Origin of the sequence: Oceanisphaera ostreae, assembly GCF_042676125.1 — a bacterium.
GTDB classification, from domain to species: domain Bacteria; phylum Pseudomonadota; class Gammaproteobacteria; order Enterobacterales; family Aeromonadaceae; genus Oceanimonas; species Oceanimonas ostreae.
In genome coordinates this window covers 1-55,985 of record NZ_JBHTJS010000044.1, presented here as the reverse complement: position 1 = coordinate 55,985, position 55,985 = coordinate 1, and the positions used below count along the sequence as shown (strand labels likewise).

Below are 55,985 nucleotides of genomic sequence, written 5' to 3'. Positions count from 1 at the left end.
CCCAACGCATATGCACAGCAACTTAATGCTGCTTAAACTGGTGTCTACTTTAGTCGGGCCATTCCATAATAAACTCTTATCACTTATCACTTATCACTTATCACTTATCACTTATCACTTATCACTTATCACTTATCACTTATCACTTGTCGCACGTGAACGACTTCCGTGCGTTCCGTGTTCTTCCGTGGCAAAAATAGCTCTGGCCGTAGGTTTGAGCGTTTAGCTTATATCGTCCTGTTCACTCTTCACCTCGCAGTGGCGTATTTAAACCCGCTTTGGCATCCTGTATGCTAACCCGCAAAATTCATGAATAGGTTAATTCGATGAGCATTTCTGAAAACAGCGTTGTAACGCTAGATTTTACTGTTACTAACATTAACGGTGACATTCTTGATACCACCGAAGACAAGCAGCCGCTTGAGTACTTGCACGGCACCGGTTATCTGGTTTCCGGCTTAGAAGCTGTGCTTGATGGCAAGGTGGTAGGTGAAGACTTCGATGTGACCCTTAGCCCTGAACAGGCCTACGGCGAGCGCGATGATAGCTTAGTTCAGTCGGTGCCAGGCGAGCTGTTCGACGGCATGGAAGTCTCTGAAGGTGACACTTTTGTAGCCGAAACTGATGACGGCCATCGCCCGGTGACTATCGTTGAAGTATCTGAAGAGTTCGTTAAAGTTGACGGCAACCATCCGTTAGCTGGCATGACGCTGACGTTTAAAGGCGTAGTACGTGCGATGCGTGAAGCGACAGAAGAAGAGATTACGCACGGCCATGTGCATGGCGCTCATGATCATGACGAAGAGCACGATCATGACCATGAAGGCGGCTGCTGCGGACACCAGCACTGAGTTTAACTCTAACTCTGTGAATTAAAAAAGGCGCCTCGGCGCCTTTTTTATTGCCCGTTTTTGGGCTGCAGGGCGCATGTTTATCCGTTGCTGGGCGCTCGGCGCTGCTCTTCGCATCAATAATGTGGCGGCGGGGGTTCGTCAGCTTGGCTGACAATATCGCTGGGTTGCATGTCTTTTAGTTTGTTCACCATGACGGTTAATTTCTCTTTTAGCCGGGCTATTTCACTACCTTGAGTGGTAATTTCTTGATTCAGCTGCTCTATGGTGTCGTCTTGAAATACCAACCGAGTTTCTAGCTGCTCCAGTCGGTCGAGGATATCGTTATTCATTAATGTGATTCTCTTGAGTCTAATTTCCAGGTTTCACCTAGGCCGGAGGAGCTTACGCTATACACGTGCAGTGGGTTAATGAAGGCCACGTCGAATACCATGGCACTGGCGGGGCGCAGCTTGGTGTGAGTGCCGACTTGCCAGTGTTGTAGCTGTTGGCCATTGTCTAATTGCCATAATTCTAAGCGGCGGGCGGTGCTCCCCGTAAGTAGCTGATTATCAGCGGGGTTGAGCCGAGCGCTTACAAAAGTTTGGCCGCGATAAGGCACTTGCAAACGAGACCTCAACTCGCCTGACGGCAACTGATGTAGTTCGCCTTGCCCTTGGGCGTCAGCACTAAAGGCCAACTTTCCCTCTGGGCCCAAGCGCACCAGTGTAATGCTATTTTCATGCCGCCATTGGCTAACAATGGCGGCATCTGTGGTTTGCCACAATAATACATGGCCATCTTGGCTGGCGGTTAGGGCATAACGACCGTTGGCAGACAAATCAACGGAGTTAATGCGATTATTGTTGGTCGTTTGTTGATGGCCCATAAAGATCAGCCGCCGCCCGCTAGCGAAGTCGACAAACTCCACGCTGCCATCCTGATAGCCGAGCAGCAGACTGCCATTATCGGCTAATGCTAGCGCTCGCACTGGCAGCTTGAGTTGGTAAAAGCCCTGATTCTTACCGTTGAGCAAAGACCATACTGCCACGGTTGTTTCAGTGGCGGTCGCTGCATTATCGCTGTCTGGTGATATTGCCTGCAGCAAGATGCTGTCGCTCGGCTCGCCTTGGCGCCAGTGATAAATGGGTTCGGCTACGCCTTTTTGCCACACTTGTACCAAATTTGACCCAGTAGCTACTAAGGTGAATTGGCCGTTAATACTGGTGTTTGCCGCCAGCACCGAACCTTTGGCATAACGGCTTTGGTCTATTGGCTTATCACCGCCATCGCAGCCCGAGATCAGTAAAAAAGTGACGCACAGCATCATTGTTAAGGCATGGATTGGCATTTTTATTGGTTTGGGCTTTCGCATCACTAACCTGAGACGGTAGTATAGGTCCGGATTTATAAGCATCTCATTTTCCATGGGAATTTTCCCCTGTTCTGGAGCAAATAATGAAAAAACTGTTACAAGTCAGTTTACTGGCCTCTGCGGTACTAGTGGGTCTGAGTGGTTGTAATGATGACAAGGCGACGACGCCTGCCGCCGCAACAGAGAAAGCCGCTCCTGAGTTGGCGAGCTTTGAATACAAGTCTGCATACGCAATTGGTCTGTCTATGGGGCGCTACATTGGCTCTACGCTTGAAAAGCAGCAAGAGCTGGGTGTCGATCTGAATAACGACATTATTCTGAGCGGTGTGCAAGATGGCTTTACTGATAAAGGCCAAATGAGTGATGAAGAAATTCAGACGGCACTCACCGCGTACGATGAGCACATCAACGAACTCATTGAAGCACAAGCCAAAGAACAAGCTGCAGCTACCCTGGAAGAAAGCAATAAGTTTCTGAAAGAGAACGCTAAGCGCGATGGCGTTACCGTTACTGACTCAGGCCTGCAGTATGAAGTTCTTACCGAAGGTGAAGGCGCCAAGCCAAATGCTGAAGACGTAGTGACCGTACATTACACCGGAACTTTAGTGGATGGCACTACCTTCGATAGTTCGGTTGAGCGCGGCGAGCCCGCTAGCTTCCCGCTGAATCAGGTGATTCCTGGTTGGACCGAAGGCGTACAGTTAATGTCGGTGGGCGCTAAATATAAGTTTGTGATCCCCTCAGAGCTTGGCTACGGCGAAGCCGGTGCCGGGACTATTCCGGGCAACGCGGTACTGACCTTTGAAGTTGAGCTGCTAGAGATTAAGTCTGCAGACGAGCCTAAGGCTGAACCTGCTAAAAATGACGACGATAACGCAGCAGAAGATAAGCCAAACGCTGAATAATCACAGTTTAGTTTAGCTATTTACGGCGCCTTAAAGGCGCCGTTTTTATTTCGGCTTGCAGTGCTTGCCAGATGCTGTCTTCTTGCAATAACCGTTCTTTGCGGGCTTTGGTGAGGCGTTTAAGGCGATATTCAAGTTGTAGTGCTAACGATTGATTCGCCACCGTTCGTTGCCATACTAATTGTGCTGGCCGGCGTGCCCACACATAACGAGAGGCGCGAGAAGCTTGCTGATTATGCTCTATGCAGCGGCGCTCTGGATCTACGCTAATACCGGTATACAGGCTGCCATCATTGCAACGCAATAAATAAACATGCCACTCTTTAGATATGGCTTGGGGCGGATGTTGAGATATGAGCTGAGATATAGGCTGTGGCGTGCATTCGGGGTTAATATCAGGCATAAGCGACTTATGAGTTAACGGTTTTAATTAGTCGGCAATCATAACGAGGTACAAGGATGAATAAAAATTATCTTGGTCCCGCATTCGTGTTGGGTGTCACTCTGGCAATAGGTCTTATCTGGAGTGGTAGTTATTTAAAAGATGCGGTGCAGCTTTGGAAACAGGCCGATAGGGTCGTTTCAGTAAAAGGGCTGGCCGAGCGGGAAGTGGATGCAGATTTGGTGTTATGGCCGGTGAGTTTTTCAGTTTCTGCCGACAGTTTGGCCGATTTATATCAGGCAATAGATGCCGATAAAAACAAGATCAGTGCTTTTTTAACGCAGGCTGGTTTTAAAGCGCAAGAGCTAAGCTTTGCCGCCCCGGTGGAGCAGGACTTGTGGGCGAACCAATATGGTGAGCAGCGTCCGCCGTTGCGTTATAAGGCGGATGCGGTGTTGTTGGTGCGATCTCAGCAGGTAGTGCGGGTTAAAAAAACGCAGCCAGAATCGGTACAGTTAGTTAGCCAAGGCATACTGTTAACGCAAAATTATGAGCACAAAATACAGTATATTTTTACTCAGCTTAATGACATTAAGCCACAGATGATTGCCGATGCCACCGCTAATGCACGCCAAGCTGCTGCTCAGTTTGCCGAAGATGCCGACGCCGAAGTAGGGAGCATTCGTTCGGCTCAGCAGGGCTATTTTTCGGTCTCCGACTTGGATACTTACACCCCAGAAATCAAAAAGGTAAGAGTGGTTACCAGCGTTGAGTACTTACTGGACTAAGGTTGCTAGTTTTGTTGCACAAAACCGGCCAGTTACTTTTTACTTAAAACAAGGGTCTCTATATTGGTGCTGTGTGTTTGGCGCGCCGCCGGACTTGTTTTGTGTAGGGGCGAATTTATTCGCACAAAAACCGTGGCTCGGAGATAAACTCGGGCATCAGAACCAGCTACGCAGGTTTTCGCGGCTAAAGTGCGCGACTACATTCGTGCAATATGCCGGGCGCTATGTTTTTTCACCCTTCACGCTTTAACGGTATTTTAATAGTTTGGGGCGGGTAACACAGGCCGGTGGTGCAGCCTTGGTAGCGAATTTCAACCGAGCCGTCTGACGCTACTTCTTTTAGCGGAATATTCAGGATCAATGGCTGGTAATAGACTTGGCTCTTGCCAAAGTATTCATCTTCATGGGGGCTGCCGTCTGGCAAAACCCAGTCACCAAGTTGGGCATTTTTTGCGGACACTGCCAGAGTGTGCCGATATAAATAGTAGTCTGGTTCAATGGCAAAGCGCAGCTGTAGCTGGTTAGTCGTTTGACGGCTGGTCAGTACAAAAGCCTGCTCTACTGGCAAAAAGTTAGTGTTGGCTTGCGGCTCTTCTGACGCGCCTATTCCTAGCCAATCGAATATCCCAGCCTGAGCCGGCTGGGTGACCAAGGAGGTTGCCAAAAGCAGGGGTGTTAATAAAAACGTAACCGTTATCAATGTCGAGATGCGCCGCATAAATCACCTATCAGTCGTCAAAACGTTTGCTACTATAGCGCCGGTGCGGGGTAAAATCATCGTTAAGGCAGATTTGAAAAATACGGCCTTTGCCCCCATGTTAATGATTCCACCCAAAATAAGTGCTTAATTGGCGCGAGACGAGGTTTTAGTGGGTAAGATTTTTTTACTATTTATTGCAGCGAGCTTGATGGAAATTTTTGTTTTTATCGAGGTCGGTTCGGCGATTGGTGCCTGGAGCACCATAGCGCTGATTATATTAACGGCGGTGGTTGGCTTAAGCCTAGTGCGCATTCAAGGTTTTCAGACGTTGATGGAAGCTCAGCGTAAAATCAACATCGGCGAGCCGCCGGCGCGTGAAATGCTGGCTGGTATGATGCTAGCACTTAGCGGCGTATTGCTGGTACTACCGGGCTTTGTGTCTGATATTGGCGGCGTGTTATTGCTGTTACCGCCAGTGCGTAGCGCTTTAGTAGACTACTTTATTAGCCGAGTAAATATTCAAACAGGCCAACAAGCTCATCGAGGGCATACTTTTGATGCGGACTACCACAGCACCGATGGCCGTGAGCAGCAAGAGCGCCTAGAGCAATACTTAAGAAAATCACGTGACGAAGAAGGTACTACTTTTGAAGGTGACTTTGAGCGCAAAGACGACAAGTAACAGCAGTAAGCCACCAGCGGGAAGCGATCAGCTAAATGATAAGACCTAACCTCAAGTTTCTGACATTTTCCGTCTTGCTGAATGTTTTTCAGTATCTTGTGGGTTGGTCTCTTTCTGATAGCTGAAAGTTTATGGCTTACAGCGTTAGTTTGTCGGTTGTTTAATCTTCCAAGGGAAGCGCCACCAAGCGAAGGTGGCAGCGATAATGCCGGCCAAAATGTTGGCCAGTAAAAGACCGGTGAATACGCCAGTTTCGCCGTACCAATAATTCCCCAGCCACGCCAAAGGCAACAGTAAGCCAAACAGACGGATGCTATTTAACATCAAAGAGATGCTAGATACTCGCAGACCATTTAATGCCGACGCTAGCAACATAAAGCAGCCTTGCAGCCCATAACCTAACGGCAGCAACCGCAGGTAAAAGGTTAAATGTTGGCTAACCTCTGGGTTATCGGTAAACCGATCAGCCAGCCAAGGTGCGATTAGCCACAATAGCGCAAAAATCAGCAACTGAAAGCCAATGGCAAACCGCATCGACAGTAATAGCGCCTGCCTGCTGCGCAGATGCAGACCGGCACCGGTGTTTTGTGAAATGAACGGTGCCAGTACCGAACTAAGTGCCATCATGGCGATTAGCATTAAGGCCTCTATGCGCGAAGCTGCACCATAGGCTGCTACTACCTCGGTGCCCAGCCCCGCCAAAATCATCATTAACACCGCCGTGCTTAACGGGTTAAGCAGATTGGTAAATGCCGCAGGAATGGCCACATGTAGTAGCTGGCGCCAATGAGTGAATAATAAGTCCAGCTGGATTAAAGGCCAGCGTAACAGTTTTTCTCTGCGCCACAGCAACCCAATGCTAACGCAGGTCGCCATTAGCCAAGAGCATGCCGAGGCAATGGCTGCGCCCTTTATGCCGAGCTCTGGAAAAGGGCCAAGACCAAAAATCAATAAGGGATCGAGTAGGCCATTAACCAAGCCGGCTACCATCATCACGATGCTGGGGGTGCGGGTGTCGCCGGTGGCTCGAATAGCAGAGTTGCCCACCATGGGGAGAACTAATAACGGCACCGTTAAATACCAAATCAACATATAGTCGTGCAGCAGCACCAATAGCGCATCAGTTGCCCCCAGTAATCGAAACAGGGGAGCGATGGTCAGCACTCCTAGCACTGATAGCAGGCAAACCAGTAATAAAGCCAGCAGTAGGCTGTGGCTGGTAAACAAGGCTGCCCGCTGCTGACTGCCAGCCCCCAGAGCTTGCCCCATGCATGCGGACAAGCCAGCACCCAGACCCATGGCCAACGAGATCACCACAAAGGTTACAGGGAAGGTAAAGCTAATAGCGGCCAGCGCATCGGTGCCCAGCAGGCCAATAAAGAATATATCCACTAAATTAAAGGCTTGAATGGCGAGAATACCCAGCGCCATAGGGCCGGCCATTTTAGTCAGTTGGCGGCCAATTGGGGCGGTGAGCAGTAAATTCTGTGATACCAAAAATGATCTCGAGCAGTGAGTCGCGGCGCCATTATGCGGCAAAATACCGAGGAAAAGGACGGGGGCTGAGTAAAAAATTTCAGCCTAACCACTTGAAGCAGGAAAATCTGCTCCCATATAGGTAGCAGGAACACATTTTGCGGCCACCGGCCGTTTATACCCTTAGGTAGCAACACTCACCAGGAGAGTTATCGATGAAAATACGTCCATTACATGATCGCGTTATTGTCAAGCGTACTGAAGCCGAGTCAAAATCTGCCGGAGGCATAGTATTGACCGGATCTGCTGCCGAAAAATCCACCCGTGGTGAAGTGCTGGCAGTGGGTAATGGCCGCGTACTAGATAGCGGTGAAGTAAAAGCCATGTCTGTAAAAGTGGGTGATAATGTTATTTTCAATGAAGGCTACGGCGTAAAAACCGAAAAACTGGACGGCCAAGAAGTGCTGATCCTATCTGAAAATGACATTCTGGCAATCGTTGAATAATCATCTGTTTATCCACTTTATTTATTAGCAAGGAACTATGAATAATGGCAGCTAAAGACGTAAAATTTGGTAATGACGCCCGCGTAAAAATGCTGGCTGGCGTAAACATTCTGGCAGACGCCGTTAAAGTAACACTGGGGCCTAAAGGTCGTAACGTGGTACTTGATAAGTCATTTGGTGCGCCCGTGATCACCAAAGATGGTGTATCTGTGGCCAAAGAAATCGAGCTAGAAGATAAGTTCGAGAACATGGGCGCGCAAATGGTTAAAGAAGTGGCGTCTAAGGCGAACGACGAAGCTGGTGACGGCACCACTACTGCAACCGTATTAGCGCAGTCGATTGTTAACGAAGGCCTAAAAGCCGTTGCCGCTGGCATGAACCCCATGGATCTAAAGCGCGGTATCGATAAAGCCGTGATCCACGCCGTTAAAGAGCTAGAAGCCTTATCTGTACCGTGTAAAGACACTAGAGCGATTGCTCAGGTAGGTACTATTTCTGCAAACGCCGATGAAACCGTTGGTGCACTGATTGCAGAAGCCATGGATAAAGTAGGCACTGACGGTGTTATTACCGTAGAAGAAGGCCAAGGCCTACAAGACGAACTGGATGTTGTAGAAGGCATGCAGTTTGACCGCGGTTATTTATCTCCTTATTTCATCAACAAGCAAGAAACGGGCACCGTTGAGTTAGACGACCCCTTCATTTTGCTGGTTGACAAAAAAGTCTCTAATATTCGTGAGCTACTGCCAGTATTAGAAGGCGTGGCCAAGCAATCTAAGCCATTGCTGCTGGTTGCCGAAGATATTGAAGGCGAAGCGTTGGCTACCTTGGTTGTGAATAACATGCGCGGCATCGTTAAAGTTGCGGGCGTTAAAGCACCAGGTTTTGGTGACCGTCGTAAAGCCATGTTGCAAGACATTGCTATCTTGACTGGCGGTACTGTTATTTCCGAAGAAGTGGGTCTTGATCTAGAAAAAGCCACTTTGGAAGATTTGGGTCGTGCTAAGCGTGTGGTCATCAGCAAAGACAACACCACCATCATCGACGGTGCGGGTGAAGAACTTGCCATTGAAGCGCGAGTTGCACAAATTCGTCAGCAAATTGAAGACTCATCTTCAGATTACGACAAAGAGAAACTGCAAGAGCGCGTAGCCAAATTGGCGGGCGGCGTTGCAGTAATCAAAGTCGGTGCTGCTACCGAAATGGAAATGAAAGAAAAGAAAACCCGCGTAGACGATGCGCTACATGCTACTCGTGCCGCAGTAGAAGAAGGCGTGGTACCGGGTGGTGGTGTTGCTCTAGTACGTGCTGCCAGCAAACTGACGGGTCTTATTGGCGATAACGAAGACCAAAACGTGGGCATTAAAGTTGCGCTGCGTGCAATGGAGTCGCCATTGCGCCAAATTGTTACCAACGCCGGTGAAGAAGCCTCGGTTGTGGTATCAAACGTAAAAGCGGGCGAAGGTAACTACGGTTACAATGCTGGCAACGACACTTACGGTGACATGTTAGAAATGGGTATCTTGGATCCAACTAAGGTAACTCGTTCTGCACTGCAGTTTGCAGCGTCGGTAGCGGGTCTTATGATCACTACCGAAGCCATGGTAACTGATAAGTCTCAGAAAGATGCCCCAAGTATGCCTGATATGGGCGGTATGGGTGGAATGGGCGGCATGATGTAATTTAGATTACGTCATTCTGCTGGGTTTAAGACCCGCAGTAGCACACAAAAAACCGAGCCCTAGTGGCTCGGTTTTTTTTGTTAGGTCAATGACTTAAATGCTATATTGTTTAGTCAAGATGCTATCTTGTATTAACAAGATAAAAGCCATTGTCTGTCGGTTTTAGGGAGTTAACTATGAAGCTGATAGGTGGAATACTCATGACATTGCTATCGTGGCACGTGTTGGCAGTCAAAGAGTCGGTAGTGCTAACCGTGTATGGTGATATTAAGATTAATGGGCATAGCTACAACCAATTAGACTTCACTTTAAGCGAGTTACAGGCGCTCACTCAGACCGACATTACCACCGCCCACCCTTGGTCTGCAGAACGACGTCGCTATCGTGGCGTAGACATGAATACCTTATTTGATTCCTTGTTTAGCGAGCAAAAGGTACTTAGCTTGCAGTTAGAAGCACTAAACGATTTCAGCATTGCGGTTAACTGGGATCAAATTTCCTCATACACTCCCATTCTGGCCTGGCAAGAAAATAAACGAATAATGAGTCGTCGTAATAAAGGTCCTTTATGGCTAATGCTGCCGTTTGATCAGGTTTCTAAGGTGCAACAGGCTGACTTTTTACACTTTATGATCTGGCAATTGAGGGGAATTCACGTGTATTCGGAGCCTGAATGAAACGTATATTTTCCTCCTATCCCCGCATAGGTGGCCAATATGGCCGCATGCACCCATTCAAGTTTTTGATTGGGGGTCTGTTGCTCGCCACCATCGTTTGGCTAAGTAGCAGTGCCACTCATACTCTAATGAACATTCGCCAGCACAACAGCTTGCTAGAACATCGTACTTATGAGGTCCCTTGGTCACTAATGCAGCTGCAGCTAGAGGTAGGGCGCTTTTTAGATGCGGTACGTTTACGCCATTCAGACGCCGTTAGCCAAGAAGACTTTATGCTGCGTTACGATATTTTATGGAGCCGTACACCGATACTGCTGAGTGATAAATTTAAACGAACTTTGAGCGACAAGCCGGATTTGTGGCTACTGATCCGCCAAATTCATACCCGAGTGCGCGCCTTAGAGCCGCACGTGCAAACATTACAGCCAGGTAACGCCGATTATCTGTTTATTCTTACCGAACTCAGCCCTTATCTCGAGCCCTTGTCTCGTACCGTAACCGCTACCATGCACGATAACGTACGATTTTATGCTGAATATGACCAGACTTATCGCAAGCTAGGCGCGGAGCTTTATTGGCAGATAATCATGCTGTTTTTTGTGCTTAGCATTTTATTATTGCTGTTATTCCGTGAGTTGCGTCGTTACTGGCTGTTACAGTTACAAGATCCGTTAACGGGTCTGCCTAACCGTTTTGCCTTGCAGCGATATATGATTCCGATGATTGAGCAAAAAGATCCTTTTAGTGTGATGGTATTAGAGCTAAAGGACTTTACTGAGCACCATCACCGCTTTGGCTTTAAGGTGGCCGATAGGCTATTGCAAGAGTGCTGCCAGCGACTGCAGCAGATTTTACAAGCTAATGAGTTTATCGCTCAGCCCAGTCAAAACGGCGTGGTGATCTTATCGAAGGGAGTGGTTGAGCTAGCAGAAGTACGGGCGCAAATGTCACGCTTTCGTCAAGCTCTAGCAGAAAAAACCGTTATTAACGGTCATCACTTTCACATGGAAGCGATTATGGGGGTGGTACTATTTCCGGCAGATGCAGACAATCTAGTGGATCTACTTGCTAGAGGCGAGTTAGCGCTAGATCTGTGTAAACAACAGCAATTACCCTATGTCTTTTTCGATCCTTCCTTATTAAAAGAAATGTCCCGCCGCCAGCAGTTAGCTAAAGATTTACCCGCAGCACTAGACAGTGATGCCTTAACATTGCAACTCCAGCCGATTGTTGAATGGCCGAACCAGCACTGTATCGGGTTGCAGGTACTCATGAGCTGGCATCATCCTACATTTGGGAATATATCGGCTACCGAATTATTGAGAGTTACTGAGCAATACCAACGCTCGGAACAGCTTACCTTCTGGGCGTTGCAGTCTATCTGTACCCAGCTAGTCACTTGGCAACGCTATAGCACGATGTCGTTATTTGTTAGTTTAAAAATACCCGCCGCTATTTTTAGGCTAGGCATGGAACAATCACTACTGACAATATTAGCGCAGCACGAAATTTCCCCCCATAGCTTGGTGCTCGAAGTTAACGAAAGCGTGGCTATGAAAGACCCGCGCCAAGCTGTGCGTATTATGCAGGGGGTACGTGCTAGCGGCATGCGTATCATATTAACCGAGTTTGGTAGTGGCAGTTCTGCCTTGGGTTATTTATCTCAACTGCCCATTAACTGGCTGCAGCTTGATGCTACTTTTTGCAGTGGTATTGAGTATGAGGGAGGACCTCGTAGTCAGCTGGAGACGCTGTTTTCTATCGCTGACGTACTTAATTATCCTGTAATTTGCACCGGGGTTGACCACCCTACCGAGCTGGTGGTGTTGGAAGAACTAGCCAGTACACTGTTAGTGCAAGGTGACACCATAAGTGAACCCTTGTTGATAACAGAAGTAGAAACATGGCTAAAAAAAGCGGTCAGCAGTAGCAGTGAGGAGTAAAGCGTGAGATGTACGTTCAAGTTGAGCCACTCGGTGCTACTTCTCACGCTTCGCATGTTACATCGCAGGCAGGCGCATAAACTGGCTAAGGGTTTCTGCGAGCAGCTGAATTTTTTGTATCATGCGGGATAGCAAGTCTTGGTATTCTTCCTCGGCGGCGGTGAGCAAGATTTCTAACTCTTCTGCCAGTTCGGCCACGTAGGGCATAAAGTGATCGGCATGGGTAATAAACTGGCTGTCTTCGCGTAACACGGCACTAAACTTGGCCTGACCTTTAGTGCGTAGCTCGGCCAGTTTTTTATCGGCATCAATCGCCTGATGGTACAGCTCTTTTAAAGTGTCGTTTAATTTATTGGTAACAGAATCATTCATCAGTTTGACCTTTTCATTCAAGAGAAAGCATTTAACGTGGCGCTAGGCCAAGATCGATGGGAGTTTTATGGTGTTCACCGCCAATTTCACGCACCAGCTTCGGGACTAAAAATCCGGGTAGCTGTGTGAGCATGTCGGCCATTAGCGCAGTTGCTGTAAGGTCATCCACCGCAAAATGTGCGGCACCGGCTACTTTGTCTAGTTGGTGTAAGTAGTAGGGTAGAATACCGGCTGAAAATAAGCGTTCCGACAGCTCACACAAGGCACTGGTGCTGTCATTAACGCCAGCTAGCAACACACTTTGATTAAGTAAGGTGATGCCCGCGGTACGCCAGCTGCTAAGCCGTTGGCTTAAGTTATCGTCAATTTCATTAGCATGATTAATGTGTAATACCATAACTGCTTGCAAGCGACTCGTACTCAGGCGTTGGCGTAACTCATCGGTGAGCCGCGCAGGAATCACCACCGGTAAGCGCGTGTGAATGCGTACTCGCTTTAGGTGTTTAATCGCCTCTAGGCCGTCCAGCAACGTGGCCAGCTGCGCATCTTTTGCCATTAAGGGATCACCACCAGAGAGAATTACTTCGTTGATCTCGGGATGCTCGCTAATGTAGTTAAGTGCGGCTTGCCAGCCTGCTTGATTGGGGCTGTTATCTGCATAGGGAAAATGACGCCGAAAACAATAACGGCAATTCACCGCACACCCGCCGCGCACCACTAACAGTACCCGAGAGCGATACTTATGTAGTAAACCGGGCAGGGCGCTGTGGTGTTCTTCAAGTGGATCGGTTACAAAACCGGGCACCTCGTCAAACTCCGCCACTAAAGGTAACACTTGGCGTAGCAGCGGATCGTTGGCGTCCCCTTTGCGCATTTTAGCGGCAAAAGGCCGTGGCACTCGCATAGGGAAGAGCCGGCGCGCTTTAAAGCCAGACTGCCAAGGCGCTGCATCAAGCTGTAGGTAGTGCAGCAGTTGCTCTGGAGTGGTAAAGGCTTGGGCAAGCTCTTTTTGCCAGTTAATATGTAAATTCCCTTGTTTTAGGGGTATGATTGCCGGCATTTTCTGCAACTCTGTCAAACTCACGAGGGTTATATGGCCTCTTATAGTACCAATGATTTCCGCTCTGGCCTAAAAATTATGTTGGACGGCGAGCCTTGCGTTATTCTTGAAAACGAATTTGTTAAGCCAGGTAAAGGTCAAGCGTTTAACCGCGTGAAACTGCGTCGCCTGCTTAATGGTAAACAGTTGGAAAAAACCTTTAAATCGGGTGAATCCTTTGATGCGGCCGACGTGGTCGATATGGAAATGGCCTATCTGTATAACGATGGTGAATTCTACCATTTTATGGACAACGAGACCTTTGAGCAGCTTGCCGCCGACGATAAAGCGGTAGGTGACACCAAGCTGTGGTTAAAAGAGCAAGATATTTGCACCTTAACCCTATGGAATGGTGCCACCATTTCGGTCACCGCCGCTAACTTCGTAGAGTTAGAAGTGGTTGAAACCGATCCTGGTCTAAAAGGTGACACCGCCGGCACAGGTGGTAAACCCGCTACGCTAGCCACCGGTGCCGTTGTTCGAGTGCCGCTGTTTATTCAAATTGGCGAAGTGTTGAAAGTAGACACTCGCTCTGGCGAATATGTATCACGCGTAAAATAAGTACTAGCCCAATAAAAAAACGGCGCCCAAGGGCGCCGTTTTTTATTGGCAAAGCGTTAAGCCGTCAGCTTTAAGCGATCAGCCAAGACAAAGCTTGTCATCGGTTGTTGTTATCTGATGGCTGACAGCTTACCGCTGACAGCTTTGTTTATTCTTTACCGTATACAACGTTTTCCTGCTCACGTACGCGAATAAAGGTAGTGCGCTTCGTTAGCTCTTTCAAACGAGCTGCACCCACATAAGTGCAGGTTGAACGTACGCCACCCAAGATATCTTGAATCGTTCCTTCTACCGGGCCACGATAAGCTAATGCAACGGTTTTTCCTTCGGCTGCACGGTACTTAGCAACGCCACCTGAGTGCTTGTCCATGGCGCTAGATGAACTCATGCCATAAAAGTTCATGTAAGTTTTACCGTCGCGCTCAACTAGCTCGCCACCGCATTCTTCGTGTGCAGCTAGCATACCGCCCAACATCACAAAGTCAGCACCACCACCAAAGGCTTTAGAAACGTCACCAGGACAGGTACAGCCACCGTCACCAATAATTTGACCGCCTAAGCCGTGCGCCGCGTCGGCACATTCGATAATGGCCGATAGCTGCGGGTAACCCACACCGGTTTTAACACGGGTGGTGCAAACTGAGCCTGGGCCAATGCCTACTTTAACGATATCGGCGCCGGATAAAATCAGCTCTTCTACCATTTCACCGGTCACTACGTTGCCCGCAATAATGGTGTGAGTCGGCCACTGTTTACGGACTTTGCTAACAAAAGAGCTAAAGTGCTCGCTATAGCCGTTAGCCACGTCGATGCAGATAAAGGTCAACTCATCCGACAGCGCTAAAATCTGCTGTAATTTTTCAAACTCTTTGTCAGAGATGCCGCTGGATACAATAACGTGCTTTAGCACTTCACTGCTTTGGGCTGCGACAAAGGCCTGCCACTCGTCCACAGAGTAATGCTTGTGCACTGCAGTCAGGATCTGATGCTGAGCTAGAGCTTGGGTCATGGCGAAGGTTGCTACTGTATCCATGTTGGCCGCAATAATTGGCACGCCAGACCAGCGACGACCTGAGTGCTTAAACACAAATTCGCGGTTCAGCTCTACTTGAGACCGACTATTAAGGGTGGAGCGCTTAGGGCGAAACAGTACATCGCTAAAGCCCAGTTTCAAGTCTTCTTCGATACGCATTGCGGTATAACCTCAGTAAGTGACAGGCACAAAAAAACCGAGGGTTTCTTAGGCCCTCGGTTTTCAGCATTCTAGGTTTCTGAAATGTATTTGCAACTATCTTGACCTAATAATCAGGAAATAATTTGTTCAAGCTAGTTTATCAATGCGCTTTTGTCGTTGGAACTCTCACATAAACAGTGCTTGTTGCTGTTATTTTGTACAATGTTCAGTCATGCTGTTAGCAAGCTTGGTGAGGGAATGAGGTGTTGTCTATGTCGCTATTCAAAATAGTAGGGCTAGATCATTTGGTGCTAAGGGTGCGAAACCCGGAGCGGATGCTAGCTTTTTACTGTCGGGTACTAGGTTGTGTCTTAGAGAGAGAAAAAACGGACATTGGTTTGTATCAATTACGCGCGGGGGCGCAATTGATCGACTTGGTGGATATTAGAGGTCCACTGGGGGGCGATGGAGAGCCGGCGGAGCAATGTAAGGCTAATCTTGATCACTTTTGTCTGCAAATTATCCCTTTTCAGCCCGATGAGATAAGAGCCTATTTGAAAAAAAATGGAGTAATCTGTGAGAAACCGGTGACACGCTACGGTGCACAAGGCGAAGGATTATCGTTGTACCTTTACGATCCAGAAGGTAACCAAGTTGAGCTGAAAGGGTAACCTTTCAGCCGTGCTCAGCTTTACGCTGTCAGTAAGAGATAACACCGACCGCAGAGCGGTCAATGTATGCATCCACGCAGAGCCATGAATGTGAGCCGAGTGTTGAATTAGCTCGGCGCTATACTCCCCTTATTAAAAGGCTGCCTAACCGGTTGGTTAAGGGTAACATTCCCTTTATTTTGGGATGATATTCATGACCTCAATCGCCTGGCTACCCACGGCTTCTCTTGCGCAATTACAAAAGCGCGCCCAGTTATTGGCGCTTATTCGTGGCTTTTTTGCCGAGCGTCAGGTGCTGGAAGTCGATACGCCCACCATGGCCAGCGCCGGTGTTACCGATGTACACCTAGAGAACTTTCGCACCCACTTTGTGGGCCCTGGCATGGCTAATGGCCTCGAACTATATTTGCAAACCTCACCCGAATTTCACATGAAACGCATGCTTGCGGCAGGTTATGGGGCTATTTATCAGATCGCCAAGGCGTATCGTAACGAAGAGTCAGGTCGCTTACATAATCCTGAATTTACCATGCTGGAGTGGTATCGCCCGGGATTTGATCATCATCAATTAATGGATGAAATGGCAGACTTACTGCAGCTAGTACTGCATACCGACCAACCTACCCGCACTACTTATCAGCAGGTATTTAATGACATCTTAAGTGTATGCCCGTTAACGGCGTCATTGAATACATTGCGCCAAGCAGGACTTGGTCTGGGTGCCGATGATTTACTGGCGCGAGAAACAGACCGCGATACCATTTTGCAGCTGTTGTTTGCATTGGGAGTCGAGCCAAAAATTGGCCAGACTACACCTTGTTTTGTATATGACTTTCCTGCCAGTCAAGCAGCGCTGGCACGCATTAGTCCGGCTGATACCCGAGTCGCCGAGCGATTTGAGGTGTACTTTAAGGGCATTGAGTTGGCCAATGGTTTTAATGAGTTAAGTGATGCTAGCGAGCAGCGTCGTCGATTCGAGCGTGACAACCAAGAGCGTGCGGCCAGAGGTTTAGTGACTCGGCCTATAGATGAGTATTTGCTGGCCGCCTTGACTTGCGGTTTGCCCGATTGTGCCGGTGTAGCATTGGGCATCGATCGCTTGGTGATGCTGGCAGTGGGTGCTGAGCGACTTGAGCAGGTGATTGCCTTTCCCGTTACTCGAGCCTGATGTGTTATTTACTAGGCGGATAGGTTGATAGCAGCTCGGTCACTTGCTGTTTAATACGCCGACTACGCTCGCCACCACTGAGCTTCTCACCAGGGAAAGCTGAGTTGTGTTTGCTGCGCCAGATAACGCGCTCGCTTGCGGGCACTGCCAGCCATAGCACCAGCTTAAGTTGGCGCACGGCACCGTACACTCTTTCTTCATCATCCCAGAACTCACCATGGCGAGACAACATGCGCGGCATGGTGGTCAGCAGCTTAGTTTCTGGTTTTAACTGGTAGTGTAACCACAGGGATGCCTGCTCGGAGGAGGTTATTTCAAGCCCTCTTGTGGGCAGTAGTGTGCGAGCGGCGGCGGCAATGCGCGCGCCATCCAGCGAGTCGAGGTCACTGTCTGGCGCCAAAGATGCGCTGTTAAAGCGAGTAAAATCAACATCCTCTGCATAGTCGTAAGCGGGAGTACAACCGCTAAGCAGTAGTGCGATAGTCAACAGACGTAGAATTTGCATGTTTAACTCCGGCTGGATGGTCTTTATATTTATTACCAGCCGACGTTAAAAAGCAAGGGCAACAGACCCTAGTCGCTTGTGTTGTCTATGTCACTTGCCTTGTTGAGATTACTAGCTTTCAATATGGTTGCCATCGGCTGCTCGCCCAATAGACGAATATCGACCTGTTGATGGGGGATTTTGATGTCGTACTGGCGTAGACGAGTCAACAGCAGGTTATGCAGCTCGTGGGTCATGGGCATGCGATAACTCATATCTTCTACGTATACCCGGACTTCGTAAACCAGTGCCGAGTCAGTCAGCTCGACCAGAAATACTTCGGGTACCGGGGTGTCGAGAACCCGGCTGCATTCGTTAATGGCCTCGTACGTAATGCGCTGTACCAAGTCGGTATCTGCATCGAGGCGCACCCGCACCAAGAGTCGGATACGGGTAATGGCGTCGGACAATGACCAGTTAACGAACTGCTCGGTAATAAAGGCTTTGTTGGGGACGATAATTTCCCGCCGGTCCCAGTCTACTATGGTTGTAGCACGGGTTTTTATTTTAGAGATGGTGCCCGTCAGCTCGCGAATGGTGACGGTATCGCCAATGCGAATTGGTTTTTCAAACAAGATAATGAGACCAGATACAAAGTTGGCAAAAATTTCCTGTAAACCAAAGCCTAACCCCACCGACAGTGCCGCCACCAGCCACTGGGTTTTCGACCAATCGATACCCAGCATGGCAAAGGTGGTAAAGGCGCCAATGACCAGCACTATATATTTAGAGATGGTGGTAATGGCAAAGCCGGTGCCCGGTGATAAGTCCAGATGCTGTAATACGCTCAGCTCCATCAGGCCTGGCAGGTTGCGGGCGGTGATCCAGGTGAGCACGACGACGAACAGGGCAATCACCAGATCCTTGAGCGAAATAGGAAGCAGGGCGTCTTCACCGGCCAGCGAGCTGGATACCTGCCATACCTCTATGCTGTCGAGAAAGCTGAAGGCGGTATTAATTTCCGACCATAACAGCATCAGGCTAAGCAGATAACCGAGCATGAGCGCCGAGCGCAGTAGCCCCAACGACTGGGCACTAATGATATCCAGATCTACTTCGGCCACGGCAGCCGCTTCTGCTTCCGGACTAGCCGGGGTTTCGGTAGGGTCACCTTTTTCTTTGCGCTGGGCTAGAATTTCGGCCCGCTTGCTTTTGGCCCGATCAAAGGCCAACCGTCTACGTTGGATCAGCATCCAGCGGCGTACCAGGTAATAAAACATCAAGAAGCCCATGCCCACCAATACCGAGACTTCCAGCTGGCGCAATAGCGTGTGTGCCGTATACAGGTACCCCATCAAGGCGCCCACCAACGCCAGCAGCGGAGCTATGATCAGCACTCCCCATAAAAAATGGTTAACTATGGTTAAATGCTCTTGGCGGGGAGGGGAGACCAGCAGTGGCATGTCTTCTCGGAACATGCGCCAGGAAAACAGACTGGTTAGCAGGCAGACGATAATAAAGCTCAAGCGCCCCAAGGTGTCGTACAAGGAAAATTCCCGATAATCGCGAGCCAGATAAAGCACCAGCAAGGTGGGCAACAGCGTCAGCATCAGACTTTGAAATTGACGCCAAATGCGCCGCACTCTGTCATGGGGCAGATTAAAGTGCATTATCAGCAGGCCCTTGCTCATCATCAGGTTGCCGGCAAACAATAAAATGAACACCGGCAGCATCAATTGACTAAGGCCGTGAGCCAACGCCTGCACTACGGGCGGTGCCCAGGGGGAGTCGATGGCACTGCTGAGCAAGGACAACAATGCCGGTAGAGGCATAGCCGTTAACAGGCTGAGCAGCAGGGTATTAAAGGTGTAGTCGTATCTGTCTTGAGTCACGTTACCAATACGAGTGCTGATTTTCTCCAGATAGGCTAGCAGGCTGCGACGACTCATGAACCAGAGATAAATAACGAGCAGTGAGCTGAAACCATATAAGGTCAGGCTGGCAACACTTTGTTGCAGCAAGGTCTGTGGCAATGCGGTCCAGGTCGACAGGGTTAATAGCCAACCTGCTGTCTCCATCAAGGCGCCAGGAAACTGGCTGCCGATGGGCCTGAGATCCGGCAGCCAGAACAGGCGGTCGTCGGTCAGGTCGCGAATTTCGTGCAGCTGACTGTTCTGACGACTGTATGCGACCTTCAGGCGTGTTTGTTCATGGATCTGATTGTCGATGGCGCTGATCAGCCGTTCCAGCAGCCGCTGTTGGGTGGCCAGCAATTCGTCAATCTGCAGGCGCTGCATGTCCGTAATGCCTTGGGCTTTGTCGCTGAGTAATAGCTCGGTGCGATAGTTATTGTTTCTGAGGCTATCCAGTGACTCCTGATAACCGTATTTGTCGACTCGGCTTTGAACGATGCGCGCCTCAAGCTGTGGCAGGGAATAGGGTTGGGGGAGTTCACTGAGACGGTGACGCAGGTTTTCGCCAAAGCCGCGACTCACCTGTAACCACTCCAATTGTTCTTTAAGATTCACTTTCATGTCGGCGAGCTCAGAAGCGGCACGCTCTACGGTTTGGTACTCTAACTGTAGCGCTTCTACTTCTCGACTTTTTTCACTTAACGAGGCCGACAGGCGTTGGTTGATGGTTTGCTGCTCAACCAGCAGTTTCGAGTCGGTTTCCACTTCATCGAGCAAGCGGTCGCTTTCGGCAATCGCGGCTTCGGTGGTGGCGCGTCGCAACTCATTTTGCCGTTGCTGTAACGCTTCTATCACTATGTCTATGTTTTGCAGCTGACGATGTAAAATATCGAGCTTCAATCGATTGATGCTGTCTTTGTTGCTGGAAGACAGCTGCTCCAGCTCCAGAGCCTGGATACGGTGCTGCAGGTTTTGTTCGCGCGCGATGATCTGGGTGCGAACGGCTTTTTCCTGTCGCCCCCGGGTATCGCTGAACTGAAGTTTATCCAGAGATTGCTGGGTATCACGTAGCTGCTGGCGCAGATCGTCCAGTAAATCATGCAAGCCACTGTTACTTAATTCTTGCAGGTTAAGGGCGTTGGTCAGCTCTTCTCGCTGTCGCCTGAGCCCGAGACGCTGGGCCTGAGCCTCTACTAATGCTTGCTGGGCCGTTTCTTCATCCAGCTCGGCGATATAATCCAGGTTAGTCGGTTTGATATTGGCTTGCCGTTGCTCGAGTTTTTTCAACTCGGACGGATAGTCATCCATAAACGTCTTGAAGCCTGCTGCCTGTTCTTTATAGCGTTCGCCTTCACGCACCAGCTGTAATGCCTGCTTATAGTCTTCGCGTAGCCTTTTTAGCTCGGGTTGGTCGCCTTCGGGAACCTCGGCTAACAGCGCTTCAATATCGGCAACACTTTGATCCGCCAATAGCGGAGCGGGGAGTAATAAGGCGAGTAACAACAGGATGGGCGCAAACACGGCGGGCTCTCAACAAAAAGAAATATCAGACCGCGGCTGGTCACTCAGCCGCGGCAATCAGTGTTAGTGCTGATTTATACGACCAAACTCGGTTCCCATACGGGTAGGCGTGCCGGGCAGTAATTGTTCCGACAGTGTAACCTTGCTGGGGGCAAACAAACAAACCACAGTGCTACCCAGCTTGAAGCGTCCCATTTCTGCGCCTTTGGCCAAGCGAGGGGCGATGGCTGCATCATAATCCCAGCGCTGAATGCGCTTTCCTGCCGGGGGGGTGACAGTGCCTGACCACACGGTTTCTATGCTAGCGACAATAGTCGCGCCTACCAACACCATGGCCATGGGACCGGCCGCGGTATCAAACAAGCACACTACACGTTCGTTGCGGGCAAACAGCTCCGGCACGCGGGATGCGGTAAGCGGATTCACGGAAAATAATTCACCAGGCACATAAATCATAGTTTTTAGTATGCCGTCTATTGGCATATGAATGCGGTGGTAATCTTTGGGTGCCAGATAAATTGTAGCAAAGTCGCCGTCCATAAAAGGTTCGGCCAACGCCTTGTCGCCACCCAATAGGGTGCGGGCACTGTAATCGTGGCCTTTGGCTTGAATGATACGACCTTGCATAATGGGCGCGAGCTGACTAATGGCACCATCTACCGGCATGGCCAGCAAATGCTCATCTTCCACTACAGGGCGGGCATCGGCTTTAAGGGCGCGGGTAAAAAAATCGTTGAAGCTTTGGTAATGAGCGGGGTCTTCGTGCAACGCCTCACTCATGTTGACTTTGTATTGGCGAATAAAGCGCTTAATAAGCCACTGAGATAAGCGGCCGCCTTCTTTGGCGGCTAACCGACCCACCAAACGCGAGAACAGGTGTTTGGGCAGTAAATATTGCAGTAAAATTTTCAAATGATCTGTCATTAATATGCTTCCGAAAAGTAACCCTTAACTATCAACATGAGTTATATAGGAAGGGTTAGTATAATTTAGATTTTAAAGTCAAATAGTTAGAGCGAATTAGGGTGATGGCGAGTGGGCTTATCGGCCATGGCCGCCATAATGCGGTGATAGCTCTCCAGTCGCTCTGGATGAATTTTACCGTTTTCTTTTGCCTCCTGGATTAAACAGCCCGGGTCGGTGCCGTGTTTACAATCACGAAAGCGACAACCACCCAGATATTCTCTAAATTCACGAAAGCACCACGCCACGCGCTCGGGCGCTAAATGCCAGAGTGAAAACTCACGAATGCCCGGCGAGTCGACCAATGAACCGCCCGAGGGAAAGTGATACAGGCGCGCTGTGGTGGTAGTGTGCTGGCCCAGCCCTGAGTTATCAGAAACGGCACCGGTGACGGCGCCTACCTCTGGCATCACCGCATTCACGATTGACGACTTACCCACGCCCGATTGGCCGACGAAGATACTGGTATGATTATTGAACGCTTGCTTTAATTCCTCGAGCCCTTCGCCGGTATCGCAGCTCACATAGAGCACTTGATAACCAATGTCACAATAGCGTTGCAGCAGTTTTTCTGCGTGAGAGCGCTCTTGTTCGGTTAATAAATCGACTTTGTTTAATACGATCATGGGCGGCATATCTACATCTTCGGCGGCCACTAAATAGCGGTCAATCACATGACAGCTCAGCTCCGGCAACACGGAAGAGACCAGCACTATCTGGTCGATATTAGCGGCCACGGGTTTAACACCATCGTAAAAATCCGGTCGCGTCAGTACTGTGGTACGCGGATGCACCGCTTCGACTACGCCGCTGATGCCGTGGCTGGTGTCAAGGCCTGGTCGCCAAGCAACTTTATCGCCGGTGACTAAAGAACCTAAGGTACGTCTAAGGTTGCAGCGGTGAATTTGCTGTTCGCCGTCTTCAATATCGGCATGTTGACCAAAGCGGCTGATTACTAGCCCATCTTGTTGAGGGCCAAGCTGGCTGTCATCTATGGTATCGGCGACGTTACGTTTAAGACGGCGATTGTGATTATCAGTGACCCGCCGCGACTGGCCTTTGTTGAGCTTTTTTCTCTTGGTCATGATATTCCTAAATCGGTATTTATTAGTGGCTATGATACACTTTCCTGTTTCCACTTGTCCCTATTGCCATTGAGCTTTGCGAGATAATATGAGCCAAAATGCCGAAAACTTGGTTTGGATCGATCTGGAAATGACCGGTCTTGAGCCGGATGAACATAAGATCATCGAAATCGCCAGCATCATTACCGATAAAGAGTTGAATATCTTGGCCGAAGGGCCGGTACTCGCGATTCATCAAAGCGAGGCCGAACTGGCAAAAATGGATGACTGGAATGTGCGTACCCATACCGGCTCTGGTTTGGTGGCTCGCATCAAAGAAAGTCAGGTATGCGAAGGGGAAGCCATTGCCCAAACATTAGCGTTTTTGCGCCAATGGGTGCCCGAGCAGACTTCACCGTTATGTGGTAACACTATTGGCCAAGACCGCCGCTTTTTAGTGCGCCATATGCCAGAGCTGGAAGCCTTCTTCCATTATCGCAGCATAGATGTAAGCACCATTAAAGAGCTGGTGCGTCGCTGGCAGCCTGAGTTGTTAGAGCAATTTACTAAAAAAGGTAGCCATCAAGCGTTAGACGATATTCGCGAGTCAATTGCCGAGTTACAGTTCTATCGCAAGACCGTCTTTAAAATATAAATTCAATTTTTAAGCTCATCATTTAAGCAAAATTGGCATATTTGTCGAGGAAATAACCAAACAGTAGGCTAAGGCAAAAAAGGTCTTGCATTCAATTATTCTCCTCGTATAATTCGCCACCCGTAGCCACTGGTAATTAATCAGCCCGTCGCTGGCTACGGAAGTTGAAAATAAAAGTGTGGAAGTAGCTCAGCTGGTAGAACTACCTTGCTGAAGTCGAAGAGGGTCAGAGCGCCCCACGCACAGAGTTTACAGAAAGTTTAGCGGGAATAGCTCAGCTGGTAGAGCACAACCTTGCCAAGGTTGGGGTCGCGAGTTCGAATCTCGTTTCCCGCTCCAAATTAAACGGTAGCGTTGCCAGAACGATATCGTGAAGTGTAAAAGGTTTAAGTAAGTTTAGCGGGAATAGCTCAGCTGGTAGAGCACAACCTTGCCAAGGTTGGGGTCGCGAGTTCGAATCTCGTTTCCCGCTCCAAATTAAGAACATGGGTTTACCAGACCGGTGTTTTGAAAGTTAAAATAAGTAGTTAAAGTTTTATTGCGGGAATAGCTCAGCGGGTAGAATACCACCTTGCTGAAGTTGAAGAGGGTCGCCGCGACCCCTCGCACAGAGTTTACAGAAAGTTTAGCGGGAATAGCTCAGCTGGTAGAATACTACCTTGCTGAAGTTGAAGAGGGTCGCCGCGACCCCACGCACAGAGTTTAAAGAAAGTTTAGCGGGAATAGCTCAGCTGGTAGAGCACAACCTTGCCAAGGTTGGGGTCGCGAGTTCGAATCTCGTTTCCCGCTCCAAATTAAGAACATGGGTTTACCAGACCGGTGTTTTGAAAGTTAAAATAAGTAGTTAAAGTTTTATTGCGGGAATAGCTCAGCTGGTAGAGCACAACCTTGCCAAGGTTGGGGTCGCGAGTTCGAATCTCGTTTCCCGCTCCAAATTAAGAACATGGGTTTACCAGACCGGTGTTTTGAAAGTTAAAGTAAGTAGTAAAAGTTTTATTGCGGGAATAGCTCAGCTGGTAGAGCACAACCTTGCCAAGGTTGGGGTCGCGAGTTCGAATCTCGTTTCCCGCTCCAAATAACAAAAAAGCCGACCTTATGGTCGGCTTTTTTGTGTCTATTTTTCGTATATATGCGTCAACCTGTGTTCTGGGTGATTGCTGCTTCTATGCATTCTTTAAGGTGTGGAAGTATTTTCCAATGCCGCCTGAGCGGTGTCGGCGTAGCCGTCGGGATGGTCAGGGTGTGATTTCGCATAGTCTAGCCATGCTAATCCCACACGGCTGATCCTATTTGCCGCATCCACATCAATGGCGACATCCTCTTGATATAGGGAAAAGTCGATCAACGCTTCGGTATCGTTGAGTGCCAGCCTAAGTTGTTCGGCATCGTTGATCAGGTGGCCGTAATGCGCCATATAGTTATATAACACCGTATAAAGCGTACGACGCTCTAAGTGGAAAGACATATCTATGCTCCTTCTTTCTCAAGTGCTGCACTTAAGTAATTAGTTCAAGCGTGAAGGGAAAGCAACGCCACCTGCAGAGCAGGAATGCTGAGTTTTTAATTTTTAATGCTGAATGAAGTAAAAACATAGACTGTGTAGGGCGGAGTTTATTCGACCAAGAACTGCAGCACCGGCTAAAAGAGGTCGAATGAATTCGACCCTTGGTTTTTATTGTTGGTGTTTGTTGAGCTGATCGTTTATGGCTTACCGCTACCCCCGAAAAGGCTTACTCTTCACGCCTTATTCTTCGTGTTCAAAACGGGCGTGGGTAGGCATACCCTTATCTACGGCGCGGATCAAACGTTCGGTCTTACGACCTACTTTAGCTAGCCCAATTTTTTGCTGCTCCAATGCCCAATCAATATGCTCCAGCACCATGACATCCATATCTGCTTGCTCACGCTTTTGCTCCAGTGCCAAGATAATGCTGGGGCTAACCGGTGCATTGCCGAGTGCCACTGCCAAGTTACGCAACCAGCGGCGATGACCAATGCGGCGAATAGGGCTGCCCTCGGTTTGCTTCAAAAAGTAAGTCTCGCTCCAATCGAATAAAGCGAGTAGCTCGGGGGCATGTAGATTGTCGCGAGCTATAAAGTCCGGCTCTTGGCTGGCATTGGCAAACTTATTCCAAGGGCAAATCAGCTGGCAGTCGTCGCAACCGTAAATGCGATTACCCATTAACGGGCGTAGCTCGGTGGGAATAGGGCCATCTTGCTCTATGGTGAGATAAGAAATACAACGCCGTGCATCCACCACATAAGGCTCAACAATAGCGCCGGTCGGGCAAGCGGTAATACAAGCCACGCATTTGCCACAGCCTTCTTCTGCTACAGGCTGATCTATGGGGAGCGGTAGGTTGACCAGTAATTCACCAATAAAGAAAAACGAGCCTTGTTGGTGATTAATCAACAGCGAATGCTTACCCACCCAGCCTAATCCGGCCTTGGCCGCTAGTGGGCGCTCTAATACGGGGGCTGAGTCGACGAAGGGGCGTGCGACTAATTCTTGGGCGTGCAGCTCTATGCGATCCGAGAGCTTCTTTAAGCGCTGGCGCATTAGCTTATGATAATCTCGGCCTAAGGCGTAGCGGCTGATATACCCTAACTCTGGATTGCTAAGTACACTTGCGATGGCTGCCTGTTCTGGCAGATAATTCATGCGCACCGAAATCACCCGCAAGGTGCCTGGCAGCAGCTCGTGAGGGCGGGCGCGCATCATGCCATGGCGCGCCATATAGTCCATGTCACCGTGATATCCTTTGCTTAGCCAATCGGCCAATAATGGCTCATGATCAGTTAAGTCGGTATCGGTTATACCCACTTGGCTAAAGCCTAGCTCTGCTGCCCAGAGCTTGATATCGTGCGCTAAGGTCTCAAAGTTGGGAACGGTCATGGATATTATCAGTCTGGAAAAGTCTCATAGTCTAACACAATCGGTGTGGACCTCAGAACAGATCCGCATCGGCGAGCGGCTCGCCGCCGCCAATGCTGGTATTACCTTGTTCGAGTTAATGACGCGTGCCGGCCAAGCAGTATTTGAACAAGCCCGTCGCACTTGGCCTGATGCCCACTGTTGGTGGATATTTACCGGTGGCGGTAATAATGCCGGTGATGGCTATATAGTGGCGCGGTTGGCACAAGAGGCCGGTATTCAGGTGCAGCTGATACAAGTGGGGGACGGCCAGCGCTTAACTGGTGATGCAGCCACGGCGCGTGATTATTATCAGGCGCAGGGTGGTGTTATTGAACAGCTGAATAGCGCGCAAGGGACGCCAGACTTGATCATCGATGCCTTGTTAGGAACCGGCTTAACCGGTCCGCTAACCGGCGAGATGGCGGCACATATTCGCCACATTAACCAAAGCGCAGTTCCGGTATTGGCTATCGATGTACCGTCAGGCTTGTGTGCCGACACCGGCCAGATCTTAACGGAGGCGGTAATCGCCAGCCAGACCCTGTGTGTGATTGGGCTGAAGCTCGGATTACTGACTGGACGCGGTCCCGATGTGGTTGGCACCGTGCAGCTGGCCGACTTAGACGTACAGCCGTTATTAAATAAAGAGTTGCAGCAAATGCCGGTGGCAAGCTTGATGCATTGGCATGAGTTGCGAAGCGCTTTACCTGCTCGGCGTCGTGGAGCCCATAAAGGGGAAGCCGGACGGTTATTAATTGCCGGTGGTAACCAAGGCATGAGCGGCGCTATTCGTTTGGCAGGTGAGGGGGCATTGCGCAGTGCTACCGGACTAGTGCGTTTAGTGAGTCATAACAGTCATGCACATTGGTTGAATATGATGCGGCCCGAGTTAATGACCGCCAGCTTCCCTGACTTTAGTGACTGGGCGTGGGCGGATACATTGATATTGGGCCCAGGATTGGGGCGAGATGATTGGGCTCACGCGTTATTTTCGGCGGCCCTTGAAAGTGGCAAGCCGATGGTGATTGATGCAGACGCGTTATGGTGGCTGGCCAAGCGGCGCGCATCATTGTCTGAGCCACAACCTTGGGTGCTCACGCCTCATCCGGGCGAGGCGGCGACACTGCTGCATTGCACGGTGGCGGAAATTGAAGCCAATCGGCTGGCGGCGGTGCAAGCCATTCAACAACAATATGGCGCTGTGGTGGTATTAAAGGGCGCGGGTAGCCTAATCGCAGATGAGCACAATGTCAGATTATGTCATTATGGCAACCGAGGCATGGCATCGGGTGGGATGGGTGATTTGTTATCTGGTATAATCGGCGCTTTCATGGCTCAAGGATTAGCTCCTTTCCATGCTGCTTCATTGGCGGTTTGCTTACATAGTTTAGCCGGTGATATGGCCGCCGCCCAAGGAATGCGAGGCATGCTGGCCTCGGATTTATTGTCTCCACTTAGAAGCCTAATCAATCAAGATGATGACTATGACAACACACACCCTAAATTTGACTCTGGCCGATGAACCGCAAACGCTGGCGCTGGGGAGCAAACTAGCTCAGTATTTTAGTGCTGCCACCATTATTTTTCTGCATGGAGATCTGGGTGCAGGCAAAACCACGCTCAGCCGAGGCGTTATTCAAGGGCTTGGGCATCAAGGTAAAGTGAAAAGCCCAACTTATACTCTGGTTGAACCTTACCAAGTGGGCGGTTGGCAGGTGTATCACTTTGATTTATACCGTTTGGCCGATCCAGAAGAGCTGGAGTATATGGGTATTCGTGATTATTTTACTCCAGACAGTCTCTGCTTGGTTGAATGGCCAGAGCGAGGCCATGGCCTGCTGCCAGCACCTGATATGGAAATCACACTGCAATATGAGGGCGTGCAGCGAGTGGCGCTAATTGAAGCAAAAACCTCAGTTGGGGTGGCACTATTGGAGAAACTAATCACGTGAAGGCGATACTGGTATTCATCTGTTTTTGGTTCAGCGTATCGGCCTGGGCAAATCAGTTAGAAAGCATTCGAGTTTGGCCATCGCCAGACAACACCCGCATTGTGCTTGATATGAGCTCGGCACCTGCATACGAATATTTCATGCTCACTAACCCCCATCGTTTGGTGGTGGATTTAAGGCAAACTCAAAGTCGAGTGAAGTTTTCCACCATTAACAATAACAGTAAGTTGATCACTACCGTGCGTAACAGCACGCCGCCCGTTGCCAGTAGCTATCGTTTGGTATTTGAGCTTAAAAATAGCGTAAAACCGGTGGTGTTTCCCTTATCGCCGGCGGGGGATTATGGTCATCGGTTAGTGGTGGACTTGCCCTACAGTGACTCAAGTCGTGCGCCGCAACAGATAGCGCGCAAACCGGCTCCCATGGGACAAAAAGAAGTGGTGATTGCTATTGATGCGGGTCACGGCGGCGAAGACCCTGGGGCGGTGGGCCCGAAAAAAAATCATGAAAAACACATAACGCTGGCTATTTCTCGACGCCTAGCCGATCTCATTAATAAAGAGCCGGGCATGCGCGCAGTGATGACCCGTACCGGGGATTATTACGTCAACCTGAACCGCCGCTCAGAAATTGCTCGTAAGGGCAGAGCCGACTTATTATTGTCAATTCATGCCGATAGCGTGGCCAACAGTGGGCCCCGTGGTGCCTCGGTGTGGGTGTTATCGTCTAACCGAGCTAACCGAGAAATGGCGGGCTGGCTAGAGAAACAAGAGCGTCAGTCTGAGTTACTGGGTGGGGTGGGCGAAGTAATTTCTCAAACTGACGGTAATCCGTATCTCACTCGCACCTTTCTCGACTTATCGATGGATAAGTCGCGTGCCGACAGTTATGCCATTAGCGAGCATATTTTGTCAGCCATGGGCAAGGTCGTACGCTTACATAAAAGTAAGCCAGAACATGCCAGTTTGGCGGTACTGAAGTCGCCAGATATTCCTTCATTGCTTATTGAAGCCGGCTTTATTTCTAACCCCCAAGAAGAGCAGTTACTGTTAACGGCTACCCATCAGCAAAAAGTGGCACAAGCGGTGTTTAATGGTGTTAAATCATTTTATCGACAGAACCCGCCCAGTGGCACCATGATGGCAAGTCAGGCCACGGGTAAGCCACAAAAGCATACGGTGCGCACTGGTGAAAGTTTATCACTGATCGCGACGCGTTATGGGGTGAGTGTCACTCGCCTAAAAGGGCATAACCGCTTGCAAAGCGATGTGGTGCGTATCGGTCAGGTGTTGGATATTCCAGGGAGCTGATATGGCAATTCAGATCTTGCCGGCCCGCTTGGCAAACCAAATTGCGGCCGGCGAAGTAGTAGAAAGGCCGGCCTCGGTGGTAAAAGAGCTAATAGAAAACAGCCTAGATGCAGGGGCGACCCGCATCGATGTCGATATCGAAAAAGGCGGCGCTAAACTTATCCGCATTCGTGATAATGGCAGCGGTATTGGTAAAGATGAGCTTGCGCTGGCGTTATCGCGCCATGCCACTTCTAAGGTCAGCACGCTGGAAGATCTTGAGCGCATTATGAGCTTGGGCTTTCGTGGCGAAGCCTTGGCCTCTATTAGCTCGGTGGCTCGTCTGACGCTAACCGCTAAAACCGCTGAGCAAAGTGAAGCATGGCAAGCCATGGCACAAGGGCGAGACATGGAAGTGAAGTTAATGCCCGCTTCGCATCCGCAAGGCACCACTCTTGAAGTGAGTGACCTGTTTTTTAATACGCCCGCGCGGCGCAAATTTATGCGCACCGAAAAAACCGAATTTGGTCACATTGATGAAGTGGTGCGCCGCATTGCGCTCAGCCGCTTCGATGTCGACCTGACGCTGCGCCATAACGGCAAGCAGATACGCCAATACCGCGCCGCTCGCCTACCGTCTCAGCAAGATAAGCGCGTCGCGGCTGTTAGTGGTCCCGCGTTTATTAATACGGCACTTAAGCTCGACTGCGAACACCACGGATTTCGACTGTGGGGCTGGCTGGCGCCACCCAGTGCGGCTCGGACTCAGGCCGACATACAATACACCTATGTTAATGGCCGCATGATGCGCGACAAGCTGCTTAATCATGCGGTGCGCCAAGCCTATGGTGCGCGGCTGCCTACCGACAGCCACGGCGCCTTCGTGCTGTATTTAGAACTGGATGCGACCGAGGTGGATGTTAACGTGCACCCTGCTAAGCACGAAGTACGGTTTCATCAGTCACGTCTAGTGCATGACTTTATTTATCAGGTACTGGTGCAAGCCCTAGAGCAGGCGCCGTTAGTGTTATCTGAGACTGCGCCTTTTGCCACTCACGATGCTGAGGATGGTACGGAGGGCGATAATCATACTCAGAGCCATGGCGAGGGCGATGACGGTAATGAGGCTGAGATCAACTGGAATGAAGCAGCTGCGCCTGCTCGCGCGCCAAGTGAAGGCGTCAGGTATCAGGCTCCGCGCCACGGTTATGGTGGTTCAGCCCGAGAAAGTGCACCCAGCAACATTAGCCGTGGCGAGTGGCAGGGCATAGATGGCTTGTTGACGACCTTGGCGGCAGAGCCTAGTACTGCGTCACCGGCCACTGATTTTGCATCACGGCTTGATAGCCAGGCACCGCTTGCAGGCGAGCCACCGACGTTATCATTACATTCTGAAAGCGGGCAGCCCTTACAGCTAGTTAAAGAACAAGCGTTGGTGTTGTGGTATCAAGAGCAACTGTGGTTATGCTGTCTTAATCGTGCCAGTGCTTATGCGGATGGTTTGGCCTTACTTGCGGTTTGGCAGCAAGGCCTTACGCCGCAACCGTTGCTATTACCTATTCGACTCAGTCTAGCGCCAACGCAACAACAAGCGCTGGTCGAACATCAGGCACAGCTGCAAAAACTGGGGTTGGAGTTGAAAAGTGCCCCCAACGACACCATTATTCTGACACGGGTACCACAACCGCTGCGTCATGCGGATTTGGCGCGTTTGTTTCCCGAGCTATTAACGCGGTTAGACGAAGGCATAGCGCCGGCAACGTTATGCCAGTGGTTAAGTGCCCAAGGCAATACGCACCGCAAATCGTGGTCTATGAAAGACGCGGTGGCGTTATGGCAACGGCTGGAGCCACAGCTAGCGGCGCAACCATGGTCACAAGAACCAGAGCAACAATCAGTACCACAAGCAGATGAGTTGCCCTTTTTGCAACCGTTAGCCCTAGAGCAACAATTAGATAGGTGGATAAATGGGGACTAAACCCCTGGCAATATTTTTAATGGGCCCAACGGCATCCGGTAAAACCAGCCTCGCCATGGAGCTGTGCCAAGCTTTGCCCTGCGAGCTAATCAGCGTTGACTCGGCATTGGTTTATAAAGGCATGAATATCGGCACGGCCAAGCCTACGGCAGCAGAGCAAGCGTTGGCTCCCCATCGGCTGATTGATTTGCTTGATCCCACAGACGCCTATTCTGCCGCCGACTTTAGACGTGATGCGTTAGCGGCTATGGCCGAAATAACGGCTGCTGGGCGCATTCCCTTGCTGGTAGGCGGTACCATGCTGTATTTTAAAGCATTATTAGAAGGGTTGTCGCCGCTGCCCAGTGCCGATGCTGGCGTTAGGGCGCAAATTGAGCAACAAGCACAGCAGCTCGGTTGGGACGCATTGCACCAGCAATTGGCTGGGATTGATCCTATTGCGGCGGCCAGAATTCACCCTAATGATCCGCAGCGAGTATCGCGCGCATTAGAGGTTTTTCGTATTTCGGGTAAAACGTTAACAGAATTAACGCAGCGTAAGGGTGATCCCTTGCCTTACAAAGTGTTACAGTTTGCTATTGCGCCTTTAGAGCGAGCCGAATTGCACAAGCGTATTGGCGAACGTTTTCGTCTGATGCTGGCGCAGGGGTTTGAACAGGAGGTTCGAGCCTTGTATGAACGCGGCGATTTACATCCAGACTTGCCATCCATTCGCTGTGTTGGCTATCGCCAAATGTGGGATTACCTGAGCGATGATATCGGCTATGCTGAAATGATAGAGCGGGGCACTGCCGCCACTCGACAATTAGCCAAGCGACAGTTGACCTGGCTAAGAGGATGGCCAGATGTACAATGGTTAGATACTCATAATAAAACGGCAAGTTTGGATGTGATTGCACAAGTTAGACGCGCTCATAATGAAATATAATAATAACAATTTCCATAATGATAAAAAATAAGGATAACAACATGGCTAAGGGACAATCATTGCAGGACCCGTTTTTGAATGCGCTGCGACGAGAGCGAGTCCCAGTCGCTATTTATCTAGTCAATGGCATCAAGCTACAAGGGCAGGTCGAGTCATTTGATCAATTCGTTATTTTGCTAAAAAATACCGTCAGCCAAATGGTATATAAGCACGCGATTTCAACCGTGGTACCCGCACGGCCCGTGCACCATCTGACCTTGCCTAATGGCAATGCCGATGCGGTGGCTTCTGAGCAGAGTGAAGATTGAGCCATTATTTGATACAGACATCGCGCCATATTTTGCCATACACCGGTGTAATACAACGGAGGGCGCACTTTGCTTGAGCGTTATGAAGGGGGCGAGTCTGCCATTCTGGTTCATGTTGATTTTACGAGCGATCATGAACGAGAAGATCTCGAAGAGCTAAAGCTGCTAACCGACTCGGCAGGCGTTACTACGTGCACCGTGCTGACCGGTAGTCGGTCGTCGGCACAGTCCAAATTTTTTATTGGCACGGGTAAAGTGGATGAACTTGCAAGCTTAGTGCAAATGTACGACGCTGATGTGGTCATTTTTAACCACAGTTTAAGGCCGTCTCAAGAGCGTAACCTAGAGCGAGTAATTCACTGTCGAGTGCTGGACCGTACCGGTCTTATCTTGGATATTTTTGCCCAGCGCGCTCGTACTCATGAAGGTAAGTTACAGGTTGAATTGGCGCAGCTTCGCCATCTGTCTACGCGCTTGGTCGGCAGTAGAGCAGAACTTGGGCGCCAAAAAGGGGGCATAGGGTTACGTGGGCCCGGTGAAATGCAGCTTGAAACTGACCGCCGTTTACTGCGTGAGCGCATTAAATATATTCAAAAGCGGCTAGAAAAAGTGTCAAGTCAGCGTGAGCAAAGTCGACGGTCACGTAAACGTAACGAGTTACCTACCGTGTCATTAGTTGGCTATACCAATGCCGGTAAGTCGACCTTATTCAATCGGCTGACTGACGCAAACGTGTATGCGGCGGATCAGTTGTTTGCGACCTTGGATCCAACACTGCGTAAGCTGGAGTTACCCGATGCGGGGACGGTCATCCTAGCTGACACCGTTGGATTTATTCGTCATTTACCGCACGATTTAATTGCCGCCTTTAAGGCAACGCTGCAAGAAACGCGCGATGCAGATTTATTACTACACGTAGTGGATTGCGCGGATGAGCAAATGCGGGAAAATATCGATGAAGTAAATTCGGTATTAGAACAAATTGAAGCCGATGATGTCCCTGTGCTCATGGTCTTTAATAAAATAGACAAGTTGGATAACCCCAGTTGTCGAGTTGAGCTAGATGAAGAAGGAAAACCGCGGGCCGTCTGGCTGTCGGCACAAGAGGCATTGGGCATCGATGAGCTGCTTGATGTACTAAACCAGTTACTGGCTGGTGTGTTGGTAGAACACAGGTTGACGTTACCGGCGTCGGCATCAAAGCTGCGCAGTCGGCTTTATGCCATGAAAGGAGTAATAAGCGAGTCGTTTGGCGAGCAGGGTGAGTTTGTAGTCGATATTCGATTGCGACAAGCCGATTGGCAACGTTTGCTTAAGCAAGAAGATGAGCCGTTAGAGCGCTTTATAAGCGATCGATTGCTTGGTAAAGTTACTTTTATAAACCAGAAAGACGGAGAGACAAATGGCTTGGAATGAGCCTGGAAATGGTGGCAAAGACCGTGACCCTTGGGGGAACAACGGCAAGCAACAAGGCCCGCCAGATCTGGATCAGGTAATTCGTAACCTGAGTAATAAATTCGGTGGCTTGCTAGGTCGTCGTGGTACCGACTCCGGTAGTGGAGGTGGTCTCGGTTCTTTCGGCGTTATAGTGGCCCTAATCATTGCCCTCGTTGTGTGGGTAGTTAGTGGTTTCTACACCATAGGTGAAGCACAGCGCGGCGTGGTATTGCGCTTTGGTAATTACTACCAAACCGTTGATCCCGGTCTAAGCTGGAAGGCGACCTTTATCGATCGGGTTTTCCCGGTAGATGTAGAGTCGGTGCGTTCACAGCCTGCGTCTGGCTTTATGCTGACTAAAGATGAGAATTTGGTGCGCGTTGAAATGGACGTGCAGTATCGGGTCATGGAACCTCGTGATTATCTGTTTAACGTAACCAATGCCGACGACAGTCTGCATCAGGCACTAGACAGTGCGCTACGTTATGTAGTGGGTCACAGCACCATGGATGACGTATTAACCGTGGGTCGTGAACGCGTGCGTCAGGAAACCCGTGTGTTGCTAGAAGAAATCATCGAGCCTTACCAGTTAGGCCTTGCGGTGCTGGATCTGAACTTCCTACCGGCGCGCCCGCCTGAAGAAGTAAAAGACGCCTTTGATGATGCGATTGCCGCACAAGAAGACGAACAGCGCTTTATTCGTGAAGCCGAAGCCTATGCTCGTGAAATTGAGCCAAAAGCTCGAGGTCAAGCTAAGCGCTTGCTACAAGAAGCCGAAGGTTATAAAGAGCAAATCGCTTTGCGTGCCGAAGGTGAAGTCGCTCGATTCCGTCAGTTGTTGCCACAATATCAGCAGCAGCCCGAGTTGATGCGCGAGCGTATTTATCTGGAAACCATGGAAGAGATCTACAGCAAGGTTAACAAGGTGATCGTCGATACGCCTGAGGGCAGCAGTAACCTGATGTATTTGCCGCTAGACAAACTAGTTGAGCAAAATGCTAACCGAGCAAAAAAGGTAGATCCTAATATCATCACTTCTGATTATATTAATGGTATTCAAAAGCAATCGGGTTCAGATAGTGGTCAAGCAAGATCCGGCTCTGAGCAAGGCTCGCTTCGTCCAACAGGGAGAAACTAAGCCATGAAAAGAGCTTTAATTGTTATTCTTGCCCTGGTGGCTATCGTTTTTTATGCCTCGGTGTTCGTGGTAGTAGAAGGCGAACGGGGCATAGTGCTGCAGTTTGGCAAGGTAAAACGTGAGCAAGGTACTGAGCTGCCAACCCTTTATGGGCCTGGTTTGCACTTTAAAGTACCGATGATCGACCAAGTGCGTAAACTTGATGCACGTTTACAAACACTAGACGATCAAGTGGATCGCTTTGTTACCTCGGAGAAGAAAGACTTAATTATCGACTCCTATGTAAAATGGCGTATCGACAACTTTGCCAACTATTACTTGGCTACCGGTGGTGGTAATCGTCTGCAAGCAGAAAACCTGCTGCGTCGTCGTATCAACAACAGCCTGCGTTCAGAAATTGGTAGTCGCACTATTCGCGATATCGTCTCTGGCGAGCGCGGCGACGTGATGGAAAGCGCCTTGCGCGGCCTGTTAGAGTCGTCTTCTGAGTTAGGTATTAAAGTAATAGATGTTCGGATCAAGCAGATCAACCTGCCAACCGAGGTGTCTAATTCTATTTACCAACGGATGCGCGCCGAGCGAAACGCCGTGGCACGTGAGCACCGCTCAGAAGGCCGAGAGCAAGCTGAAATTATTAAAGCGGGCGCGGATCGTCGGGTAACCGTGATGATTGCTGAAGCCCAGCGTAACTCTCGTACTTTGCGTGGTGAAGGTGATGCATCAGCAGCCAGTATTTACTCTGACGCTTACTCAGCTGATCCTGCGTTTTTTAGCTTTATCCGTAGCCTTGAAGCCTATCGAAAAAGCTTCGAGCACGGTGGTGATTTGATGGTCTTGAAGCCGGATGGCGATTTCTTCCGCTTCCTTAAAGATCCATCAGGGAAAGCTCAGTAATACTCAATAAGCACCTCAAGCCCGGTTCGCCGGGCTTTTTTATGGCTGCAGCAATCTGGGTAAAAGGCGCTGTTCGTCTGTAACTGAAGGCTGATAGCTTATCGCTTACAGCGGGTCTCGTTTTTTATTGGCATTACTTTATTCCGACTTTGGTCAAAATTTGATAGACTCGGTTTTTAATAACTTAACAGTTAGTGAAAGGAAAAATGGGACAAAACGTTGTTGTACTCGGCACCCAATGGGGTGATGAAGGCAAGGGGAAGGTTGTAGACCTTCTGACTGACAGAGCCCGTTATGTTGTTCGCTATCAAGGCGGCCATAACGCGGGTCATACTCTTGTTATCGACGGTGAGAAAACCGTTCTCCACCTAATTCCATCAGGTATTTTGCGTGACAACTGCATCTGCATTATTGCAAATGGTGTGGTGCTGTCGCCCGAAGCCTTACTTAAGGAAATGGCGGGTCTGGAAGCCAGGGGTGTGCCAGTGCGCGAGCGTTTGGTACTCAGTGAAGCTTGCCCGCTGATCCTGCAATACCATGTAGCCATGGACCAAGCACGTGAAATTGCACGTGGTGCTAATGCTATTGGTACCACTGGTCGTGGTATTGGCCCTGCCTATGAAGACAAAGTAGCTCGTCGCGGTTTGCGCGTGGGCGACCTTGCTAACATGGACACCTTTGCCGTTAAACTGAAAGAAATTGTAGAGTATTACAACTTCCAGTTAACCGGTTTTTATGGTGTTGAAGCCGTATCTTACGAAGCAGTGCTCGAAGAAGCTAAAGGCTACGCCGAATTACTGACCAACATGGTGATTGATGTAACCGACGTGCTGGATATTGCCCGTAAAAACGGTGAAAAAATCATGTTCGAAGGCGCACAAGGTACCTTGCTAGATATTGATCACGGCACCTATCCTTTTGTGACCTCATCTAACACTACAGCAGGCGGCGTTGCTACCGGTTCTGGTTTTGGCCCCTGCTACCTCGAATACGTGCTGGGCATCATCAAAGCCTATACCACGCGCGTGGGTTCTGGTCCGTTTCCTACCGAACTTTACGACGGTCAAGATAAGCTAGATGCAGACGGTAAACACCTCGGTACTGTGGGCCATGAATTTGGCGCTACTACCGGTCGTTTACGTCGTACCGGTTGGTTAGACTTGGTTGCTATCAAGCGCGCGATTCAAGTGAACTCCATTTCAGGTTTTTGCTTAACCAAGCTGGACGTACTGGACGGTCTTAAAGAAATCAAGATTTGTGTTGGTTATCAAATGCCAGACGGTTCAGTTAAAGACGTGCCGCCAATGGCAGCAGAAGACTACGACACAGTTAAACCCGTGTATGAGACTATGCCTGGCTGGAGCGACAATACCTTTGGTGTAGTGACGTTAGAGGGCTTACCAAAAGCCGCTCAAGACTACATCAAGCGCATTGAAGAGCTAACTGGTGTGCCAATTGATATTATTTCTACCGGCCCAGATCGCGACGAGACCATGATTTTGCGTCATCCTTTTGATGCCTAATTATCACACTTGCGCGAACAAAAACGCCAGCTCATTGAGCTGGCGTTTTTTTTAACGTAAGGAGTGAAGGGTGATACCAATTACACTAAACAAATGGTCTGATTTTATTTCATGTAAAGGTCGAAAAATAATCTACTCCACCGGTACGCTGCATGACATGTCCGAGCTTACATGGATGTACTCGTAGCGTGTCATGGGAAGCGGCTGTGTTACCTCTGACGTTCCGACCCAACACTTGATCAAATACTTAATGTGATTGGTATGAGATGTGAGGTGAAAAACCGAACCTTCAGATATAGGTATCTGTTCTTATCTTTGGTTCCTTACGTCTTACCCCTCACTCCTCTCGGGTGAAGCCGCATCAGCTGCTGCGATCAACCGCCATGTGTGCTAGATCGATCAGTGCTTGCTTGTGATCGGAGTCGGGCAAGATGCTCAAGCTGTCGATGGCCTTTTGCGCTTCCTGCTCGGCTTTTTGCTGGCTGTACTCGAGCGCTTGAGTATCGGTGAGGATCCCCATGATCTCTGCGAGGTGTTCCATGCCGGTACGATTGGCGATAGCATCGCGAATACGTTCGCGCTGAGCCTCATTACCTACCGCCATGGCGCGCAATAAAGGTAGAGTAGGCTTACCTTCGGCCAAGTCGTCGCCGACATTTTTGCCCATGTCGCCTGCATCAGAACTGTAATCCATGATGTCGTCGACTAGCTGAAAGGCCGTGCCTAAATATTTACCGTAATCCAACATGGCCTGCTCAACCTCGGCTGCTTGATGAGTAAGCACGGCAGCAAGGCGAGTGGCCGCTTCAAACAGTTTGGCGGTTTTACAGTAAATAACCTGCATATAACTGTCTTCGGTGGTGTCGGGATCGTTGCAGTTCATTAACTGCAGCACCTCACCTTCGGCAATAATATTGGTGGCATCACTGAGAATATTCATAATTCTCATGTTATCCAGCTCAGTCATCATTTGAAAAGCACGGGTATATAAAAAGTCCCCGACTAATACGCTGGCCGCATTGCCAAACAGCGCATTAGCGGTGTCTCGGCCACGGCGCAAGTCTGACTCGTCCACCACATCGTCGTGCAGCAGAGTCGCAGTGTGAATAAACTCGATAATGGCGGCCAACGTAATGTGGGCTTCGCCCCCATAACCCAGCGCACGGGCAGCCAGCACGGTGAGCTGCGGGCGCATACGTTTGCCGCCGGCCCCCACAATATAAAAACCAAGCTGGTTGATTAAGGCCACGTCTGATTGCAGTCGTGACATAATTAAATTGTTCACCGATTGCATGTCTTGCTCGGTTAATTGTTTTATTTTATTAATATCTACCATAAAGTTATAGCCAAACGACGCAGTCAAAAAACCATTGATGCCTCGATTTTACACTATTTACTAAAGGGTTAAAGCCACCCAACCCCGCTTTAGTACTATCAAAGATAAGACACATTTTTTTATATGTTCACTCTTGTCTCACCCGCGCAATCTGCGTACAATACGCGACCATTGTAGAACAGTTTTAGTGCACGCCCCTAAGTGGGTAACAGTGCCAATAAGTTGGAGTTAAATCATGTACGCGGTAATCCAAAGCGGCGGAAAACAGCACCGTGTAACCGAAGGTCTAGTACTTCGTCTAGAGAAGTTGGACGTTGAAACTGGTGCTTCTGTCGAATTCGACAAAGTACTTATGGTTGCACAAGGTGAAGATGTTAAAGTGGGTGTTCCCTACATCGACGGCAGCAAAGTTACAGCTGAAGTTGTGGCTCACGGTCGTGGCAAAAAAGTCAAGATCGTTAAGTTCCGTCGTCGTAAGCACTCTCGCAAACAGCAGGGTCATCGTCAGTGGTTCACAGAAGTGAAAATCACTGCTATCAGCGCTTAAGGGGAGTAAAGTTCCATGGCAACAAAAAAGGCAGGCGGCTCTACTCGTAACGGTCGCGATTCAGAAAGCAAACGTCTTGGTGTTAAGCGCTACGGCGGTGAAAGTGTCCTGGCGGGCAACATCATCGTTCGTCAACGTGGAACTAAGTTCCATGCCGGCGACAACGTAGGCTTAGGTAAAGATCATACTCTATTCGCCAAAGCTACAGGCAAGGTGAAGTTTGAGGTTAAAGGTCCTAAGAACCGTAAGTTCGTAAGCATTGAAGCTGAGTAAGCTTCAAGCTGGACTAAAAAAAGCCCCGCCTACAGGCGGGGCTTTTTGTTTTATAAAAAGCACATTCAGCATTCGAACCAGATACACTGGGATCAGGAAGCGAGTGGGAGAGCAATACAATGAAATTTGTTGATGAAGCACAAATCCAGGTAGAAGCCGGTGATGGCGGTAACGGTTGTGTGAGTTTTCGTCGTGAAAAATATATCCCTAATGGTGGCCCTGACGGCGGTGATGGCGGCGATGGCGGCGATTTATACATGGTGGCCGATGACAACCTTAACACCCTAATCGACTATCATTTTGAGCGTTTTCACCGTGCCGAGCGAGGCGAAAACGGCCGCAGTAGTCACTGTACCGGTAAGCGCGGCCAAGATTTAGTGCTAAAGGTACCGGTTGGATCTCGCGCTAGAGACGAAATGACCGGCGAAATTTTAGGTGATTTAACGCGTCATGGTCAAAAGCTGCTCGTCGCTAAAGGTGGCTTTCATGGGCTAGGTAACGCGCGCTTTAAAAGCTCAGTTAACCGCGCCCCTCGCCAGAAAACCAATGGTACCCCTGGTGAAGTTCGGGAAATATTACTCGAGTTATTATTGTTAGCTGACGTGGGTATGTTGGGTTTACCTAATGCCGGTAAATCGACTTTTATTCGCGCAGTATCTGCGGCCAAACCTAAAGTCGCCGATTATCCGTTTACCACGCTCGTGCCTAACTTAGGCGTAGTGCGTTGTAGTGGCCATCAAAGCTTTGTAGTGGCTGATATTCCTGGTTTGATTGAAGGTGCAGCAGACGGTGCCGGCTTGGGTATTCGTTTTTTGAAGCACCTTGAGCGCTGTCGTGTGTTGTTGCACATGGTTGATATCTTACCGGTCGATGAAACGGATCCTGCCGATAACGCCGACATTATTATTAATGAGTTGATGAAATACAGCGATACAGTAGCCAACAAGCCCCGCTGGTTGATCTTCAACAAGCTCGACTTGGTATTAGAAGACGAAGCGCAAGCGATTATTGAACGTGTGATCAAGCATCTAGACTGGGAAGGTCCGGTATTCCGTATCAACGCTATTAGCAAAGACGGTACTAAAGATTTGACTGAAGCTTTGATGAGCTTCCTAGAAGAAAATCCTCGTACGCAGAAAGAACTGGAAGATGCGCGCGAGCCCGTTAACTTCAAGTGGGACGAGTATCACGAAGCTACGATTAATGAGAGTGTGGTACCTGAAGAAGAAGATGAAGACGACGATGACTGGGACGAAGAAGAAGATGACGGCCACGTTGTCTATACTCGAGAATAGGTCATGTTAGTGTCGATGATTGTTGCGATGACGCGTAATGGCGTCATCGGTAAAGACAATGGCATGCCCTGGCACTTGCCCGCAGACTTGGCGTATTTTAAGCAAACTACGCTGGGTAAACCGATAGTCATGGGGCGTAACACCTTCAACTCTATCGGTAAACCCTTACCAGGGCGCCGCAATGTAATTGTGAGTCGCAGCTTAACGCAAGCGCCAGCTGGCACTGAGCTGGTGACATCGCCCGCAGAGGCATTTGCTTTGTTGCAAGATGAAGCAGAAGTGATGGTGATGGGCGGCGGCCAGCTATATCAGGCTGTTATGCCTCTAGCACGGCGGTTATATCTTACTCAGATAGAAGCCGAGATAGACGGAGATACCATCTTTCCGTTTCACACAGCAGACTGGCAATTAACGTCCGAGCAAGTGCGCATTGCCGATGACCGTAATCAATATGACTGTCGATTTCAGGTTTATGAAAAAAAGCTTGAAGCTTGAAGTTGAAAGCTGGAAGAAAAAACCGAATGGTGTTTTCTTCCGGCTTTGTTTTTACTGCCTATTTACCGCCGGTGCTTGTCTTTAACTGATCGCTTCTAGCTTAAGGCTTCCAGCTTTCTTTACGCATACACAGGGCAGGGCGTGCTGATTCGCTCGCCTGTTTCCCAACACAACATGCTCATGCAGCCACCCCACACACAGCCAGTATCCAGCGCATGAATATGTGCTACATCACATTGACCTTCTAATGCGGCCCAATGACCGAAGATCAGTGGCGGATCTTGGTGATCTTCACGCAAGGTGAACCAAGGGACTAAATGATCGGGCGCCTCGCTTACCGTGGCTTTATGGGCAAAGTCCAAGCGGCCATCTTTATGACATAAGCGCATGCGAGTAAAAGAGTTAATGGTAAAGCGTAATTGCTCAAGTTCAGACAAGTCATGCTGCCAATAGTCAGGCTCATTGCCATACATCTGTGCCAATCGTTCTTTATAGTTGCTTGAGCGCAATTGTGCTTCGGCACTACGAGCACCAGTTCGTGCTTGCTCGATATTCCACTGGGGCGCAATACCCGCATGAGTCATCACAAACCCCTGAGCATCCGACGCTTCGCCGCTATTTCCCGCTAACGCATGCTCAACCAAAAGCGGCTGCTGGCGTAGCCAATAGAGCAAATCGCGGCTGTCGGCTGCGTGTAAGATAGGGCTGATTTTATCCGCGATCTTAGGCTTGCCAATACCATTAGCTACCGCCAGTAGATGTAAATCATGATTACCCAGTACGGTAGTGGCGGCATTACCCAGCGCGATAACGCGGCGTAAACAGCCTAATGAGTCTGGGCCACGCGCAACAAGATCACCGGTTAACCACAGATGATCCCGTGAGGGATTAAATGCAACTTCTGCTAACAGAATATTTAGTTCGGCAAGGCAGCCTTGCAGGTCGCCGATAACATAATTAGCCATCAGTTAATCAGGTTGGGCAGGGAGAGCCGAAAAGGGGCAATGGGTGCCTGAAACTCATCGCCGTTTTCTTGGCTCATGGTGTAACTGCCTTCCATTACTCCCACCTCAGTTGCCAAACTAACACCGCTGGTATAAGTAAACTGGGCTCCCGGTGCAATCTTTGGTTGCTCACCCACCACACCACTGCCTTCTACCTCTACTTTTTTGCCGTTGGCATCGGTAATTATCCAACGCCGGCTGACTAAGGTAACGGGCTCACTACCACGGTTAGCAATGGTAATAGTGTAGGCAAACACATAATTTTGCTCATCGGGCGTGGAGCGCTCGGCTAAATAATGCGGCTGTGTTGTAATGTGGATGGCACCGGGAGTCATAATTATTCCTTACGTTGAGCCAAAGCGTTAGCCAATACAACATATTGCACTAGTGCAAGCTGTTCTGGCCGAGCCGTGGGATCCAGCCCAAGAGCGGTGAGCTGCTCTGCGCTGAATAAATGACTTAAGCTGTTACGAATGGTTTTGCGGCGCTTACCAAAGGCATCGGCGGTAACACGAGATAAGCAACGTATGTCTTCTACTGGATGCGGTGGCGTTTCATAAGGCAGTAACTTAACCACTGCAGAGTCGACTTTAGGCGCAGGTTTAAAGGCTTCTGGGCCCACTTCTAGCACCGGTACTACTTGGCAATAGTATTGTGCCATCACGCTTAGACGACCATAGGTTTTGCTACCAGGGCCTGCTGCCAAGCGGTTAACCACTTCTTTTTGCAGCATAAAGTGCATGTCTTCAACACACGCAGCAAACTCAAATAGATGAAACATTAGCTGAGTAGAAATATTATATGGCAAGTTACCAAAAATTTTCATTTTCTTACCCGGCTCTTGTAGCTGGGTAAAATCAAACTTCATCGCATCTGCTTGATGAATATTTAACTTATCTTTCAAAATGGGATGAGTGGCCAAGCGTGCTGCTAAATCTCGGTCTAACTCCACTACGTTTAAGCGGTTAATACGCTCACATACAGGGCCAGTAAGAGCACCAAGACCCGGGCCAATTTCAACCATGGTGAAATCATCAGTCGGATGTATAGCGTCAACTATTTGATCAATCACATACTCGTCGTGCAAAAAATTCTGGCCGAAGCGTTTACGGGCTTTATGCCCTTGGTGAACTTTACTATTCATCGCGTTTTCTTATCATTTCAATGGCTTGATTAAGTGCGCACAGCATACTGCCCGCATCGATTTGGTCGGTTCCGGCTAACTCTAACGCGGTACCGTGATCCACAGAGGTGCGAATAAACGGTAAGCCCAGCGTAATGTTAACCGCTTGGCCGAAACCAATATATTTCAGTACTGGTAGTCCTTGGTCGTGATACATGGCCAAGAACGCGTCGGCATCGTCCATGTATTTTTTCTGAAACACCGTATCAGACGACAATGGACCCACTAAGTCCATGCCTTCGGCTCTCAGTATCTCGAGCGTTGGAATGATAATATCCAGCTCTTCACGGCCTAGATGACCGTCTTCACCGGCGTGCGGGTTTAATCCACACACATAAATTCGTGGGTTAGGCAGGGCAAACTTGCTCTGTAGCTCGGCATGCAAAATACGGATGATCTTACTTAGCCGATCTTCGGTAATCGCCTTCGCAACATAGGCCAGCGGAATATGCGTGGTAACTTGCGCCACACGCAGCCCAGGCGCGGCCAGCAGCATCACTACATCAGGCACATTAGCTTGCTGAGCAAAAAATTCAGTATGGCCGCTAAAGGATACGCCTGCTTTATTGATAATGCCCTTGTGCACTGGTCCCGTGACCACGGCGGCAAATTCACCACTCATGTTGCCATCTGAAGCGCGTTTTAAGGTTTCAAGCACATACATGCCATTGGCTTCATCTAATACACCCGGAATCGCCGGTTTGGCCAGTTTGACCGGCTCAATGGTAAGGGTGCCTGCCCGTTGAGGTTGAGGCACCTTGTCGGCCCGATAGGGCAACAGAGTAAAGGTTTTACCAAGAGCCTTTGCTCGCTCCTGAATAAGCTCGGGGTCAGCAATGACTACCAGCTCTACTGGCCAATCTTGTTCGGCCAAGGCCAGCATGAGCTCGGGGCCAATGCCGGCCGGCTCGCCTGGTGTTATCGCGATACGTTTACAAATCACAGGTCACCGTTTGATAAATTGGTGTCGACAATACGGATATAAGCCTCATCCTTTAGCTCGTCCAGCCAAGTTTGCACTTCTTCAGTAAAGCGACGATTAAAAATTAGCTTGTAGGCACGTTGCTCAGCAGCTTGCTCGGTGGCGTCAGTGACTCGTTTATCTTCTAACTTAACCAAGTGCCACCCGTGTTCTGAGCGGAACGGCTCGCTAAGCTCGCCGACCTTAAGCTGAGTGACGGTGTCACGAAAGCTGCTTACATACATTTCCGGTGCCGACCAACCTAGGTCACCGCCGTTAATAGCAGAGCCTGGATCTTCAGAATATTGTTCTGCTAGTTGTGCCATGTTGGCCGTACCTGCACCAATTGAGCGAGCAAACTCGGCTAGCATCGATTGAGCTTTGTCTTCACTCATGATGATGGAGGGTTTAAGTAAAATATGGCGAGCGCGCACTTCTACCGCTTGCACGGTTTGGGCCGTCGCTCCTTGCACATCAAAAATTGTCAAGATATGCAAACCAGCACCGGAACGGATAGGGCCAATAATATCACTTTTACGGTTATTCTTCACCGCTTCGCTGAATAATGAGGGCATTTCATTAATACCCATCATGCCCCAGTCCCCGCCTTCTAGTGCTTTTGGCCCGGCGCTGTTGGCAATGGCGAGCTGGCGAAAGTCTTTGCCTTGCTTGAGTTGTTTAATTAACGTCTCTGCTTTGCTACTGGCTTGGCGCAGCTGCTCGGTGCTGGGGTTGGCTGGCAGCGCTAACAAAATATTGCCCACTTGGTAGCGCTGTTGATTTTGCCCCTGATCCTTGATCATCTGCACCACCTGCTTTACTTCCTGATCAGAAATATTAATGCGGCGGCGTACCTGATTGCGGGCCAATTCACTGAGTAAAATCTCGTTACGTATCTGGTCTCTAAATTGGCTATAAGTAATACCCTGAGACTTAATTCCAGCACGCAGTTGTTCAGGCGTTTTGCCTTCGCTGCGCGCCATATTGGCGATTGCTTGCTCTAGTTGCGTATCGGTAATACGTAGCCCTAAACGCTCGGCCATCTGTAGCTGTAAGCTTTCGAGGATCAAGCGATCCAAAGCCTGCTTGCGCAGTGCTTGCTCATCGGGTAGCAATTGTCCCGCTGCGTTTGCGCTATTTTTCACCTGACCGACCAAACCGCTCAGTTGGCTTTCTAGCACCACGTCTTTATCGACTACGGCCACCACTTTATCTAATAATTCAACTGCTTGGCTAGTAGTTGAAAGTAGCCCAAAACCGGCGGCAATCAACAGTTTTTTACATTTTTTATTCATGACAAATCCTGTGCGCAATGATAATTAGTTATTTAAATTAAAGGGGCGATAATAAGGCAGCAAGCTGGTACCCGGTGAAAAATCATCGTCGCCGGTACCAAATGAGCTCAGCCCTTTAAGTTCGAATCGTAGCCCGATCAGTGTTTCCTGCTGTACTTCACCCGGGTTAGTCTGTGTTTCTTCTTTTTGCGATTGTTCCCATACTAGGCTGACTGCCCAGCAGCAAGAGTCGTAACGCAGGCCTATCAGAGTGTCTATATTGCGATTGAGTTCAATATCCCGATAATGGCCGCCAATTAGACGCCACTGCGGGTTCAGCGGCCAAGAAAAAGTTCCCCCTAGTTGATTGAGGTCATCTCCTCGGAGATTGGCATCGGGGAAGTAGGTCTGATTCAGATGACGAAAGCCCAATTGTGCCAGACGGCCCTGATTGTTGTATTCAAGGGTAATATTACCGGCGGCAAAACGATGGTTACGGGTGTCTTGCTGCGCCTCGGTATGCACAAACCAGTCACCGTCTATATTGAGATCACCCTCAAAGGTTAAAAAAGAGCGCTTGGCATCACTGGTTGTTTCCTTAGGAAATAACTGTACTTTGGGAGATGTGAAGTTATAGGATTGCGCTAGAGCCAAGCGCAGGCGTTCAACACTGTCGGCGTCATAAATACGGCTGGTAAAGCCGGCGGTGATTTGATTGGCATCACTGATCCGGTCTAGGCCGGCAAAGCGGCGATCGCTAAACAGGCTGTAGTAGTCTTGGCGCATATCCGTGGTGTCATACAAGCCAATATTGTTCTGATCCTTGAATGGCACATACAAGTATTGTAGCTGGGGCTCTAAGGTCTGGGTAAAGTCTTGAGCAAACCATTGGGTTTCTCGGTCGAATACCAAGGTGCCGTTAAGCCTAAAACGCGGCAATAATCGATCCACGCTGCTATCAAGGCTATCGGCAGTAAAGCCTTGGGTGTTTTGGTAGTAGCTTGATAGGGTATCGGGAATATCCTGCTCGTAATGGGTGTAGTAGGCACCTACATCTGCAGTTAATTGGGCTCCAGGCTGATTCACCACCGAATACACCAGTTTGGGTTCAATATGAACACGGGTGGCTTCATACACACCATCAGCGTCGTTTTTAAACTGAGTTATTTCAGTCTCTAAACCTAAGTCAAAACTACCAAACCCTTTATAACTGGTTAATGCCACGCTGGGCGCTAACTGGAATGGCATGGTATCCAAACCTGTCTTTAAGATTTGATAATCACGAATTTCGGTAGTTAATTGCCAATGTTTATCATAGTAGCCGCCAAGAAATGACTGCATTAATTGATCATCAACGATTTGGCCTACAGGGGGCGAGAAGTCATCTAAGTAGCCATTATCCCAACCTGCGACTTTGGTATAGTCAGCACTGGCGCGCCAGTGGCCTTCGGCATCAAAGCGAGCTGTATGACTCCAATTTAATAGCCAGCGGGGATCGTCTTCCCACTCGGTGTTGAGGAGTTTATTGTCGTTGGATAGATATTCCCCATATAAAGTGCCGCTCTGACCTGCCACCGGCAGATAGCGAAACTCGAGCTGCGCCATGGTGCCACGCTGTTCCATGTAGCGAGGCGTGAAGGTGGCATCGTAATTGGGGGCGATATTCCAATAATAGGGCACGCTGATATCGGTGCCATTATTACCACCAAGCGTAAAGCTGGGATATAAAAAGCCGCTGAGGCGTTCATCTTTGACCGGAAACCTGAGATAGGGGAAGTAGAAGACGGGCACGTCACCTAGCCAGAGGACGGCATTCCATGCCTCGCCAAAGGGCTCATCCTGCTCAACCTGAACCGTGCTGGCTTTTAGCTGCCATGCCTCTGCATTGGGTGGGCAGGTAGTATAGCTTGCCCCTTTTAAATCAATTTGATTAGTATTCTCGCTTAACAGAACCTGTTTGGCTTGGCCTCGGCCCGGATCACCATGAAATTGATATTGCGCATCTTCAAGTTGAGTATCTTTGGTGGTCAGGTTGCCGGTAAGACGCTGTTCACTGTCTACGCTAATAGTGCCATCGGTATAATGAATATTGCCTTGTGCAAGTACATCGCGGCTAATCTGCTCTAGCTCTACGTAGTCGGCGTTAAATTTGCGTTGACCTTGCTCAACCAGCACGTCGCCACGATATAAAATTTTGCCATCGCGAGTGGCATCTAACGTTTCTGCGGTAACGGTAATAGGCACATTGTTACTATTGGCAGATGTTGACTCTACGCGTAGCGGAACATGGCTAAAACAGCGGCCAAAGTTGAAGGCAGCGGCTGTTGCTGCATCCGCTGCATCTTGTGTTTGAGTTTGAGCCTGAGACAGGCCCGAAAGCAGCAACAGAGGTAAGCCTATAATCCGTATTCTCATGGGTTGACGCTCGCATCCTGGTGGCGACACCGCCTTCTATGGCTAGTTGAGCTTTGGGTGTCATTACTTTATTGTATCGGGCTATGATAAAGCATTCTTGCGGTCAGCACTATGACCCTGCTTTAACGTCATTTTTCATTTAGGACTCCGCTCATGCGCTTCGCTCCTTTCTATCGGTTTTTGCAACCGGTATGCCCTGATCTTGCCAGTTATCCCCATATTTTAATAAATGTGATCGAGGTATAACTCATGTTGGCACACATTAAGGGTAAGTTGATTGGCTGTGTGTTTGGCTTTTTAATTGGCAACCTACCCGGCGCACTACTGGGCTTGTGGTTAGGCCATATGATTGATAAAAAATTGGCCAATGCTTGGGTGTTTAATAAAAGCGCACAATCTGAATTTCTGTACACCACGTTTGCCACTATGGGGCACATGGCTAAGTCGAGCGGCCAGGTGTCTAGTGAAGAAATTCGCCTCGCTGAGCAGCTAATGAATCAAATGCGCTTGCAAGGCGAGCGGCGAGTGCAGGCACAAAATGCCTTTCGTGAGGGTAAAAATGTCGACTTTCCCCTGCAGGAAACTTTGCGTCGCTTTCGCGCACGGGTCAAAGATAGTCGCAATCTGTTACGCTTTTTTATGGAAGTGCAGCTGCAGCTAGCGTTTGCCGACGGTGAGTTGCATCCGGCAGAACACCGCTTATTACTCACTATCGCTCGAGAGTTGGGTTTTTCCGAAACTGAACTCGCACGGTTACTGGCGTTTGCCGAGGCGCAATTACATGGCTCTCATCAAGGCTTTCACCATGGCTCTAGTCATGCTGGTGGTGGCCGACAACCGCAACCTCCCGCAGACCGATTGCGCGATGCTTATCGCATTCTAGAAGTGGAGGCCGATGCGGATGACAGTGAAGTAAAACGGGCTTATCGTCGACAGATGTCAAAACACCATCCCGATAAGCTGGTATCACAGGGTTTACCGAAAGAGATGATGGACATGGCCAAAGAAAAAGCTCAAGACATCCAACAAGCTTGGGAAACTATTAAAAGTGCGCGCCAAATAAAATAACTGACAGCTTTAAGCGATTAGCTGTCAGCCGTCAGTTAAAGATAACAGGTGTGTTTTCTGATAGCTGACGGCTTACCGCTGTTAGCTGTGTTTAAACCAATCTATTCTGTTCTTTGCCAGCTACAAAAGCTTCTATGTTATCAATTAACTGATCGGCTAAGCGCTGCATAGAAGCGCGACTGGCCCAGGCAACGTGGGGTGTTAATATAAAATTTGGGTAAGCCAATGCGTGCATTAATGGATTATCCGCAGCCGGCGGCTCAGCCGTTACCACGTCAAAACCGGCGCCGCCAATTTGTTGGTGCTCTAGCGCCAATAACAAAGCGGCTTCATCTACCAAACCGCCGCGACCGACGTTAATAAGCAAAGCATCGTCCTTCATCAGCTTAAATTCAGGCTCGGCAATTAAATGATGGGTGTCATCATTAAGCGGGCAATGCAGGCTAATCACATCGGCATTTTCTAACAGATACTCAAATCTTACTCGGCCCTCTGTGGGAGCTTGGCCTTTGCGCGCCGCCACTATGACCTTCATTCCCAGCGCTTGTGCCATCTTTTCTAGATCTTTAGCAATAGTGCCGTAGCCAATTAAGCCCAGCGTTTGTCCTGCCAAGTCTCGTACTGGATAGTCAAAATAGCAAAACTGCCCACTTTGCTGCCAGCGTCCTTCTGTTATGGAATTGCGATAGGCATGCAGGCTGCGATTCAGCGCCATCATTAACGACAACGCATGCTCAGGCACCGAACTTTTGCTGTAATTGCGCACATTACACACCGCGATGCCCGCTTGGCGACAAGCTTCAAGATCCACGTTATCACTCCCGGTCGCAGCTAGCGCAATCAGTTTGAGCCGTGGCAAGGTCGTGAGCATTTGTGCGGTAAGGGTGACTTTATTAACCAGTACAATATCTGCCTCGGCCAAGCGAGCTTGTACTTGCTCAGGCAGAGTATCGTCATAACTTTGCCAATGGTGCGCAAACTCAGGGCGACGCAGGTGCGCCTGAGGGGGTAGGGTTTCTTGGTCGAGAAATACCAAATTCACGATGTTGCTCCTTTAAATAATGGGGGGCACTAGGGGGAAGGGGTAACCAGCCAAGCCGAACTAGCCAGCCCGCTATTTGCTTATTCAATACTATGGCGCCATTAAAGCGCTGCACGGCATAACCGGTTTTTTCTCGTCGGCTAAGCTGCTGTTGGCGACGTTGCTGATTATGCCAAGCCAAAGGGCTGTCGGGCCGGCTATAAATGTCGAGGATAGGATAGGGGCTGCGAGCTAAGCTAATGGCCAGCATTTGTTGTTCGCTAAACTGACTAGGTAAGGCATCAAATAAGATTAATGCTTGGGGGCGTGCAGTCTCATCACCATCAACTAACTGCTGATACCACAATGCCGCGCTTCCCTGAGTGATCACTACCAGCGGAGACGGCTCTTTTTCTTTATCTTGTTTAGGTAGTGAATTATCGGGTAACAGACCCGCTAGCTGCGTACTCAACTGCTTAAGCCATTGGCTTTGTTGCGGGGGAGGTTGCTCGCTGGCGGGATCGAACTGTTGTTGGCGCTCATCGGGTTGTAGCAATAACACTTGCCAGCCCCGTTGTTGCCACGCATTGGCGATGGGCAGCCAGAGATGGGTTTGCCCAAGCTCGGGCCAGATAAGCAAAGTGCCCCCCGGTGAGCCGTGAGACTGATAGTGCAACAAGCGAGCATCGACATTGTATTGCTCAATGCTCGCCCAGCTAAGTTGCGCCTGACTGGGGGCTGATAATAGCAGGGTGGCAAATAAGGCCCACCCTGCTATTTTTTTGCAGTTAAGAAGCTTGCGCACCTGCAGGCTCATCTGTCGCACACTAGGTAATATCAAATGGGGCAGGGGCGGTAAATTTCAGCCATTCTTTATTTTTAGGATGGCGAAACTCGAGCTCGGCTGCATGCAGCTGTAAGTGAGGAGCCATGGTAAGCGCCTCGCCTTCTGCATACAGATTATCGCCCAAAATAACGTGGCCTAAGCTTTTCATATGCACTCGCAATTGATGAGAGCGGCCCGTAATCGGGATCAACTTGATCAGGCAACGGTCTTCTAAGCGACGAATGCAACGCCAATGGGTTAACGCCGCTTTACCATTTTCATGATCGACCATGTGCCGTGGCCGATTGGGCCAGTCACAACACAGCGGCAAATCAATGCTGCCCGCACTTTGTTTTGGGTTGCCATACACCCAAGCATAATAGCATTTTACCGTTTCACGCTCGCGAAATTGTCGACTCAATTCGCTGTGTGCCTTGCGGTGCAACGCCATCACTATGACACCCGAGGTGGCCATGTCCAATCTATGCACTACTTGAGTAGTAGGGTAAACCCGCGCCACCCTAAGCGACAAACTGTCGAAATGCACAGGGTCACGGCCCGGTACACTGAGCAAGCCGCTGGGTTTGTTCAGCACTATAATGCTGTCATCCTGATACAAGACGTCAAACTGGGGATCCATTGGTGGATCGTAAGGCAATAACGCCATGGCTCTTGTCCTTATTGGTGGCTGACTACGATATAGCGAATCGCGTCCAGTTTTAAGCGCGTATTATTCAACAAACCATTCAACTCGTCTTGCAGCTCTTGCACATGAGTAATTTCGCTTTCACGCACGTTAGGGTTGACCTTGGCCAACTGCTGTAAGCGTGCTAACTCTTGGCCAATCGACTCGTGCATTTGCGCTCGGGCTTGTTCAACCAAGGTGTGCATTTGCTGCTCGGCCACTGGAGCTGCTTGCTGTAATAAATGATGAATAACGGCCTGCGAGGCGCTCACCAGCTTGCTGGCTAAATGACGATTTACTGGGCTTAGCTGACGGTCGAATGACTCAAACGTTACCTTTTCGGCCAGGTCATTGCCATTTTTGTCCAGCAATAAGCGAATCGGCGCCGGCGGCAAGAAGCGATACAGCTGGGCGTTTTGTGCAGACTCGGCCACAAAAATCAGTTCTAAAAACTGAGTACCTACGGGTAAGGCTTTGTTTTTAAGAATCGCCACCGAAGTACTGCCAATCTCAGATCCCAATACCAAGTCGATACCACCGCGGATCATCGGGTGATCCCAAGTTAACAGTTGCAAGTCATCTCGGCTTAGCGCGGTATCACGGTCGAAGGTAATGCTGGCACCATCTTCTGGTAGGCCTGGGAAGCTGGGGATCAGCATGTGTTCAGTGGGGCGCAGCACAATAGCATTTTCACCGCGGTCGTCTTGGTTAACCCCAATTTCATCAAACATCTTAATGGCAAAAATCGCCAGCGTCGGATCATCATCTACTTCGCTAAGTTCACCAGCCAAGTCACGCTTAAGAATTACACCACTGGAGTTAAGCTCCAGCAGGCGATCGCGACCCAACTCCATTTGGCTGTTTAGTTCGGTAGTGAGGGTGCGCGTTTCTACTATGAGCTGTGCAAGTGCCGCTTCGTCTTGTCCGTGATCGGCCAACAAAGCTAATAATGGCTCAGATACCTGCTGATATACTGGATGGCCCACGGCGTTGGGTTTGCTAAACGCATCCATGCCCTGATAATACCACTGAGTTAGTGCTGCCTGCGCGGTGCCTTCAAGGTAGGGCACATGAATATCAATATCATGTAACTGGCCAATACGGTCTAAACGACCGATACGCTGCTCCAGCAAATCGGGGTTGAGCGGTAAATCGAACAGCACCAGTTGATGCGCAAACTGGAAATTACGACCTTCCGAGCCAATCTCAGAACAGATCATCACCTGAGCACCGCCTTCTTGCTGGGCAAAATACGCGGCGGCTTTATCTCGCTCCAGCAATGACATGCCTTCGTGGAATACGGTGCCACGAATCCCTTCTTTAGTACGCAGCGCTTCTTCTAATGCCAACGCCACACCAGCTTTGGCAGTAATGACCAATACCTTGTCGTTACGTCTGGCCTTGGTGTATTCCAGTAACCACTCAACGCGGCTATCAAACTGGGTCCAAGAGCTGTCCTCGCCTTCAAACTGGCGATAAATTTCTTCCGGATACAAGGCCTGTAAGGCTTGGGCAGCCACATCTTGGCGGCTGCCCATCATAGCGGCCACTTTAATAGCGGTCTTATATTGGCTAGGTAAAGGTAGCGGATGTAGATGTAATACCCGAGACGGGAAGCCTTTGATGGCATGACGAGTATTACGGAACAGCAAACGGCCGGTGCCGTGTCTGTCTAATAGCTGTGCTAATAATTGCTGACGCGCGGCAGGCTCGCTTAACGCGCTTTCATCCATACCGTCCATAAATGGCGTCAAACGTGCCATTGCCGTTTCATCTATAGGCTCATCAGACAGCAGTGCTTCGGCGGCAGCAGCCAAGGGCTGATATTCTTCTTCTTCCGCTAAAAAAGCCTCGTAATCGTAGAAACGCTCGGGGTCGAGCAAGCGCAGGCGAGCAAAGTGGCTCTCGTGGCCTTGCTGATCTGGCGTTGCAGTTAGTAGCAGCACCCCTGCGGTGTCTTCGGCTAGCGCTTCTATTACTTGATACGCGCGGCTCGGTTTTTCGGCATCCCAAATCAGATGGTGGGCTTCATCGACCACTAATAAGTCCCAGTCGCTCTCATGCAACTGTTCAAAGCGCTTACGCTTCTTGGTAATAAAGTCGAGACTACACAGCACCAGTTGTTCGGTATCAAACGGATTGGCGGCATCGGCAAAAGCTTCTACGCACCGCTCTTCATCAAAAATGGAAAAATGCAGATTAAAGCGACGCATCATTTCAATTAGCCACTGATGTATTAATGCATCAGGCACCAAAATAACAATACGGCTGGCACGACCCGACAGCCACTGCTGTTGAATGATCATGCCCGCTTCAATGGTCTTACCTAAACCCACCTCATCGGCCAACAATACGCGGGGCGCATAACGGCTACCCACTTCTTTGGCAATGTGTAGCTGATGGGGGATCAAACTTACCTTACCGCTTGCCATGCCCCGTAATGGAGAGCGACGGCGATTAAACTGATGCATTAGCGCCTGATAACGCAAATTATAACGGCCAATCTTATCTATCTGACCGGCAAACAGTCGCTCTTGCGGTTTGTTCAGCTTAATAAAGTGGTTAAGGAAGGTTTCCCTCAGGCTGGCATCCTCACCATTATCTACGCGAGTGCCATGGTAGGTTAACAGACCATCATCTTCACTAACGGATACGACTTCCAACTCCCAGTCTTCATGGCTGCTGATCACATCACCCGGGTTGAACATAACGCGAGTAATAGGGGCGTCACCTTTGGCATACATACGGTTTTCACCGCAGGCCGGAAATAGCATGGTCACCATACGCACATCGATAGCCACGATGGCGCCTAGTCCCAAATCGGTTTCTGTATCACTGATCCAACGTTGGCCGAGGGAAAAAGGCATTCAAATCTCCAAGCTGAAGAGGGGAGTAAAAAAGGGGCGTTATCTTACCGCAAGCAACCAACGGACGCACCCGTGAAAACCGAATAACAGCGCCAATCTATCGTGAAGAGGACAAGCCAAAGGCAGGCCTGTATTTTGTAGTCGCTGCGACGGCTGCGATATTTTGCGGAGCTGGGGGGCTTTTAAATCCCTACTCTTTGCCAAGCTTGCCCCAGTAGCTAGCACTATATGTATTAAAGGCTAAAGTGAGAGCCTGACCGATCTCAGGATGATGGCTGAAGTGCAGCGTCTCACACCAAGTTTAAAGACAGCCACGGCTTTCATGTATAGCTAGACGCTACTTATAGTAGTTGCTGCTTTGAGCTGCGAGAATCATTGGCCAATGTAATAGCAGCAGACCAAGCACCTATATCACAGCAAACACCGTCTTTGGTTGAGCTCGGTGGCTGATGCTAGGCGTGGGTTTATCTCATCCTATTCACCCTTAACACTTTAGTCTTTACCGGTTTATGTCTCCACCCCGCCCTTTACATTTAACTCTTCATGGTCCTTTTGTGGGTAACTCTGTGTGTAACCTGTGCTAACGCTGGGTGTTTGAGCAGTCAGTCGTTAAAGTGTTATTTATCGCTAAAAAGCCCTTGCGCTAAAACGAGGCTTCCCTATAATGCGCATCCACTGACACGGGGCAAGTCGCTCACGGTCACAAGGGTTTGCAAGAACGGAAATTAAGTTCGAAACAAACACTTGACGAATACTACGGAGTGCGTAGAATACGCATCC

52 protein-coding genes and 5 tRNA genes are annotated in these 55,985 nt (G+C 49.5%); 32 read left to right on the top strand and 25 right to left on the bottom strand.

Going from position 1 to position 55,985, the window contains the following annotated elements; genetic code table 11:
* Window positions 1-326 precede the first annotated feature (326 nt).
* Window positions 327-851, top strand: coding sequence for an FKBP-type peptidyl-prolyl cis-trans isomerase (locus ACFQ1C_RS11920; RefSeq protein WP_379558838.1), 525 nt, complete (start codon window positions 327-329; stop codon window positions 849-851).
* Window positions 852-967: 116 nt separating this feature from the next.
* Here the strand turns inward: ACFQ1C_RS11920 and ACFQ1C_RS11915 are convergent, their stop codons facing one another.
* Together ACFQ1C_RS11915 and ACFQ1C_RS11910 are read right to left on the bottom strand one after the other, a co-directional pair.
* The gene (locus ACFQ1C_RS11915; protein ID WP_379558837.1) at window positions 968-1,183 is read right to left on the bottom strand and encodes a SlyX family protein; all 216 of its coding nucleotides are present in this window, start codon (window positions 1,181-1,183) and stop codon (window positions 968-970) included.
* Window positions 1,183-2,205: a WD40 repeat domain-containing protein gene (locus ACFQ1C_RS11910; RefSeq protein WP_379558836.1), complete on the bottom strand. Its 1,023-nt coding sequence runs from the start codon at window positions 2,203-2,205 to the stop codon at window positions 1,183-1,185. The genes ACFQ1C_RS11915 and ACFQ1C_RS11910 overlap by 1 nt, the downstream gene beginning before the upstream one ends.
* A gap of 83 nt (window positions 2,206-2,288) precedes the next feature.
* Between ACFQ1C_RS11910 and fkpA the strand changes: the two genes are divergently transcribed.
* Window positions 2,289-3,110 carry an FKBP-type peptidyl-prolyl cis-trans isomerase gene (fkpA, locus tag ACFQ1C_RS11905; protein WP_379558835.1) on the top strand — a complete coding sequence of 274 codons (822 nt, stop codon included), beginning with the start codon at window positions 2,289-2,291 and terminating at the stop codon, window positions 3,108-3,110.
* A gap of 16 nt (window positions 3,111-3,126) precedes the next feature.
* On the opposite strand, the gene ACFQ1C_RS11900 is transcribed toward fkpA, so the two are convergent.
* Window positions 3,127-3,513 carry a GIY-YIG nuclease family protein gene (locus tag ACFQ1C_RS11900; RefSeq protein WP_379558834.1) on the bottom strand — a complete coding sequence of 129 codons (387 nt, stop codon included), beginning with the start codon at window positions 3,511-3,513 and terminating at the stop codon, window positions 3,127-3,129.
* Window positions 3,514-3,569: 56 nt separating this feature from the next.
* Here ACFQ1C_RS11900 and ACFQ1C_RS11895 point away from each other — a divergent pair, with 56 nt between their 5' ends.
* A complete protein-coding gene (locus ACFQ1C_RS11895) occupies window positions 3,570-4,280 on the top strand; it encodes an SIMPL domain-containing protein (RefSeq protein WP_379558833.1) in 711 nt (236 codons plus the stop codon).
* Window positions 4,281-4,512: 232 nt separating this feature from the next.
* Here the strand turns inward: ACFQ1C_RS11895 and ACFQ1C_RS11890 are convergent, their stop codons facing one another.
* Window positions 4,513-4,932 (bottom strand): protein-disulfide reductase DsbD domain-containing protein, encoded by a 420-nt coding sequence (locus ACFQ1C_RS11890; protein WP_379558832.1) that lies wholly within the window; start codon window positions 4,930-4,932, stop codon window positions 4,513-4,515.
* Window positions 4,933-5,188: 256 nt separating this feature from the next.
* Here ACFQ1C_RS11890 and ACFQ1C_RS11885 point away from each other — a divergent pair, with 256 nt between their 5' ends.
* Window positions 5,189-5,662: an FxsA family protein gene (locus tag ACFQ1C_RS11885; protein ID WP_379558831.1), complete on the top strand. Its 474-nt coding sequence runs from the start codon at window positions 5,189-5,191 to the stop codon at window positions 5,660-5,662.
* Window positions 5,663-5,806: 144 nt separating this feature from the next.
* Here the strand turns inward: ACFQ1C_RS11885 and ACFQ1C_RS11880 are convergent, their stop codons facing one another.
* Window positions 5,807-7,159 carry an MATE family efflux transporter gene (locus ACFQ1C_RS11880; RefSeq protein WP_379558830.1) on the bottom strand — a complete coding sequence of 451 codons (1,353 nt, stop codon included), beginning with the start codon at window positions 7,157-7,159 and terminating at the stop codon, window positions 5,807-5,809.
* Between the two features lie 194 nt (window positions 7,160-7,353).
* Here ACFQ1C_RS11880 and ACFQ1C_RS11875 point away from each other — a divergent pair, with 194 nt between their 5' ends.
* The 4 genes from ACFQ1C_RS11875 (at window position 7,354) to ACFQ1C_RS11860 (ending at window position 11,946) form a co-directional block, all read left to right on the top strand.
* Complete coding sequence (locus tag ACFQ1C_RS11875) at window positions 7,354-7,644, top strand: co-chaperone GroES (protein ID WP_379558829.1); 291 nt, start codon at window positions 7,354-7,356, stop codon at window positions 7,642-7,644.
* A 44-nt stretch (window positions 7,645-7,688) separates the two neighbouring features.
* Window positions 7,689-9,326, top strand: a complete 1,638-nt coding sequence (gene groL, locus ACFQ1C_RS11870) for a chaperonin GroEL (protein WP_379558828.1) — start codon at window positions 7,689-7,691, stop codon at window positions 9,324-9,326.
* Window positions 9,327-9,502: 176 nt separating this feature from the next.
* Window positions 9,503-10,003 (top strand): molybdopterin-binding protein, encoded by a 501-nt coding sequence (locus tag ACFQ1C_RS11865; protein ID WP_379558827.1) that lies wholly within the window; start codon window positions 9,503-9,505, stop codon window positions 10,001-10,003.
* Window positions 10,000-11,946 carry an EAL domain-containing protein gene (locus tag ACFQ1C_RS11860; protein WP_379558826.1) on the top strand — a complete coding sequence of 649 codons (1,947 nt, stop codon included), beginning with the start codon at window positions 10,000-10,002 and terminating at the stop codon, window positions 11,944-11,946. Before ACFQ1C_RS11865 ends, ACFQ1C_RS11860 begins: the two co-directional genes overlap by 4 nt.
* A 57-nt stretch (window positions 11,947-12,003) precedes the next feature.
* Here ACFQ1C_RS11860 and ACFQ1C_RS11855 read toward each other — a convergent pair whose 3' ends face one another.
* Together ACFQ1C_RS11855 and epmB are read right to left on the bottom strand one after the other, a co-directional pair.
* Window positions 12,004-12,318, bottom strand: a complete 315-nt coding sequence (locus tag ACFQ1C_RS11855; RefSeq protein ID WP_379558825.1) for a hypothetical protein — start codon at window positions 12,316-12,318, stop codon at window positions 12,004-12,006.
* Window positions 12,319-12,349: 31 nt separating this feature from the next.
* The gene (gene epmB / locus ACFQ1C_RS11850) at window positions 12,350-13,378 is read right to left on the bottom strand and encodes an EF-P beta-lysylation protein EpmB (RefSeq protein ID WP_379558824.1); all 1,029 of its coding nucleotides are present in this window, start codon (window positions 13,376-13,378) and stop codon (window positions 12,350-12,352) included.
* A 33-nt stretch (window positions 13,379-13,411) separates the two neighbouring features.
* On the opposite strand from epmB, the gene efp reads away from it, so the two are divergent.
* Complete coding sequence (gene efp, locus ACFQ1C_RS11845; RefSeq protein WP_379558823.1) at window positions 13,412-13,978, top strand: elongation factor P; 567 nt, start codon at window positions 13,412-13,414, stop codon at window positions 13,976-13,978.
* A gap of 148 nt (window positions 13,979-14,126) precedes the next feature.
* Here the strand turns inward: efp and ACFQ1C_RS11840 are convergent, their stop codons facing one another.
* Entirely contained in the window at window positions 14,127-15,170 is a 1,044-nt protein-coding gene (locus ACFQ1C_RS11840; RefSeq protein ID WP_379558822.1) for a GMP reductase, read from the bottom strand.
* Between the two features lie 254 nt (window positions 15,171-15,424).
* Between ACFQ1C_RS11840 and ACFQ1C_RS11835 the strand changes: the two genes are divergently transcribed.
* Complete coding sequence (locus ACFQ1C_RS11835; RefSeq protein WP_379558821.1) at window positions 15,425-15,823, top strand: VOC family protein; 399 nt, start codon at window positions 15,425-15,427, stop codon at window positions 15,821-15,823.
* 193 nt (window positions 15,824-16,016) lie between these two features.
* On the top strand, window positions 16,017-16,991 hold the full coding sequence (epmA, locus tag ACFQ1C_RS11830; RefSeq protein ID WP_379558820.1) for an elongation factor P--(R)-beta-lysine ligase: 975 nt from the start codon (window positions 16,017-16,019) through the stop codon (window positions 16,989-16,991).
* 4 nt (window positions 16,992-16,995) lie between these two features.
* Here epmA and ACFQ1C_RS11825 read toward each other — a convergent pair whose 3' ends face one another.
* From ACFQ1C_RS11825 to rsgA, 4 genes are all read right to left on the bottom strand, one after another.
* On the bottom strand, window positions 16,996-17,496 hold the full coding sequence (locus ACFQ1C_RS11825) for a DUF4136 domain-containing protein (protein ID WP_379558819.1): 501 nt from the start codon (window positions 17,494-17,496) through the stop codon (window positions 16,996-16,998).
* A gap of 68 nt (window positions 17,497-17,564) precedes the next feature.
* On the bottom strand, window positions 17,565-20,909 hold the full coding sequence (gene mscM, locus ACFQ1C_RS11820; protein WP_379558818.1) for a miniconductance mechanosensitive channel MscM: 3,345 nt from the start codon (window positions 20,907-20,909) through the stop codon (window positions 17,565-17,567).
* A 63-nt stretch (window positions 20,910-20,972) separates the two neighbouring features.
* The gene (gene asd / locus ACFQ1C_RS11815) at window positions 20,973-21,833 is read right to left on the bottom strand and encodes an archaetidylserine decarboxylase (protein ID WP_379558817.1); all 861 of its coding nucleotides are present in this window, start codon (window positions 21,831-21,833) and stop codon (window positions 20,973-20,975) included.
* Window positions 21,834-21,919: 86 nt separating this feature from the next.
* On the bottom strand, window positions 21,920-22,957 hold the full coding sequence (gene rsgA / locus ACFQ1C_RS11810; protein WP_379558816.1) for a small ribosomal subunit biogenesis GTPase RsgA: 1,038 nt from the start codon (window positions 22,955-22,957) through the stop codon (window positions 21,920-21,922).
* A gap of 88 nt (window positions 22,958-23,045) precedes the next feature.
* Here rsgA and orn point away from each other — a divergent pair, with 88 nt between their 5' ends.
* From orn to ACFQ1C_RS11780, 6 genes are all read left to right on the top strand, one after another.
* On the top strand, window positions 23,046-23,591 hold the full coding sequence (gene orn, locus ACFQ1C_RS11805; RefSeq protein WP_379558815.1) for an oligoribonuclease: 546 nt from the start codon (window positions 23,046-23,048) through the stop codon (window positions 23,589-23,591).
* A 263-nt stretch (window positions 23,592-23,854) separates the two neighbouring features.
* A tRNA-Gly gene (locus ACFQ1C_RS11800) sits at window positions 23,855-23,930 on the top strand.
* 60 nt (window positions 23,931-23,990) lie between these two features.
* Window positions 23,991-24,066, top strand: a tRNA-Gly gene (locus tag ACFQ1C_RS11795).
* A 241-nt stretch (window positions 24,067-24,307) separates the two neighbouring features.
* Window positions 24,308-24,383 (top strand) — tRNA-Gly (locus ACFQ1C_RS11790).
* Between the two features lie 65 nt (window positions 24,384-24,448).
* A tRNA-Gly gene (locus ACFQ1C_RS11785) sits at window positions 24,449-24,524 on the top strand.
* Window positions 24,525-24,589: 65 nt separating this feature from the next.
* Window positions 24,590-24,665 (top strand) — tRNA-Gly (locus ACFQ1C_RS11780).
* A 100-nt stretch (window positions 24,666-24,765) separates the two neighbouring features.
* Here the strand turns inward: ACFQ1C_RS11780 and ACFQ1C_RS11775 are convergent.
* A complete protein-coding gene (locus ACFQ1C_RS11775; protein ID WP_379558814.1) occupies window positions 24,766-25,056 on the bottom strand; it encodes a hypothetical protein in 291 nt (96 codons plus the stop codon).
* A gap of 279 nt (window positions 25,057-25,335) precedes the next feature.
* Window positions 25,336-26,487, bottom strand: a complete 1,152-nt coding sequence (gene queG, locus ACFQ1C_RS11770) for a tRNA epoxyqueuosine(34) reductase QueG (protein WP_379558813.1) — start codon at window positions 26,485-26,487, stop codon at window positions 25,336-25,338.
* Here queG and ACFQ1C_RS11765 point away from each other — a divergent pair.
* From ACFQ1C_RS11765 to ACFQ1C_RS11720, 10 genes are all read left to right on the top strand, one after another.
* Window positions 26,486-28,030 carry an NAD(P)H-hydrate dehydratase gene (locus ACFQ1C_RS11765; RefSeq protein WP_379558812.1) on the top strand — a complete coding sequence of 515 codons (1,545 nt, stop codon included), beginning with the start codon at window positions 26,486-26,488 and terminating at the stop codon, window positions 28,028-28,030. The genes queG and ACFQ1C_RS11765 overlap by 2 nt on opposite strands.
* A complete protein-coding gene (gene tsaE, locus ACFQ1C_RS11760; protein ID WP_379558811.1) occupies window positions 27,993-28,460 on the top strand; it encodes a tRNA (adenosine(37)-N6)-threonylcarbamoyltransferase complex ATPase subunit type 1 TsaE in 468 nt (155 codons plus the stop codon). Before ACFQ1C_RS11765 ends, tsaE begins: the two co-directional genes overlap by 38 nt.
* Complete coding sequence (locus ACFQ1C_RS11755; protein WP_379558810.1) at window positions 28,457-29,770, top strand: N-acetylmuramoyl-L-alanine amidase; 1,314 nt, start codon at window positions 28,457-28,459, stop codon at window positions 29,768-29,770. The genes tsaE and ACFQ1C_RS11755 overlap by 4 nt, the downstream gene beginning before the upstream one ends.
* 1 nt (window position 29,771) lies before the next feature.
* Window positions 29,772-31,727: a DNA mismatch repair endonuclease MutL gene (mutL, locus tag ACFQ1C_RS11750; RefSeq protein ID WP_379558809.1), complete on the top strand. Its 1,956-nt coding sequence runs from the start codon at window positions 29,772-29,774 to the stop codon at window positions 31,725-31,727.
* Window positions 31,717-32,655 carry a tRNA (adenosine(37)-N6)-dimethylallyltransferase MiaA gene (miaA, locus tag ACFQ1C_RS11745; RefSeq protein ID WP_379558808.1) on the top strand — a complete coding sequence of 313 codons (939 nt, stop codon included), beginning with the start codon at window positions 31,717-31,719 and terminating at the stop codon, window positions 32,653-32,655. Before mutL ends, miaA begins: the two co-directional genes overlap by 11 nt.
* A gap of 41 nt (window positions 32,656-32,696) precedes the next feature.
* On the top strand, window positions 32,697-32,963 hold the full coding sequence (hfq, locus tag ACFQ1C_RS11740) for an RNA chaperone Hfq (RefSeq protein ID WP_379558807.1): 267 nt from the start codon (window positions 32,697-32,699) through the stop codon (window positions 32,961-32,963).
* A gap of 69 nt (window positions 32,964-33,032) precedes the next feature.
* A complete protein-coding gene (gene hflX, locus ACFQ1C_RS11735) occupies window positions 33,033-34,379 on the top strand; it encodes a ribosome rescue GTPase HflX (protein WP_379558806.1) in 1,347 nt (448 codons plus the stop codon).
* Window positions 34,366-35,538: an FtsH protease activity modulator HflK gene (hflK, locus tag ACFQ1C_RS11730; protein WP_379558805.1), complete on the top strand. Its 1,173-nt coding sequence runs from the start codon at window positions 34,366-34,368 to the stop codon at window positions 35,536-35,538. Before hflX ends, hflK begins: the two co-directional genes overlap by 14 nt.
* Before the next feature lie 3 nt (window positions 35,539-35,541).
* Window positions 35,542-36,432 carry a protease modulator HflC gene (gene hflC / locus ACFQ1C_RS11725; protein WP_379558804.1) on the top strand — a complete coding sequence of 297 codons (891 nt, stop codon included), beginning with the start codon at window positions 35,542-35,544 and terminating at the stop codon, window positions 36,430-36,432.
* A gap of 206 nt (window positions 36,433-36,638) precedes the next feature.
* Window positions 36,639-37,955 carry an adenylosuccinate synthase gene (locus tag ACFQ1C_RS11720; RefSeq protein WP_379558803.1) on the top strand — a complete coding sequence of 439 codons (1,317 nt, stop codon included), beginning with the start codon at window positions 36,639-36,641 and terminating at the stop codon, window positions 37,953-37,955.
* 361 nt (window positions 37,956-38,316) lie between these two features.
* Here the strand turns inward: ACFQ1C_RS11720 and ispB are convergent, their stop codons facing one another.
* Complete coding sequence (ispB, locus tag ACFQ1C_RS11715) at window positions 38,317-39,291, bottom strand: octaprenyl diphosphate synthase (RefSeq protein WP_379558802.1); 975 nt, start codon at window positions 39,289-39,291, stop codon at window positions 38,317-38,319.
* A gap of 235 nt (window positions 39,292-39,526) precedes the next feature.
* Here ispB and rplU point away from each other — a divergent pair, with 235 nt between their 5' ends.
* The 4 genes from rplU to folA all read left to right on the top strand — a co-directional run bounded on the left by rplU (window position 39,527) and on the right by folA (window position 41,901).
* Window positions 39,527-39,838, top strand: coding sequence for a 50S ribosomal protein L21 (gene rplU, locus ACFQ1C_RS11710; protein ID WP_379558801.1), 312 nt, complete (start codon window positions 39,527-39,529; stop codon window positions 39,836-39,838).
* A gap of 15 nt (window positions 39,839-39,853) precedes the next feature.
* Window positions 39,854-40,111 carry a 50S ribosomal protein L27 gene (rpmA, locus tag ACFQ1C_RS11705; protein ID WP_379558800.1) on the top strand — a complete coding sequence of 86 codons (258 nt, stop codon included), beginning with the start codon at window positions 39,854-39,856 and terminating at the stop codon, window positions 40,109-40,111.
* A 119-nt stretch (window positions 40,112-40,230) separates the two neighbouring features.
* Window positions 40,231-41,406, top strand: a complete 1,176-nt coding sequence (gene cgtA, locus ACFQ1C_RS11700) for an Obg family GTPase CgtA (RefSeq protein ID WP_379558799.1) — start codon at window positions 40,231-40,233, stop codon at window positions 41,404-41,406.
* Between the two features lie 3 nt (window positions 41,407-41,409).
* Window positions 41,410-41,901, top strand: a complete 492-nt coding sequence (folA, locus tag ACFQ1C_RS11695; protein ID WP_379558798.1) for a type 3 dihydrofolate reductase — start codon at window positions 41,410-41,412, stop codon at window positions 41,899-41,901.
* Between the two features lie 119 nt (window positions 41,902-42,020).
* Here the strand turns inward: folA and ACFQ1C_RS11690 are convergent, their stop codons facing one another.
* Genes ACFQ1C_RS11690 through lptD form a run of 6 tightly spaced genes read right to left on the bottom strand, consistent with a single transcriptional unit; the run spans window position 42,021 to window position 48,738 of the window.
* Window positions 42,021-42,866: a symmetrical bis(5'-nucleosyl)-tetraphosphatase gene (locus tag ACFQ1C_RS11690; protein WP_379558797.1), complete on the bottom strand. Its 846-nt coding sequence runs from the start codon at window positions 42,864-42,866 to the stop codon at window positions 42,021-42,023.
* Window positions 42,866-43,240 (bottom strand): Co2+/Mg2+ efflux protein ApaG, encoded by a 375-nt coding sequence (gene apaG / locus ACFQ1C_RS11685; RefSeq protein WP_379558796.1) that lies wholly within the window; start codon window positions 43,238-43,240, stop codon window positions 42,866-42,868. The genes ACFQ1C_RS11690 and apaG overlap by 1 nt, the downstream gene beginning before the upstream one ends.
* A 2-nt stretch (window positions 43,241-43,242) precedes the next feature.
* The gene (gene rsmA / locus ACFQ1C_RS11680; RefSeq protein ID WP_379558795.1) at window positions 43,243-44,049 is read right to left on the bottom strand and encodes a 16S rRNA (adenine(1518)-N(6)/adenine(1519)-N(6))-dimethyltransferase RsmA; all 807 of its coding nucleotides are present in this window, start codon (window positions 44,047-44,049) and stop codon (window positions 43,243-43,245) included.
* A complete protein-coding gene (pdxA, locus tag ACFQ1C_RS11675; protein ID WP_379558794.1) occupies window positions 44,042-45,031 on the bottom strand; it encodes a 4-hydroxythreonine-4-phosphate dehydrogenase PdxA in 990 nt (329 codons plus the stop codon). Before pdxA ends, rsmA begins: the two co-directional genes overlap by 8 nt.
* Entirely contained in the window at window positions 45,028-46,344 is a 1,317-nt protein-coding gene (gene surA / locus ACFQ1C_RS11670; RefSeq protein WP_379558793.1) for a peptidylprolyl isomerase SurA, read from the bottom strand. Before surA ends, pdxA begins: the two co-directional genes overlap by 4 nt.
* 24 nt (window positions 46,345-46,368) lie before the next feature.
* A complete protein-coding gene (lptD, locus tag ACFQ1C_RS11665; protein ID WP_379558792.1) occupies window positions 46,369-48,738 on the bottom strand; it encodes an LPS assembly protein LptD in 2,370 nt (789 codons plus the stop codon).
* A 249-nt stretch (window positions 48,739-48,987) separates the two neighbouring features.
* Between lptD and djlA the strand changes: the two genes are divergently transcribed.
* Window positions 48,988-49,806: a co-chaperone DjlA gene (gene djlA, locus ACFQ1C_RS11660; protein ID WP_379558791.1), complete on the top strand. Its 819-nt coding sequence runs from the start codon at window positions 48,988-48,990 to the stop codon at window positions 49,804-49,806.
* A gap of 91 nt (window positions 49,807-49,897) precedes the next feature.
* On the opposite strand, the gene ACFQ1C_RS11655 is transcribed toward djlA, so the two are convergent.
* Genes ACFQ1C_RS11655 through rapA form a run of 4 tightly spaced genes read right to left on the bottom strand, consistent with a single transcriptional unit; the run spans window position 49,898 to window position 55,205 of the window.
* The gene (locus ACFQ1C_RS11655; protein ID WP_379558839.1) at window positions 49,898-50,851 is read right to left on the bottom strand and encodes a D-2-hydroxyacid dehydrogenase; all 954 of its coding nucleotides are present in this window, start codon (window positions 50,849-50,851) and stop codon (window positions 49,898-49,900) included.
* On the bottom strand, window positions 50,787-51,632 hold the full coding sequence (locus ACFQ1C_RS11650; RefSeq protein WP_379558790.1) for a DUF3530 family protein: 846 nt from the start codon (window positions 51,630-51,632) through the stop codon (window positions 50,787-50,789). Before ACFQ1C_RS11650 ends, ACFQ1C_RS11655 begins: the two co-directional genes overlap by 65 nt.
* Before the next feature lie 22 nt (window positions 51,633-51,654).
* The gene (locus tag ACFQ1C_RS11645; RefSeq protein WP_379558789.1) at window positions 51,655-52,320 is read right to left on the bottom strand and encodes a pseudouridine synthase; all 666 of its coding nucleotides are present in this window, start codon (window positions 52,318-52,320) and stop codon (window positions 51,655-51,657) included.
* A gap of 11 nt (window positions 52,321-52,331) precedes the next feature.
* Complete coding sequence (rapA, locus tag ACFQ1C_RS11640; RefSeq protein ID WP_379558788.1) at window positions 52,332-55,205, bottom strand: RNA polymerase-associated protein RapA; 2,874 nt, start codon at window positions 55,203-55,205, stop codon at window positions 52,332-52,334.
* Window positions 55,206-55,985 lie beyond the last annotated feature (780 nt).

Coding starts and splice junctions, on each gene's coding strand:
- orn (WP_379558815.1), top strand. CDS start 23,046: ATGAGCCAAAATGCCGAAAACTTGGTTTGGATCGATCTGGAAATGACC.
- efp (WP_379558823.1), top strand. CDS start 13,412: ATGGCCTCTTATAGTACCAATGATTTCCGCTCTGGCCTAAAAATTATG.
- ACFQ1C_RS11645 (WP_379558789.1), bottom strand. CDS start 52,320: ATGGCGTTATTGCCTTACGATCCACCAATGGATCCCCAGTTTGACGTC.
- fkpA (WP_379558835.1), top strand. CDS start 2,289: ATGAAAAAACTGTTACAAGTCAGTTTACTGGCCTCTGCGGTACTAGTG.
- ACFQ1C_RS11900 (WP_379558834.1), bottom strand. CDS start 3,513: ATGCCTGATATTAACCCCGAATGCACGCCACAGCCTATATCTCAGCTC.
- ACFQ1C_RS11825 (WP_379558819.1), bottom strand. CDS start 17,496: ATGCAAATTCTACGTCTGTTGACTATCGCACTACTGCTTAGCGGTTGT.
- apaG (WP_379558796.1), bottom strand. CDS start 43,240: ATGACTCCCGGTGCCATCCACATTACAACACAGCCGCATTATTTAGCC.
- ACFQ1C_RS11865 (WP_379558827.1), top strand. CDS start 9,503: ATGAAGCTGATAGGTGGAATACTCATGACATTGCTATCGTGGCACGTG.
- cgtA (WP_379558799.1), top strand. CDS start 40,231: ATGAAATTTGTTGATGAAGCACAAATCCAGGTAGAAGCCGGTGATGGC.
- ACFQ1C_RS11835 (WP_379558821.1), top strand. CDS start 15,425: ATGTCGCTATTCAAAATAGTAGGGCTAGATCATTTGGTGCTAAGGGTG.
- hfq (WP_379558807.1), top strand. CDS start 32,697: ATGGCTAAGGGACAATCATTGCAGGACCCGTTTTTGAATGCGCTGCGA.
- ACFQ1C_RS11875 (WP_379558829.1), top strand. CDS start 7,354: ATGAAAATACGTCCATTACATGATCGCGTTATTGTCAAGCGTACTGAA.
- hflC (WP_379558804.1), top strand. CDS start 35,542: ATGAAAAGAGCTTTAATTGTTATTCTTGCCCTGGTGGCTATCGTTTTT.
- rplU (WP_379558801.1), top strand. CDS start 39,527: ATGTACGCGGTAATCCAAAGCGGCGGAAAACAGCACCGTGTAACCGAA.
- ACFQ1C_RS11920 (WP_379558838.1), top strand. CDS start 327: ATGAGCATTTCTGAAAACAGCGTTGTAACGCTAGATTTTACTGTTACT.
- ACFQ1C_RS11910 (WP_379558836.1), bottom strand. CDS start 2,205: ATGCGAAAGCCCAAACCAATAAAAATGCCAATCCATGCCTTAACAATG.
- djlA (WP_379558791.1), top strand. CDS start 48,988: ATGTTGGCACACATTAAGGGTAAGTTGATTGGCTGTGTGTTTGGCTTT.
- ACFQ1C_RS11895 (WP_379558833.1), top strand. CDS start 3,570: ATGAATAAAAATTATCTTGGTCCCGCATTCGTGTTGGGTGTCACTCTG.
- asd (WP_379558817.1), bottom strand. CDS start 21,833: ATGACAGATCATTTGAAAATTTTACTGCAATATTTACTGCCCAAACAC.
- hflK (WP_379558805.1), top strand. CDS start 34,366: ATGGCTTGGAATGAGCCTGGAAATGGTGGCAAAGACCGTGACCCTTGG.
- rsgA (WP_379558816.1), bottom strand. CDS start 22,957: ATGACCAAGAGAAAAAAGCTCAACAAAGGCCAGTCGCGGCGGGTCACT.
- epmA (WP_379558820.1), top strand. CDS start 16,017: ATGACCTCAATCGCCTGGCTACCCACGGCTTCTCTTGCGCAATTACAA.
- rsmA (WP_379558795.1), bottom strand. CDS start 44,049: ATGAATAGTAAAGTTCACCAAGGGCATAAAGCCCGTAAACGCTTCGGC.
- rpmA (WP_379558800.1), top strand. CDS start 39,854: ATGGCAACAAAAAAGGCAGGCGGCTCTACTCGTAACGGTCGCGATTCA.
- ispB (WP_379558802.1), bottom strand. CDS start 39,291: ATGGTAGATATTAATAAAATAAAACAATTAACCGAGCAAGACATGCAA.
- ACFQ1C_RS11840 (WP_379558822.1), bottom strand. CDS start 15,170: ATGCGTATCGAAGAAGACTTGAAACTGGGCTTTAGCGATGTACTGTTT.
- miaA (WP_379558808.1), top strand. CDS start 31,717: ATGGGGACTAAACCCCTGGCAATATTTTTAATGGGCCCAACGGCATCC.
- tsaE (WP_379558811.1), top strand. CDS start 27,993: ATGACAACACACACCCTAAATTTGACTCTGGCCGATGAACCGCAAACG.
- surA (WP_379558793.1), bottom strand. CDS start 46,344: ATGAATAAAAAATGTAAAAAACTGTTGATTGCCGCCGGTTTTGGGCTA.
- ACFQ1C_RS11860 (WP_379558826.1), top strand. CDS start 10,000: ATGAAACGTATATTTTCCTCCTATCCCCGCATAGGTGGCCAATATGGC.
- ACFQ1C_RS11915 (WP_379558837.1), bottom strand. CDS start 1,183: ATGAATAACGATATCCTCGACCGACTGGAGCAGCTAGAAACTCGGTTG.
- ACFQ1C_RS11690 (WP_379558797.1), bottom strand. CDS start 42,866: ATGGCTAATTATGTTATCGGCGACCTGCAAGGCTGCCTTGCCGAACTA.
- ACFQ1C_RS11885 (WP_379558831.1), top strand. CDS start 5,189: ATGGAAATTTTTGTTTTTATCGAGGTCGGTTCGGCGATTGGTGCCTGG.
- ACFQ1C_RS11855 (WP_379558825.1), bottom strand. CDS start 12,318: ATGAATGATTCTGTTACCAATAAATTAAACGACACTTTAAAAGAGCTG.
- ACFQ1C_RS11775 (WP_379558814.1), bottom strand. CDS start 25,056: ATGTCTTTCCACTTAGAGCGTCGTACGCTTTATACGGTGTTATATAAC.
- ACFQ1C_RS11765 (WP_379558812.1), top strand. CDS start 26,486: ATGGATATTATCAGTCTGGAAAAGTCTCATAGTCTAACACAATCGGTG.
- mutL (WP_379558809.1), top strand. CDS start 29,772: ATGGCAATTCAGATCTTGCCGGCCCGCTTGGCAAACCAAATTGCGGCC.
- groL (WP_379558828.1), top strand. CDS start 7,689: ATGGCAGCTAAAGACGTAAAATTTGGTAATGACGCCCGCGTAAAAATG.
- rapA (WP_379558788.1), bottom strand. CDS start 55,205: ATGCCTTTTTCCCTCGGCCAACGTTGGATCAGTGATACAGAAACCGAT.
- lptD (WP_379558792.1), bottom strand. CDS start 48,738: ATGAGAATACGGATTATAGGCTTACCTCTGTTGCTGCTTTCGGGCCTG.
- folA (WP_379558798.1), top strand. CDS start 41,410: ATGTTAGTGTCGATGATTGTTGCGATGACGCGTAATGGCGTCATCGGT.
- queG (WP_379558813.1), bottom strand. CDS start 26,487: ATGACCGTTCCCAACTTTGAGACCTTAGCGCACGATATCAAGCTCTGG.
- epmB (WP_379558824.1), bottom strand. CDS start 13,378: ATGCCGGCAATCATACCCCTAAAACAAGGGAATTTACATATTAACTGG.
- ACFQ1C_RS11720 (WP_379558803.1), top strand. CDS start 36,639: ATGGGACAAAACGTTGTTGTACTCGGCACCCAATGGGGTGATGAAGGC.